This is a genomic window from Parasphingopyxis sp., assembly GCF_052168295.1.
Lineage (GTDB): Bacteria > Pseudomonadota > Alphaproteobacteria > Sphingomonadales > Sphingomonadaceae > Parasphingopyxis.
In genome coordinates, this window is sequence record NZ_JBQLZN010000034.1 from 1 (window position 1) to 57,122 (window position 57,122).

Here is a 57,122-nt window from a genome sequence, read left to right on the forward strand (position 1 = left end):
AACAGCTTGAGCGATGTCGGCGCGCGCTTGCCGAGCAGGGCGAGCACGCCGATCGCGAAGGCGATATCGGTCGCCGCCGGGATCGCCCAACCGTTGGCGAGCTCCGGATAGTCACGGGTGAAGAAGAGGAAGATGGCCGCGGGCACGATCATGCCGGCCGCCGCCGCGATGATCGGCAGGCGGCGCTTGTCCCAGGTCGACAGCCGCCCGTCGACGAACTCGCGTTTGATCTCGAGCCCGACGAGGAAGAAGAAGATCGCCATCAGCCCGTCATTGATCCACAGATGGAGCGTCATCGGCCCCAGTTTGCTGGTCAGTTCCGGGCTGAGTATCGGCCCCATATTGTCGTTCAATATGTGGTGATAGCTATCGTAGAGCACGCTGTTGGCGACGAGCATCGCCAGCACCGCGGCGACCATCAGCACGATGCCGCCGGCAGCCTCGCTGTTCAGAAATCCGCGCAATGCCGATCGGACGCCCAAGCGTTCAGCCATGTCTCTTCCCTCTGTTTCGCAACGCTCTAATCGCAAAGCCGGACAATGAAAACAGCCTGTCCTGTTGTCCGCCCCGCTTTTCGCCTGTAGGCGAAAAAGACGCTTTAGGATGAAGCGCTTGGAGGGAGAATGCCGGAGGCGGGGGCATTTCTGCAATTGGTCGAGCTGGCGTTTCGCGAACTGGCCTTGTTCGCGGCTTTCGGCTTTTTGCTCGGCGCAGTCGATACGCTGGCCGTCGACCTTTTATGGCTGCGGCGCGCCGCTCAACGATGGCTCGGCAATCGCAAGACGGCTGAGCCCTGCCTCGGCGAACTCCCGCCACCCGCTGATCCCGGCCGCCATGCCGTCTTCGTGCCCGCCTGGGACGAAGCAGACGTCATCGGACCGATGCTCGAACATGCCGTGCAGCAGTTCGCCGGCCAGGATTATCGGCTGTTCGTCGGCTGCTATCCCAACGACGTCCGTACGATTGCCGAAGTCGATGCGATGGCCGCGTCGAACGCGAATGTGGAGCGCGTGATCTGCGCGCGACCGGGCCCGACGACCAAGGCCGATTGCCTGAACCGGCTGTGGACCGCGCTCATTGCCGAAGAAGAACGCACAGGCAGACGGTTCAAATCGGTGATCCTGCACGACGCGGAAGATGTCGTGCACCCGGCCGAGATCGTCCTCTTCGACCGGCTGATAGAGCATCACGACCTCGTCCAGATCCCGGTCATCCCGCTGCCGCATCCCAAGTCGCCCTGGGTCGCCGGCCATTATTGCGATGAATTCGCCGAAGCCCATGGCAAGGATCTCGTCATTCGCGACAGTATCGGTGCGGGCTTGCCATCGGCAGGCGTCGGATGCGCGATCGCCCGCGACGCGCTCGGCGCACTTGCCGCCGAGCGTGGCGGCGTGCCGTTCGATGCAGACAGCCTGACGGAAGACTATGAACTCGGTCTGTCCCTGGCCGAGCGCGGAAAGAACGGCACTTTCGCTCGCTGTCGTGCGGATCGCTCGGGCGAACTGGTAGCCGTATATGCGCATTTTCCGGCCACGCTCGGCGCGGCCGTCCGGCAGAAAACGCGCTGGATCACCGGTATCGCCCTGTATGGCTGGGACCGGCTGGGCTGGCACGGCAACGCGGCGGATTTCTGGATGCGTCTGCGCGACCGGAGTTCGATCCTGGCGGCACTCATCCTGCTCGCCGCCTATGCCGCGGCGGTGCTCGGCTTCGCATTGCTCGTCGTCCACCTGGTTTCGGGCCGGGAGTTGCCGCAATTGCCGCCGATCCTTGCGGCCATTCTGACCATGAATGCCAGTTTGCTGGTCTGGCGGCTGGCCATCCGCGCATTCTTCACCGGCCGGATCTACGGCCTGCGCCAGGCATTGATCGCCGTCCCGCGCGCGGTCGTCTCGAACATCATCGCGATGATATCGGCCCGGCGTGCGGTGACCGGATATCTCTTCTCCCATCGCGACCGGCGGCCCGCATGGGACAAGACCGCCCATATCTTCCCCGACAATATCGGTACGCGGTGACACGACTTACCCCGCCCATCCGCTTCGTCGCATCCGTGCTCATCGTCTGGATCGGCGTGCGCATTTTGCTGTGGGGGCCGATGGAAGCTCCGCCGCCTACGCGGGAACAGACAGGTCGCCAGATCGCCAGTGCGCCGGTCGCGCCGGCCCCTCAAGACGCGCGCGCCCGCAGAATTGACCCGGCCGGTCCGACAATAACAATGCTAAGCGGTGGGCACCGTCAATCGCACCAAACAGCCATATCCTATCGCCAAGTCGATCAGCGCCCTTCGCCGCCGCGAAACCGGGAGATCGCCGCGTATCCGCTTTCGGCCGAGCCGACGGGTGGCGCCAGCTCCGGACCGGCAGAAGCGAGGCCGCAAACTCCGCCATCTTTGCGGTCGGCGCCAGCCGCGCGCGCAAATCCCCGGCCGCGTTTCAGCCTTTCTGCCTGGGTGCAATGGCGATCGGGTGACGGCGTGGATGCGTTGGCCAGCGATGGCGAACTGGGCGGCAGCCAGGCCGGCATTCGCGGCCGTTATCGCGTGATACGTGTCGCGGGCGTCGAAGCCGCGCTATCGGGGCGCGTGTCGCATCCGCTGGAGCGGGCGGTCGGCGGCGAAGCGGCGGTCGGCATTTCAGTCCGGTCGGAAAACCGACTACCGATCGAACTGATCCTAGACCGCCGGATCGCGCTCGACGATGGTGGGCGCAACGCCTGGTCCGTGACTTTGGCAGGCGGTCTCAGCCGCCAGCCCCTGCCCCTCGGCCTGGAGCTCGATGGCTATGCGCAAGCCGGTGTCGTGGGCGCGAACAGCCGGGATATGTTCGGTGACGCCGCGATCGTCGTATCGCACCCTCTTCCGCTGAACGATCGCACCACGGTATCGCTGGGTGCAGGTATTTGGGGCGGCGCCCAGCCCGGCGTTTCGCGCGTCGATGTCGGACCGGAAGCGAGCATCCGGCTGCCGCTACTTGATGGCGGCATGCGCTTGTCCGCCGGCTGGCGGCAACGGGTCGCGGGAACGGCAGCGCCGGACTCCGGGCCGGTCGTGACGCTCGGCGCCGACTTCTGATACCGGCGTTTCGCGCAGACTCCATCTTCCGCTGGCCGCGCAAAATCGGTACGCCGGACACGGCATGGATATCTACCTTCCGATCGCTGAAATCTCGGTCAATGCGTTCGTCATCATCCTGCTGGGTGGCGTGGTCGGGATACTCTCTGGCATGTTCGGCGTAGGCGGCGGTTTTCTTACCACGCCGCTCCTGATCTTTTCGGGCATTTCCCCGGCCGTTGCCGTCGCATCGGCCACCACTCAGATCACCGGAACGAGCGTCTCGGGCGCGGCAGCCCATGCCCGGCGCGGCGGCGTCGATTTCCGCATGGGCGGCGTCCTTGTCGTGGGCGGGGTTGTCGGAACGATATTCGGCGGCCTCCTCTTCCTCAGGCTGCAGCAGGCCGGGCAGATCGATGTCGTCGTCGGCCTTCTCTACGTCATATTGCTGACCGGGATCGGCATATTGATGATCCGGGAGGCGTGGACGGTGATTCACGCACGGCGCACCGGTATACCGATCAAACCGCCCGTACGCCGCCACCATCCGCTCGTCGCGGCGCTGCCCGGGCGATGGCGCTTTTACGGTTCGGGCCTCTATATCTCGCCGCTCGCCCCGTTTGCCGTCGGTTTCGCAGTCGGAACGCTGACCGTGATGCTCGGCATCGGCGGCGGGTTCATCCTCGTGCCCGCGATGATCTACCTGCTCGGCATGTCGACACGCGTCGTGGTCGGCACCTCGCTCTACCAGATCCTCTTCATCGCCGCCGCGACGACCATGGTGCATGCGTTGACGACGCAGGCCGTCGATATCGTGCTCGCGATATTGCTGTTGCTGGGCAGTGTCATCGGCGCGCAGGTCGGCACGCGGCTTTCCACCCGGGTCAATGCGGAATGGCTGCGGCTCTTTCTCGCCGCGCTCGTCATCATCGTCGCCGTGCGCATGGCGCTCGGTCTCGGCTGGCGGCCCGATGAAATCTACTCGATCCAGATCACATGATGCGGTCCGGCCTCATGCGGCGTATCGCGCCCATCCTCCTACTGCTCATTGCAGCGCCCATGCTGATGGGCCAGGCCCGACCGCGCCTCGTCCCCGCCGTCGATCAGGAGCAGATCGAGATCATCTACAGTTTCACGGGTGCCGAGCTGATGGTCTACGGCGCGATCCTTTATCCGGGCGGTATCGTGCCGGAAGATCCGGTCGATATCGTGGTCGTGCTCAAGGGCCCCGAACAGTCGATACTCGTGCGCGAGAAGCAGCAGCGGATGGGCATCTGGATGAATGTCGCCCAGGCGCGTTTCCGCTCGGCGCCGGCCTTTTACGCGTTGGCCAGCGCCCGGCCGATCGACGACATCGTCGACGAACGCACCGCCGCCATTTACGAGCTCGGCATCGACAGCCTCCAGCTCTCGCCGGCAAGCGCGAACCCGCCCGCCGAGGCCGCCCGGTTCGACGAAGGGCTGGTCGATCTGAGGAGCCGCAACGGCCTGTATGTCGAGCAGCTGGATGCCGTCGAGATCACCGAAGGCGTGCTCTACAACGCACGCATATCGATACCGGCGCGTGTGCCGGTCGGCGATTACACCGCCGAAACCTTCCTGATCCAGGACGGCCGGGTGCTCGCCGGCGAGGTCCGCGAAATCCGCATCGACAAATCGGGTTTTGAGCGCTTCGTCGCCACCGCGGCGGCGGAAAACGGCTTTCTGTACGGCTTGGCAGCCGTTCTCGTCTCTCTTTTGCTCGGCTGGATCGCGGGTCTGATCTTCCGTCGGCTCTGAACGCACTCCCGATACGGTAAGCGGAATATTTACCCTTTCGGCCTAAGCCGATGGTTCGGACCATTGGGGACTTAGAGAACGATCATGGACGAAATGGGGGTTTTCCGGCCGGTTGCCGAGGACGAAGATGCGAACACGGCTTCGCTCGACGGCAGCATGGTTTCACGCGACGAAGGGATTGTGATTGGCCGGGTGACCGAGATTGCCGGTTCCGGCTCGCGAATCGCGGTCGACGCGGAAATGCTGGACCGGGTTCGCTCCGATCCCGATCCGACGCTCGCAATGGCGGGCCAGGTTGGCAGCCAGGTAAAGATCCGCGTGGGCGATAGCTGGCTTGTCGCCAATATCCGCACCCTCTCGGCCAACTCCTCCGAAGACAGATATGTCGATGCCTATATCGATTTTCTCGGCGAAGGGGTCGTCGTCGAAGGGTCTAACCGCGTCAAAGGCTTTCGCCGCGGTGTCACCCGTTTCCCGATACCCGGATCGCCGGTCATGGCGGTTTCGGACGCCGATATGCGGCAGATGTTCGCGACCGAAAGCCGCCCACATATCGAAATCGGCAATGTCTATCCGACCAAGGATATCCGCGGCGCGCTCTATATCGACGCTATGCTCGGCAAGCATTTCGCGGTGCTCGGCTCAACCGGTACGGGCAAATCCACCAGCGTCGCGCTGATCCTGCACCGGATCTGCGAAATGGCGCCCGAAGCGCATATCGTGATGGTCGATCCGCACGGTGAATATAGCGCGGCGTTCAAGGGCGCGGGCGAGATTTTCGACGTGAACAATATTCAGCTGCCCTATTGGCTGATGAACTTCGAAGAACATTGCGAAGTCCTCATCACGACCAGCGGGGCCGACAAGCAGCGCGACCGCGACATTCTCGCCAAATGCCTGCTCGCTGCGCGCAGCAAGAGCCGGCTGGCCGAAGAGATTCCGCAGCTCACCGTGGACAGCCCGGTACCCTATCTTCTGTCGGACCTGATTTCGAACATCACGACCGAGATGGGCCATCTCGACGCGGCAAAGGACACTGCACCTTACATGCGGCTCAAGAGCAAGCTCGAGGAGCTGAAGGCCGATCCGCGCTACAGCTTCATGTTTTCCGGCATGCTCGTCGCCGATACGATGGGCGAGTTCATCGCCCGCGTCTTCCGTCTGCCCGCCAACGGCAAGCCGATCTCGATCGTCGACGTTTCCGGGGTTCCGTCCGACATCTGCTCGGTCGTCGTCGCCGTGCTGTCGCGCATGGTGTTCGACTATGCGATCTGGTCACGCAACGAAGCGGCGCGCCCGATCCTGCTCGTCTGCGAGGAGGCGCACCGCTACATTCCCGCCGGCCATATCGAAGAAGAATCGGCGGTCGGCGACATTCTCAGTCGGATCGCCAAGGAAGGCCGTAAATATGGTGTGTCGCTTGGCCTCGTGACCCAGCGCCCGTCGGACTTGGCCGAAGGCGTGTTGTCGCAATGCGGCACGATCCTGTCCATGCGACTCAACAACGACCGCGACCAGGCGCATGTCCGCGCCGCCATGCCCGAAGGCGCGCGCGGCTTTCTCGACGTCATCCCGGCACTCAGGAACCGCGAATGCATCGTCTGCGGCGAGGGCGTCTCGGTGCCGATCCGCATCGCCTTCGACACGCTTGAGGAAGAGAAGCGCCCGGCATCCAGCGACCCGGTCTTCTCCGAACTGTGGACGCATGTCGGTGATGAAGAGGGGATCGTGTCCCGCACGATCAAACGCTGGCGCAGCCAGGGCAGATAGCGCTCAGAACCAAGCGCGCAGCATTCCGAAGCTGACTGTCAGAGTGTGGCGATGAACGTCCGCACCTCCTCCGCAATGTCATCGTGATCGAGCGCCAGCGCGATATTCGCGTTGATGAAGCCGGCTTTGCTGCCGCAATCGAAGCGGCGACCGCCGAACCGATAGGCATGGAAAGGCTGGTCGCCGATCATCTGCGCCATCGCATCGGTCAGCTGGATTTCGTTGCCTGCGCCGCGCTCCTGATTTTCGAGCACGCGCATCACTTCGGGCTGCAGGATATAGCGGCCCGGGATCATCAGGTTTGACGGCGCACTGCCCTGGGGCGGTTTTTCGACCAGCCCTTTCACCTCGACGAGAGCGCCCTGCTCTTCGCCCGGATCGATCACGCCGTAATTGTGCGTCTGATCGTCGGGGACCTCGAAACCGCAGACGATATTGCCGCCGACTTCATGATAAGCGTCCACCATCTGCTTCATGCAGCCGGGTTCGCCGAGCATCAGCTCGTCCGGCAGGAAGATCGCAAAGGGCTCGTCGCCGACGATATGGCGCGCGCACCATATCGCATGGCCGAGGCCGATCGGCTCCTGCTGGCGCACATAGGCGACATCGCCGGGCCGGAACCGCGTCCCATCTATCGCCCCGAGCGATTTTCCGCGATCGGCCATCGTCGTTTCCAGCTCGTGAGCGACATCGAAATGATCCTCGATCGCCGATTTGCCGCGGCCGGTGACGAAGATCATCTCCTCGATGCCCGCCTCGCGCGCCTCTTCGACCGCATATTGGATCAACGGCTTGTCGACGACCGGCAGCATCTCCTTCGGAATCGCCTTGGTCGCGGGCAGGAACCGGGTGCCGAGCCCGCCGACAGGGAAAACGGCCTTGCGAACGGGTTTCATGATGGGTTTGTCCTTTGGCGGTCAGTCTTGCAGAAAATCCGGTACATGTTCGGCCGCGATCAGCCGTTCCGGCATAACCCGTTCAGCTACAACCGCAAAGCGGTCGCCGTCCACCATGACTTCGGGCACCAGAGCGCGGCTGTTATAGGTACTGGCCATGGTCGCGCCATAGGCGCCGGCGGTGCGGAAGATGGCGAGGTCGCCGGATTGTACCGCATCGATGGTCCGGCCCATGGCGAAGGTGTCGCCACTCTCGCAGACCGGACCCGCGATGTTGGCATCCATGCGTTCGCCGCTCGGTTCGACCGCTTCGAAATCGTGCCAGGCATCGTAGAGCGCCGGGCGGGCAAGATCGTTCATCGCCGCATCGACGATGACGAACGGCCGGATTACGCCGGGCTTCACCCAGATGACGCGTGTCAGCAGCACGCCTGCATTGCCGACGATCACGCGCCCGGGCTCGAACATCAGGGTCACGTCCCAGCCCTTCGTCACCCGCGCGACCATCGCGCCGTAATCGGCGGGCGTGGGCGGCGCCTTGTCGCGCTCGTACGGCACGCCGAGCCCGCCGCCCAAATCGACACGGTCGATACCGTGACCCGCCCCCCGGAGCTCGCGAACCAGCCCGCCGACCTTCGCATAGGCGCGCTCGATCGGCCCGAGATCGAAAATCTGGCTGCCGATATGCAGGGCAAGCCCCTGCATATCGAGCCCGTCCAGCGCGGCCAGCCGATCATAGATCGCCGCCGCCTCGTCGATCGGCACGCCGAACTTGTTCTCCTTCATGCCGGTCGAGATTTTCGCATGCGTGCCGGCATCGACATCAGGATTGATGCGGAGCACGGCCGTCGCGCGTTTGCCCATGTCGCGCGCCAACTCGGCGAGCGCCACGCCTTCCTCTTCCAGCTCGATATTGAACTGGCCGACACCGGCCTTCAGCGCCTCGCCCAATTCTTCGCGTGTCTTGCCCACGCCGGAAAAGACGATGTCCGCCGCCGGCACGCCCGCGGCCAGCGCGCGCTTCATCTCGCCGACCGAAACGATGTCCGCGCCGAACCCTTCGCGCGAGAGGACGTTCAGCACGGCGAGATTGGGATTGGCCTTGATCGCGAAGGCAATGTGCACGCGCGGCAGGGCGGACAGCGCCTCGCGAAACACCCGTGCATGCCGCTTGAGCGTCGCGCGCGAATAGACATAGACGGGCGTACCCACCTCTTCGGCAATGCGCGTCAATGGCACGTCTTCGGCATGCAGCACGCCGTCGCGGAGCTGGAAATGATCCATCGCTCAGCCCGGCGGCGGCAGATCGAACGGATCGTCTTCGCGCTCCTGCGAGCGGCGCAGCAGCTCGTCGACGCGCTCGGGCCGTTGCTGGGTCGTCGGCTCGAGCAGGTCGTCGGTCGTCGGCTGGGTCTGCGCCATGGCGGGCGTGACGGGCATGCCTTCGCCCTGCGCCGGCTGCAACGGCTCGCGCCCGCCGCAGGCCGTGAGCAGCAGGCCGGTCGCACCGATGAGTATCGCCTGTCTCATTTACCTTGCTCCAATTGCGCTTTCGCCTCGGCAATCCGGGCGCGGACCTGATCGGGGGCGGTGCCGCCATGGCTCGATCGGCTGGCGACCGACGCGTCAACCGTCAGCACATCATATACGCTCTCGCCGATCCGGCCGTCGATGCCCTGCAGCTCTGCGAGCGACAGTTCGGCCAGCGCTACGCCGCGCGCCTCGGCCAGCTTCACCGCGCTGCCGACGATATGATGCGCCTCGCGAAACGGCACGTCCGCTTCGCGCACCAGCCAGTCGGCAAGGTCCGTCGCCGTGGCATGGCCGGACTCCGCGAGCGCGCGCATACGCTCCGGCATGAAAGCAGTCGTTTCGACCATTCCGGTCATCGCGGCGAGCGACAGTGCGAGCAGGTCGTGCGCCTCGAACACCGGCGGCTTGTCGTCCTGCGTGTCCTTCGCATAGGCGAGCGGCAGGCCCTTCATCGTCATCACGAGCGCGGTCATGCACCCAGCGATCCGCCCGGCATGGCCGCGGACCAGCTCGGCGGCGTCCGGATTGCGCTTTTGCGGCATGATCGACGAGCCGGTCGAATAGGCATCGGGCAGCGTGACGAAGCCGAAAGGCTGGCTCGCCCAGATCACGAACTCCTCGGCCAGCCGCGAGAGATGGAGCGCGCATTGCGTCGCCGCCATCAGATAATCGAGCGCGAAATCGCGATCCGATACGGCATCGAGCGAATTGGCGGTCGGCCGGTCGAAACCGAGCGCACCGGCCGTCGCATCGCGATCGATCGCAAATCCCGTCCCCGCCAGCGCGGCGCTGCCGAGCGGACTCTCGTTGAGCCGCGCCCGCGCATCGGCGAAGCGGCTCCGGTCCCGCCGCGCCATCTCGTAATAGGCCATGAGGTGGTGGCCGAGCGTGACGGGCTGGGCGGACTGAAGATGCGTAAAGCCCGGCATGATGGTATCAGCATGCTCTTCCGCACGCGTGACTAGAGCCTGCTGGAAAGCGGCGAGGCCGGCATCGACGGCATCGATCGCGTCGCGCACCCAGAGCCGGAAATCCGTCGCCACCTGATCGTTGCGCGAGCGCGCTGTGTGCAGCCGCCCGGCCGCCGGCCCGATAAGCTCGGCCAGCCGGTTTTCGACATGCATATGGATGTCTTCGAGATCGAGATTTTCGGGCACGCCGTCAGCTTCATACTCGGCGGCGATCGTCTGTAGGCCGTTATCGATCGCCTCGACATCGGCCGCATCGACGATGCCCTGCGCCCCCAGCATCGCGACATGGACGCGGCTCGCCGCGATATCCTGCCGCCACAGGCGCTTGTCGAACGGTATCGACGCATTTATCTCGCGCATGACCGCGGCCGGGCCTTCGGCGAAGCGCCCGCCCCACATCTGATTGGAATTGCCTGTGCGCTTGTTGATCGCCCTGCTCCTCGGCTCCGCGCCGCTTTTCGCCGCCTGCGATAGGCAAAGCGGCGATGCGTCGCAAGAAGCTGTGTCCGCGCCCGGGGCAAACGGCGCGCAGATGGAAAGCTATGGCGGCTCGGAGGAAATGGGGCGGGTGAGCGTCGAGTATCGCGGCACGCCGGCGCCCGATCTCGCCTTCTCCGATCCGGACGGAGAGACGATCCGGCTCTCCGATTTCGAAGGCCAGCCGCTGCTCATCAACCTCTGGGCGACCTGGTGCCCGCCCTGCATCCGCGAAATGCCGACGCTCGACGCCCTCGCCGAACGCGAAGGGGGTGCGCTCAAGGTGCTGACGGTCAGCCAGGACCTGCAGGGCGCGGAAGTGGTCGAACCCTTTTTCGCGGAAAACAGCTTCGACAATCTCGAACAGTGGCTCGACGAGGAAAATGCGATGATGATGGCGCTGGAGGCCGATACGCTGCCGATTACCGTGCTGTACGACGGCGAGGGCCGCGAGCTGTTTCGCGTGATCGGCGGCATGGACTGGGCCGGCGAGCGGGCCGAAACGCTGATTTCCGGCGCGCTCGGCCAGGAGTGACGGAGAGAGCGCAGCCGCAGCGGTTCACCGACCGCATCGTCGCCCTCGCCCAGTCCTTCTGGGTGTTGCCCGCGCTTTTTCTGCTCGAAATCGCCGAAACGACTTTCGTGCCTTTCCCCTATGAGGCGGTGTTCATTGCATTGTGCCTCGCAGCGCGTGAGCGGATCTGGCTCTTCACGCTGATCACCGTGCTCGGCAGCGCAGTGGCCGGGGCGATCATGTATACGCTCGGCGCCTATTTCGCCGCACCGGTCAGCGAGTGGCTGGGCGTCGCCGATACGGTCGAGGCCTATCGGGCCAATTTCGCCGAGCGGGGCGCATCGCTGATCTTCCTCGCCGGGACGACGCCGCTGCCGAGTTACCTCATCAATTTCGTCGCCGGCGCGAGCGGCTATCCGTTCGCCGAGTTTCTCACCCTTTTCACGGCCAGCCGCTTTTTGCGGTTCGCGATACTGGGCGGGTTGATCTGGCTGTTCGGCGAGCGGATCACGCGCGGCTGGTCGAAGCTGCCCCTCGCGCTGCGGCGCATCTTCTGGATCGCACTTCTGGTCGCGGTCATCGCCTGGACCGTGGTCAGCCTCGGCGGCTAGCGCCTTTGGATGTGCAGTTCAGGCCGAGCTCTCAAAAACTCCCTTTTGAACCCATATAGTCGGTACGCCGTGTTCGCCCGCCCACTGCTTTGCCGCAATCAGGGCCTTATCAAGGCTCACATCGTCTTCAGGTAAGGAGCAATATCCGACCCACTCACCAGTGGGCAGCCAAGCGCCTCCGGTACCGCTAAAGCAGCCTTCGTTTAACTCTTCTACGAATAACCAAGGCTGATCATCGCCGAGCGATGGCAGGTTGGCTTGGGGTTCAAGATAAACGATCTTCGGTATGACCTATCCTCTCAAGAGGTCGTTCACGCTCGTCTTCGACCGCGTCTTTTCGTCCACGCGCTTGATGATGACCGCGCAATAGAGGCTGGGCGCGGCATCGCCATCGACCGTGGTGCGATTGGGTGTCGAGCCGGAGACGACGACCGAATAGGCGGGCACGCGGCCGGTGAAGGTCTCGCCGGTATAGCGGTCGATAATCTTCGTCGATGCGGTGATGAAGACGCCCATGCCAAGCACCGAGCCCTCTTCGACGATGACGCCCTCCACGACTTCGGAGCGCGCGCCGATAAAGCAGTTATCCTCGATGATCGTCGGGTTCGCCTGGAGCGGCTCGAGCACGCCGCCGATCCCGGCGCCGGCCGAGATATGGCAGTGTTCGCCGATCTGCGCGCAGCTCCCGATCGAGGCCCAGGTATCGACCATCGTGCCGTCGCCGACATGCGCGCCGATATTCACAAAGCTCGGCATCAGCACGACATTCTTGCCGATATGCGCGCCCTGCCTGACGATGGATCCGGGCACCGCGCGAAAACCGGCGGCGCGAAACGCCTCTTCGTCCCAGTCCGCGAATTTGGACGGCACCTTGTCCCACCAATGGCCGCCGCCATGCGATCCTTCGATCAGCTGCATATCGTTGAGGCGAAAGGAGAGCAGCACGGCTTTCTTCAGCCATTGATGCACGACCCAGCCTTCGCCGCCCGCCTTGGTCGCGACCCGCGCCTCGCCATTGTCGAGCATCGCGAGCGCCGCCTCGACCGCCTCGCGCAGCTCGCCGCCGGTGTTCGCATCGACGCTTTCGCGCCGGTCCCATCCCTCTTCGATGATCTGTTCGAGCTTCTTCGTCATGCAACCTCCACCAGATCGCTGAGCCACGGTGTGACCGCCGCGATTTCATAGTCGATATAGGCCGAATCGGCGTCGTGCGATCCGCTTTCCGATCCGTTATTCACCCAAACCGTTACCATTCCCATCGCCTTGGCCGGCTTCAGATTGCGCGCCATATCCTCAACAAACAGTGCACGGTCGGGCTGAATATCGAATGTGCGGCACATGGATTCGTAACCGCTGACCTGCGGCTTCGGCACATAATCGCAGGCATGGATATCGTGGACCGCCTCGAAACTCTCAGCCAGCCCGAGCTTGTCGAGCACGCGCCGCGCATAGGGTTCGTCACCATTGGTAAAGACGAATTTCCGGCCGGGCAGGGCGCCGATAGCTTCCACCAGCGCGCGATCCTCGTCGATCACTTCGAGATCGATGTCGTGGACATAGTCGAGGAAATGGCCGGGTTCGACGCCATGCGCCTCCATCAGTCCGGACAGCGTCGTGCCGTGCGTATGAAAGAAATGTTTCTGGATGCGGTGCGCCTCGGTCCGGTCGACGTCGAGCAGCCGGGCGATATAGTCGCCCATCTTCACGTCGATCTGGTCGAAGAGCCGGGCGCTCGCCGGATAGAGCGTATTGTCGAGATCGAAGATCCAGCTCTCGATATGGGACAGCATCGGCGGCATAGCGCGGTACTAATCTCGGCTTACGGTTAGCGCAAAATGAATTTCGGCTTAAACTTATCTCAAGCGCGGTGCGTCTACTGACCGGGTCGGCGTGGGGCGCCTGATTAGGTGATTCGCCGACATGCCGACCAAGACACGCCTCCTCATTGCCACCAGCCTTCCCCTTTTCATGACGCTCGCTGCGTGCGGCGGCGGGGGTGGCGGTGGCGCCGGCGTCAACTCGACTCCGACACCGCCGACGGCGAACGCACCGACACCGCCTGCACCGCCACCGCCCGCTCCCCCGCCACCTGCACCGACCGCGCCCACGATCAACGCGAACACAATGGAGTTCGGCCGGTCGGACGGGATCGCGCACGCCAATGCACAGGCCGCCTATGCCGAAGGCGCGACCGGCGAGGGCGTCACGGTTGCACTGCTCGACAGCGGGGTCGACACCGACAGCGCCGAATTCGCCGGCCGGATCAGCGCTGCCTCCCGCGATGTCGCCGGCAATCGCGGCATCGACGACGAAGGCGGGCACGGCACTTCGGTCGGCGCAGTGATCGCTGCCAACCGCAACGACAGTTCGATCGTCGGCATGGCGTTCGACTCCACCCTGCTCGTGCTGCGCACCGACGAGCCGGGCAGTTGTGCGGCGGGCGGCGACGAAGGCTGCACGCACAATACCGGCGACCTTGCCGATGCGATCGATATCGCGATCGCGAACAATGCGCGGGCGATCAACATTTCGCTCGGCGGCAACGGCACGAGCCGCAGCTTTCGCGAAGCCGTCGCCCGGGCCGCCAATGCCGGCATCGTGATCGTGATCTCGGCGGGCAATAGCGGCGATACCGCCGACGGCGCCAATCCCGATGCGCTGGCCCAGATCGCGATGACGGCGGAAGCCAATGGCCATGTGATCATCGCCGGTTCGGTCGACAACAACGACACGATCAGCGATTTTTCGAACCGCGCGGGCGTTGGCGAAGATTTCTATCTCGCCGCGCTCGGCCACCGGGTCCGCAGTTTTGACGAACGGGGCCAGAATTTTCTCTATAGTGGCACCTCCTATTCCGCGCCGCAGATCACCGCGGCCGTCGCGTTGCTGGCATCCGCTTTCCCCAACCTGACCGGCGCGGAAATCGTTGCCCTGCTTTTCCGGAGCGCGCGGGACGGCGGCACGGCGGGCGACGATGCGGTCTATGGGCAGGGCATTCTCGACCTTGCCGAAGCCTTCCGGCCGCAGGGCCAGACGAGCCTTGCCGGAACCAGCGAGCCGATCAGCATGGCGAACAGCATGACACTCTCGGCGCCGATGGGCGATGCCCGGCAACAGGGCGTGGGCGCGGTCATCCTTGACGGATTCGACCGGGCCTTCGCCATCGATCTCGCTCAGACCGTGCGCCGCACGGCGCCGCAGACCCAGCTTGCCGACAGCCTCGCCGTCAATCGCGGCGGAAACTTCGCGACGCCCGCGGGCAGCAATGCGATCCTCGCCTTCAGCATCGACGCGCGAGCGACCCAGGCGCGCATCGCCCGGCTCGCCTTGCGTGGCGAGGATGCGGAACGCGCCCGCGTCGCGGCCGGCATGGTCGCGGCGCAGCTCGACGACGATACGCGCGTCGCCTTCGCCTTTTCGCAGGATGGCGACAGCGTCGGCGCGCGGCTCAACGGCCGGGTGCAGCCCGCTTTCCTGATCGCGCGACAGGCGATCGGCGACCGCGGATTTACGAGCCAGGCCGATACGAGCTTCGCCATGCACCGGCAGTGGAACGGACTTGGCGTCACCATCATGGCCGAACGCGGGCAGGCACTGTCCCGGCACGATCCGGAACTCTTCATCGCAAGCGAGGACTGGCTGGAATCGCGCTACACGCGGATCGGCATCGCCGCCGACCGCCAATGGGGTCGCGTGCGCGTCGACGGCGGGCTGAGCCTGCTCGACGAAAGCGCGACCTTTCTCGGCGCGCGGTTCAGCGAGGCGCTGGGCGGCGGGCAGGGCGGGCAATCGCTCTTCGCCGATATTGCACTGCGCTGGAGCGGGCCCAATGGCTGGTCCGTCGGCGGCGATATGCGGCATGGCTGGAGCTTCGCGAGCGGATCGAACGCCGTGATGCGCGGCGGCACGCTGCGGACCTTCGCCGCGTCCGCCGATGTTACGAAGTCCGGCGTGATGACCGACACCGACCGGCTTTCGCTGCGCATCGCCCAGCCGCTGCGCGTCTATCGCGGCGGGCTGAGCCTCAACCTGCCGGCCGCGTATGACTATGCCACGCTCGAAACCCGGTACGAGAACCGCTTCTTCAACCTGGCGCCCGAGGGCCGGCAGATCGACATGGAAGCGGCCTATTCGCGCGCGCTGGGCGCGGGCTGGCTGACCGCCCATCTCTTCTATCGTCGCGATCCCGGCCATTTCGCGACGATCGGCGACGATATGGGCGGTGCGGTCCGCTTTACGTTGGGCTTTTAGGCGGCGACCTTTCTCACTCCGCCGGCGACAGCAGCAACACTCTCAGATCGCGTTCGGGCCGCCAGTTGGTGCGCCGCATTTCGAACTGGGTGGGCGAGAGCCGGGTCAGACCGCTGCCGCAGAAGCTGACGATGTTGCGCGGATCGCCTTTGTCGACGACGAGCCGGAATTCGCCGATCGGTTCGCGCCAATTGGCGCCCGTCGTCAGGACGTAACCCAGCGTGCGTTCGACGACATAGCCATATTCGGAGCGCTCCATCATCCGCCGCGCGCCGGCTAGGAAGTTCGCATCCATGCAATATTCGGCGGCCATCTGCTGGCCCCATTCGCTGGCCATGAAATCGGGATTGCCGATGGGGGACCCGGCCGTCCCGCCGACCGAAGGGCGATAACGATGTTCGATCTCAAGATCTTCACCCGCCGGAAAGACCTGTTCCCAGTAATAGGTTTGCCGCACCGTCCAGAGCGCGCGGATATAGCGCCGGGTTTCGCCGTTGTTTTCATAACGATCGACGGCGACCAGCCCAATCGACGCGAGCCGGTCCGCCTGCGCATCGCTGAGCGCGGTAAGCGCGCGGTCGAAGCCTTCCCAATCCGCATCCGGCGACAAAGGCACCCCATATTCGGCAAGGATCGCGCTGTGATCGGTATCGCCCAGCATCGCCTTGCGCTCGATCGTGATTTCGACCGACTGACCCGCAACTTCCGTTTCGAAGTCGGACGGGAAGGTATAATCACCTTCATATTCGAGTTCGAGATCGGGCAGCGGAAAAGCGACGATGGTCGTCACATCCGCATCGGCCGTGTTGTGAAAAGTGTAGCGGACGCGGACCTGCTCGGTCGAAATATAAAGGTCTTCGGAGCGCATATCGATCGTGTCGCTCTGGCGCAGCACGAGACCGCCGGCCGTCAGCTCGGCGGTACTGTCATTGGCGAAGGCGGGAGCGGCGGCAAGAGCCAGCGCGGCGAACGGGATCAGGGCATGTTTCATGCCCGTCACGATAGCAGCTTTTGCGGCGCTCCGACTAGACCGTGAAGCTCTCGCCGCAACCGCAGCTTCCGGTCGCATTGGGATTGTCGAAGACGAAGCCGGCTGTGAAATCGTCTTCCTTCCAGTCCATCGTCGATCCGACAAGGTAGAGCACGGACGCGCCGTCGACATAGAAATCGCCGCCGGGCGTCGCGATCTTCTCGTCCATCGGATTGGCTTCGCTGACATAGTCCACCGAATAGGCGAGCCCCGAACAGCCGCGGCGCGGGGTCGAGAGCTTGACGCCGATCGCGCCCTCGGGCGCGCTCGCCATCAGCTTGGCAATCCGCGCTTCGGCGGACTGGGTGAGCGTAAGCGCGGCAGGAATCTCGCGGGTTGTCGTGGCCATCACAGCATCCCCAGTTCGAGTTTCGCTTCGTCGGTCATCTTGGACGGATCCCAGGGCGGATCCCAGACCAGATTGACCTCGGCATGGCCGACGCCGGGGACCGAGCCGACGCGCAGCTCGACCTCGCCCGGCATGGTTTCGGCAACCGGGCAATGCGGCGTCGTCAGCGTCATGGCAACCGCCGCCTCGCCGTTCTCGGTGACCTCGACGCCGTAGATCAGGCCGAGATCGTAGATATTGACCGGGATTTCGGGGTCGTAGATTTCCTTCAGCGCTGCGATGATATCGGCGCGCAGATCGCCGCTACCGGTATCCTCGTCGCTCTCGCCGGACGACTGGCTGGCGAGAAAGCCTTCGAGATAATCCTTCTTGCGCTCGAGCTTCGCGGAATCGCTTTCGGCCTCGGCGGGAGACGGCGCGGCAACATAGGCTTTTTCGTCCGCGGCCTCGTCGACGCGCGCCTTGCGCGGTGCGTCGACGGCATCGACTTCCTCGACCATGATCTTGCGTTCTGAGTCCATGCGAAACTCCTACCCGAAAATACGCGTGACGCGCTCGACGCCCGAAATGAGCGCCGCCACATCGTCGCTATTGTTGTAAACGCCGAAACTCGCCCGCGCGGTCGCGTCGACACCGAGATAGGCCATCAGCGGCTGCGCGCAATGATGGCCGGCGCGGATCGCCACGCCCTCTTCGTCAAGGATCGTGCCGATATCGTGCGGATGCACGCCCTCTATCGCGAAGCTGACGATGCCCGCGCTGTCGTCCGGTCCGAACAGGCGCACCGAGTTGATCTGCGACAGCGCATCGCGCGTTTCGGCGACGAGCGTCGCCTCGGTCGCGTGGATCGCATCGAGGCCGATCTTCGAAACATAATCGATGGCCGCGTGCAGGCCGAGCGCGCCGACGATATGCGGCGTTCCGGCCTCGAAGCGCTGCGGTGGAGGGGCGTAGGTCGTGCGCTCGAACGTTACCTTGTCGATCATCGAACCGCCGCCTTCCCAGGGCGGCATAGCATCGAGAATGTCGCCGCGGGCCCAGAGCGCGCCGATCCCGGTGGGGCCGTACAGTTTGTGCGCGGAAAAGACGTAGAAGTCGCAATCAAGCGCCTGCACATCGACGGGGAGACGCGGCACGGCCTGACACCCGTCGAGCAGCAGTTTCGCGCCGACGCTATGGGCGAGGTCCGCCGCGCGGCGCGTATCGAGCACCGAGCCGAGAACGTTCGACACATGGGCGAGCGCGACGAGCTTGTGCCGCTGGGTCAGCATGTCCGCCATCGCATCGAGATCGACCCGGCCATCCTCGGTCAGCGGCGCGACATCGATCTCGGCGCCGACGCGCTCGGCCAGCAACTGCCAGGGCACGATATTGGAATGATGCTCAAGCTGCGAGAGCATGATGCGATCGCCGGCGCGCAGATTCTGGCCGCCCCAGCTATGCGCGACGAGATTGATCGCCTCGGTCGCCCCGCGCGTGAAGACTATCTCGCTGTCGGACGCTGCGCCGATAAAGTTGGCCACACGCCGCCGCGCGGCTTCATAGGCGAGCGTCATATCGGCGGAACGTGCATAGACGCCGCGATGGACGGTCGCGTATTTTTCGCCATAGCCGGACGCGATCGCATCGATAACGGCCTGCGGCTTCTGCGCTGTCGCCGCCGTATCGAGATAGCGCCAGCTATCGCCGATTCCCGGGAAATCGGCGCGTACGTCTATCGGTGCAGGCGCGGTCATGACATTCATGTGATCGCCTCCAGCACCGCCAGCGCCTTGGCTTCGATCGCATCGTGCGCGGCCTCGTCTTCGAGGCTGACAAAGGCGTCGGCGATAAAGGCCTGGAGCATCAGCCGCCGCGCTTCGGCGGGCGGGATGCCGCGCGAGGCGAGATAGAAAAGCGCCTGTTTGTCGAGCTCGCCGACCGTCGCGCCATGCGCGCATTTCACATCGTCGGCAAAGATTTCGAGTTCGGGCTTGGCGTTCGCCGTCGCCGTGCGATCCAGGAGCATCGCCTTCACCGATTGCGAGGCATCGATCTTCTGCGCGTCGCGCGCGACGGAAACCTTGCCGAGGAAGGAGCCGGTCGCCGTTTCGCCGAGCACGCTGCGCACGACTTGGTTGCTCGTGCCGCCAGGCTCGACATGGCGCACGTCGGTAACGATTTCGAGCGTCTGATCGCCGGTGCCAAGGATTGCGCCGCCCAGCTCGAAATGCGCGCCCTCGGCCAATGTCACCTCGACGGCGATACGGCCATAATCGGCGTCGATAGCCAGGCAGTGCAGTGCAAAGCGCGCACCTTTCTCCAGCCGGATCGCCAGCGTCTCGACCGCGACATTGGGGTCGGCCGGTTCGAGGATCAACTGCCGGTTCGCGGAATCGCCAGCGCCGACGACAATCTCCTCGCGCTTGCCGGCGATATCGGGCCAGACCGGCGCGAGCGCATCGAGATCGGCATAGCGCCAGGCTTCGTCGCGGCGGGTTGGGAGAGGGAGAGTCTCGGTCATGCCGGCGCTCCGACTGTCTTCATGAAGGAGAGCGAATAGATATAGCTGACCACCACGACAGCGCAGATCGCAGTCGCTCGATATGGCTCCTCGACCATCGCGTAAGCCGCATAACAACCGATAGCCCGGCCCACGGCATGAATGAGGCCGACCCGATCGTCGGCGGCCCAGCCATAGGGAATCCAGATGACGCCTGCGAGGATCGCCATGCCCAGTACGATGATATCGGGCTCGCCCGCCGCCTGCGCACCGATCAGGATGGCCGGCACCGTTACCGCGATGCCGACGATCGACAGCAGGAACATCTTCGTGAGCGGATTATCGCCGCCGGAGAACAAGTTCGCGCCTTTCAGTCGATCGAGCAGGAAGGCCAGCGGCAGGATGCCCATCATGATGTACAGCGCGAGCGTGCCCACTGTGCGGTCCGGCAGATACAGCGCCGCTACACCGAGCGCGGCCCAGCAGACCATACCGGCGATCGGCATCGACTTCGTGCCGGTCGCGCGGAAATCCGTTTGCAGAGCGTCAAGAGTGGCAGAGCGGTCCATCACGCCGCTTCCGCTATCGCTTCATAGCCTTGCTCTTCGAGCTGGTGCGCGAGATCGGCGCCGCCGGTGCGCACGATGCGGCCATCGGCCAGCACATGCACATAATCGGGCTTCACCACATCGAGCAGACGCTGATAATGGGTGATCAAAAGCACGGCCTTGTCCGGCTTGCGCATGATCGTGTTGATGCCTTCGCCCACGGTGCGCAGCGCGTCGATATCGAGGCCGCTGTCGGTTTCGTCGAGAATTGCGAGTTTCGGCCCGATGATCCCCATCTGGACCATCTCGTTGCGCTTCTTCTCGCCGCCCGAAAAGCCGACATTGACGGCACGTTTGAGCATCTCGGCATTCATCTTGAGCGCGCCCGCCTGTTCGCGCGCGAGCTTCAGAAAGTCACCGCCCGACAGTTCTTCTTCACCCCGCGCCTTGCGCTGCGCGTTGACCGCGGTGCGCAGGAACTGGACGTTGGAAACGCCGGGGATTTCGACCGGATATTGGAAGCCGAGGAAAAGGCCGGCAGCGGCCCGCTCGTGCGGGTCCATCTCGAGCAGGTCTTCGCCCTCATAAGTGACCGAGCCCTGGGTGACCTCATAGCCGTCGCGGCCGCCCAGCACATAGGCGAGCGTCGATTTGCCCGCGCCATTGGGGCCCATGATCGCATGGATCTCGCCGGCGGCGATTTCGAGGCTCAGGCCCTTGAGGATTTCGGTTCCGCCGATTTCGGCGTGGAGATCGTCTATCTTAAGCATCGGTTTCCGTTTCGTTTTCGGTGGCTTCGTTTTCGGAATCATCGTCATCGGACGGTTCGGGATCTTCGTCGGTTTCGGCTTCGCCATTCGCTTCGCGGTCCGCGCGCAACACCGTCACCTCGTCGGTCACCAGCGCCGCCAGCGCCATATCCGATTGCGCGACGAGCCGCTCGGCGCTGGCGCGGACCGAGGCTTCGGGCGCATCGGGATAGCGCGGCAGTAGACTGAAATAGAATGCGTTCACATAGGCGGCGCGTTGGCCCGAACAGCGCAGCAAGGCTTCCGTACCGATCTGGTCCAGCGCGAAACCCGTTTCCTCGAGCGCTGCCCCTGCTTCCGACGAACAGAGCGAATAGGCGTTGAAGGCAAGGGTGAGATCGGACGGCTCGGGCGCGTCTTCCTCGTTCTCCGCCGCTTCGTCGCTACCGTTTTCCACCGCATCGTCTTCGGATGTCGCGTCATCGTCCTGTTCTTCGGACGCTTCGTCCTCACCAACCGCCTCTTCTTCTGCGGCATTGGCGTCCGCATCGTCTTCACTCGTGACCTCCTGGTCGCCGAGCAACGCGTCGATGGCATCGAGATCGACCTCGGCATCCGCTTCGTCCGTGGACTGCGCAGACAGTGCTGCCGGTGCAGCCAGGGCGACGCATGCAGCAAGAGAGGCAAAACGCCGCATCAACCGACACTCCCTTCGAGCGAAATGCCGAGCAGCTTCTGCGCCTCCACGGCGAACTCCATCGGGAGTTGCTGCAGCACTTCTTTGGCAAAGCCGTTGACGATCAGCGCCACCGCTTCCTCTTCATCGAGGCCGCGCTGCTGGGCGTAGAACATCTGGTCGTCGGAGATCTTGGAGGTCGTCGCCTCATGTTCGATCTGTGCGCTCGGATTCTTGACCTCGATATAAGGCACGGTGTGCGCCCCGCACTGATCACCGAGCAGCAATGAATCGCATTGCGTAAAGTTACGCACGCCCTCCGCCTTCGGCCCGACGCGAACGAGGCCGCGATAGGTATTGTCCGATTTACCGGCGCTGATGCCCTTCGAAATGATCGTCGAGCGGGTGCCCGGCGCATTGTGGATCATCTTCGTGCCCGTATCGGCCTGCTGGTAATTGTTGGTGAGCGCGACCGAATAGAATTCGCCGATGCTGTTCTCGCCGTTCAGCACGCAGCTTGGATATTTCCAGGTGATGGCGCTGCCCGTCTCGACCTGCGTCCAGCTGATCTTCGAATTCCTTCCCTGACACAGCCCGCGCTTGGTCACGAAATTGTAGATGCCGCCCTTGCCTTCGGCATCGCCCGGATACCAGTTCTGGACGGTCGAATATTTGATCTCGGCATCGTCGAGCGCGACCAGTTCGACGACTGCGGCATGCAGCTGGTTCTCGTCGCGCATCGGCGCGGTGCAGCCTTCGAGATAGGAGACGTAAGACCCCTTCTCGGCGACGATCAATGTCCGCTCGAACTGGCCGGTATTTTCCGCGTTGATCCGGAAATAGGTGCTGAGCTCCATCGGGCAGCGCACACCTTCGGGGATGTAGACGAAAGTGCCGTCCGAAAAGACCGCCGAGTTGAGCGCGGCGAAATAATTGTCATGGACGGGCACGACCTTGGCGAGCCATTTGCGCACGAGTTCGGGATGTTCGCGGATCGCCTCGGAAATCGACAGAAAGATCACCCCGGCCTTGGCCAGCTCCTCGCGGAACGTCGTTGCAACGCTGACGCTGTCGAACACGGCATCCACGGCGACCTTCCGCGCGCCCTCGACCCCGGCGAGCACCTTCTGCTCTTCGATCGGAATGCCGAGCTTCTCATAGGTTCGCCGGATTTCCGGATCGAGTTCGTCCAGGGATTTCAGCTTCGGCTTGGCCTTAGGTTCAGCATAATAATAGGCGTCCTGGTAATCGATCGGCGGGATCGAAAGCTTCGCCCAGTCGGGGCTTTCCATCTGCTGCCAGCGGCGAAAGGCTTTCAGCCGCCACTCGAGCATCCATTCCGGCTCCTGCTTCTTCGCCGAAATGAAGCGGACCGTGTCCTCGTCCAGCCCCTTTGGCGCGAAATCCTGTTCGACGTCGGACGAAAAGCCCCATTCATAGGTTTCCGCCTTTTTGGCCGCCTCTAAGGCTTCCTCGTTGCGGAATTTTTCGTCCTCGACGTCTTTGGTCTGGGTCTCATCGGTCATGCTGTGGCACTTTCGGTCACGGAAGCGGGTGGGGAATGGGCGAGGCTGGCCAGGCTGACATTGTCGAGCGCGCTGCGAACGGCGTGATTGACGACGCCCCAATGCGGCTTGACCTGGCAGGTCGGTTCGAGTGCGCAGTCATGGCTGCCCTGCTCGACACAGGCGGTCATCGCGATCGGACCTTCCACGGCCTCGATGATGTCGGCGAGGCTTATCGCGGCGGCGGGCCGCGCGAGCTGGATGCCGCCGCCAGCGCCGCGGATCGATTTCAGCAGGCCACTGCGTGACAAAAGGCTGACCAGCTTCTGCGTCGTCGGCAGCGGAATGCCGGTTTCGGCCGCCAGCTGGGTCGCGCTGCTGCGCGCGCCGCCGCAATGCTGCGCGGCCGCCTGCATCGTGACGACGGCATAGTCTGCCATGCTGGATAGACGCATTGCCAATCCTTAAATCGGAGTGATTCGCTCTTATTTGACGGATGTGGGCCGGACGCGGCCAGAAATCAAGGCTTTCCGTAGTGAAAGCCTCAGGTATCGGAAATGATCTTGCTGACCTTGCCCGCCAGCTTCTTGCGACGCGCCTGCACTTCCTTGGTCAGGGTTTCGGGCGTCTTCTTCATCTTGCCGGGCGTGACCCCGGTGAATTCCTTGATCTCCCGGATCAGGTGCGATTGGTCGTAAAAAGCGTCTTCGGGGGCTTCTTCCGATCCTTCACCATCTTCGCTGACCAGCAGCGCGGCCGCCCGCAAGGCCCGATATTTGCGGGCCAGGAGCTTTGGCGGCGCCCCGTAGAAGCGCTTGGTCATCCGCTCGACCTGGCGTTTCGAAAGGCCCGAGCGCTCGATCAGCTCGTTGATATCGGGCGAAGCGCTCTCGGTCAGCCATTCATCGACCACCCGGGTGAACCAGATCGGCGAGGATTCCGCGTCCTTCATCAGTTCGCGCGCGAAATCGGACGCGATTTCCACCTTTTCCGCGATGGTTTCCGCCGCAGTGATCGCGGCATGCGTGTCCATGACCCCGTCGCCGAGCATCGAGGCGGCGTCGATCAGCCGGTTGATATGGCTTTCGGCGTCCGCGCCCATCAGGCTGCCCCAGCCGGCCGGCTGCAAGCCGATGCCGAAGATTTCGGGCGCGCCCTTGATATGGCCGATGGTGGGGCCGGTCGTCGGCCCGATGATGCTGACTGGCGCGGCGTCGAAATATTCGCCGGTGCAGAATTCGTACCCGCCGCTGCCGCGCAACAGGAAGCGTATCTGGGCGCGGTCCGCCCGTTCTGTCGGTTTGCTTTCCTCGACCTCGGTCGCAAAGTGATAATAGGACGAAACCAGATCCTGAAGATCGTCAGGCGGCGGTGCGAACTCCAGCGAGAATTTCGACAAGTCGGTCAAATTGTGCGCCCCGAAGCTTACTGTTTTTTGCTTCTGGCACAGGGACTAGCGCAATCTATCGACAAAAAAAAGCGGCCCACGGCAGTTTCCTGCCGGGGCCGCTAGTCTTAAGCCTCCCCACCTGGGGAAGCTTCGGGTCGCACAATCCAATTAGACGGCCGAGTGTCAGGCGTATTGGACAGAATCGACAAATCGACACCGCCCGTGTGGAAAATGGCTAATCGCCGGTATTGACGCTCGCGATCCACGCATCGACCTGCTCTTCGAGGATATCGAGCGGCACGGGACCCGGCGCGAGCACCGAATCGTGGAAGCCGCGCCAGTCGAAATCATCGCCCAGCGTATCCATCGCGCGCTGCCGCAATTCCATGATCTTGAGCTTGCCGATCGTATAGGCGGTCGCCTGACCCGGATAGACGATGTAGCGCTCGATCGCCTTGCGGATATCGCCATCGGGATTCGGCGTATTCTCGCTTAGATACTGGATCGCTTCCTCGCGCGACCAGCGCAGGTGATGCAGACCGGTATCCACGACGAGCCGGCACGCGCGCCACAGCTCCATGCCCAGCCGGCCGAAATCGGAATAGGGATCGGTATAGAAGCCCATATCCTTGCCGAGTTCCTCCGCATAAAGCCCCCATCCTTCGGTATAGGCCGTAAAACCGCCAAAGCGCCGGAAGGGCGGAATGCCTTCGGTCTCGACCTGCAGCCCGCGCTGCAGATGATGCCCGGGCGCGGCCTCGTGATAGGCGAGTGCCTCCATTTCCGTGCGGGACATGTCCCGCAGATTATAGAGGTTCACATAATAGGTTCCTGGGCGGGAACCGTCAGGGGTAGGGGCCTGATAAAAAGCCTTGCCCGCCGATTGCTCGCGGAAGGCCTCGACCGGCTGGATCACGACATCGGCCTGGGGCAGGCGGCCGAAAAACTCAGGGAGCCGCTCCTCCATCGCCGCCATCGTCGCGCGCGCATCGGCGAGATAGGCTTCGCGCGTCGGATAGAAGAATTCGTCGCTGGTCCTGAGATGGGTGAAGAATTCCTGCAGCGTTCCCTCGAACCCGACCTGATCCATAATCGCCTGCATTTCGCCATGAATGCGCTCGACCTCGTCGAGACCGATCTGGTGGATCTGCTCGGCCGTCAGATCGGTAGTCGTGTAGTAGTTCAGCCGTTCGGAATAATAATCCGCGCCATTGGCGAACCGCCAGATGCCATCCTCTTCGGGCGCACTGGCCTGTTGCCGTTCGAGCATCGCGATCAGCCGCTCGTAGGCGGGCCCAACCGATTCGAGCAGCGCCGTTCGGCCGCGCGCGATAAGATCCGCCTTTTCCTCGTCGCTGATCTCGAGGCTGTTCACCTTGCTCTGCAGATCGGCATAGAGCGGTGCATCCTCGCCCTCGGTAAATGGCGCGCCGGTAATCACGTTGCGCGCGTCCGAGATCACATAGGGGAACACCCAGTCCGGCGGGAGAACGCCGTTCGCCTCGCGCGCTTCGGCTTCGGCGATCAGCTGGTCCATCGCCGGGCCGAGACCTTGCAGGCGTCTGATATAGGCCTCGGCATGGGCGGGTTCCGACACCCGGTGGATGTTGATCAGAAAGGCCGGCAGCTGGCTTTGCGCGCCGTTCATCTGATCGAAAATGTAATCATTGCCGCGGAACTGGAACGCGGCCGTGCTGCGCTCGGCCATCCGCTCGAAGAGCTGATAGGAGAGGCGCGACTGTTCGGAGAGATCGGCATTGGCGAAGCGCGCACGCATCTGGTCCCGCGCCGCGATCAACCGCTCCTGTTCGGCGACCGCGTCGGCATCGCTGAAATCGCCCCATTCGCCATAATCCTCGTCGCGGATCCCGCGAAAGGATTTTGTCAGTGGCGAAAATTCGAGCTCCGCCTGGTCGAAGGCCTCGAAAAACTCCGCCAGCGCGGCATCGGCATTTTCGACCGCTTCGGCTTCGGCGGTCTGGGCAAGCACGAATTGCGGCGCGACGGCGACCGCACCCAACCCGGTCACCAGCGCAACGGTCGACAAGAACAACTTACGGGACATCGGCGAACTCCATTTCTGATCGTTGACGCGTATCTGAACGATGTGCGCCCTTTTGACCAGTCGGATCGGCGCTGTCATAGCGCCGCGCATGGCGATCTACCCGTTCATCCGGCCGATGATATTCGCGCTCGACGCGGAGCGGGCGCACGCGCTCACGATCGCCGGGCTCAAAGCCGCGCCGCTGGGTGCTCCGCCGCCCTCACCGCCCGCACTGTCCGTGCGCGTCGCGGGCCTCGATTTTCCCAATCCCGTCGGTCTGGCCGCAGGCTTCGACAAGAATGCGGAGGTAGCGGACAAGATACTGGCGCTAGGCTTCGGCTTTGCGGAAGTCGGGACGCTGACGCCGCTCCCGCAATCGGGCAATCCCAAGCCGCGCATGTTCCGGCTCGTCGCCGATCAGGGCGTCATCAACCGGCTGGGCTTCAACAATGCGGGGCAGGCGTCGGCGGCCGAGCGGCTTGCGGCACGCGACCGGACGCGCGGTATCGTCGGCATCAATATCGGCGCGAACAAGGACAGCGAAGACCGGATTGCCGATTATGAAGCGGGTGTGCGGACGATGGCGCCGCTGGCCGATTATCTGACGATCAACATTTCCTCGCCCAACACGCCCGGCCTGCGTGCGCTGCAGGACGAGGGCGCGCTCGATGCACTGCTCGAGCGTTCCATGGCGGCGCGCGGTGCGGATGTGACACCGGTCTTCCTGAAAGTGGCGCCCGATCTCGAACCGGCCGATATCGACGCCATCGCCCGGATCGCCATCGACCGCGCGGTCGACGCGCTCATCGTCGGCAATACGACGATCAGCCGGCCTGACCTCAAGTCCCGCCACGGCGCCGAAAGCGGCGGACTTTCGGGCCGGCCGCTCGCCGCGCTCGCCCGGCAACGCCTCGCCGACTTCCGGTCCGCCACCGGCGGCGCGATGCCGATCATCGCCGTCGGCGGCATCGACAGCGCGAAAGAAGCCTGGGCGCGCATCTGCGCCGGGGCTTCGCTCGTCCAGCTCTATACCGCACTCGCCTATCAAGGGCCGGGCCTCGGTCGCGATATCGTTCGCGGGCTGGAACGATTGCGCAAACGCGCGGGCTTCGCCTCGATCGCGGAGGCGATCGGCAGCGCCGGACGAACGGACTAGGCGGCCCCGCATTCGACGGTTAGAAGACAGCCCATGATACGATCTCTCGCTCTGTCGCTCGCTCTTCTGATGCTCCCGCTGAGCGCGTGTGCGCAGGTCGGCGCAGCGCCCGAAACCGCAACGCGCGATGCTGCGCAGCAAGACGTCCGTGGCGTTGTTTCCGCCGCCGATCCCCGCGCGGCCGAGGCCGGGCAGGAGATTCTGCGTGCCGGCGGGTCGGCGACCGACGCCGCCCTGGCGATGATGCTGGTGCTTACGGTCGTGGAACCCCAGAGCTCGGGCATTGGCGGGGGCGGTTTCTTCGTCCGCCACGATGCCGAAAGCGGCACCGCGACGACGATCGATGGGCGGGAGACGGCCCCTTCTACGGCGACAGCAGACCTGTTCCTGACCGATGACGGCGCGGAAATGGGCTTCCGCCAGGCCGTGCCCGGCGGGCGCTCCGTCGGCATCCCCGGCAATATGCGGCTGATGGCCGAAGCGCATGGCCGCTGGGGCCGGCTTGACTGGGCGCGGCTGTTCGAACCGGCGATCCGGCATGCGGAACAAGGCTATGCTGTCAACGCCCGCATGGCGCGTTTTCTCGGCTTCTTCTCGGAAATCTGGAACGACTTTCCGGACACGCGCGCTATTTACTGGGAAGACGGCGCACCGAAGGAAGAGGGCGATATCGTCCGCAACCCGGCGCTCGCCGCCCTGCTCCGCCGTCTCGCGGGCGAGGGCGCGGATGCCTTCTACAGCGGCGAGAATGTCGCCGCGATCCAGGCCGCCGCGGCGAACAGCGTCCATAACCCGACCGTTATTCCGGCCGAGGATTTCACCGCCTATCGCGCCATCGAACGGGAGCCCGTGTGCCGCATGTATCGAACCTACCGCATCTGCGGCATGGGCCCGCCCTCCTCGGGCGCCACGACCGTGCTGCAGATTCTCGGCATGCTCGAACGGTTCGACATGGGCGCGCTCGGCGCGCGGAGCCCCGAAGCCTGGCACCTCATCGGCGAAGCGATGCGCCTCGCCTATGCCGACCGCGCCATGTATCTCGGCGACATGGACTTCGTATCCGTACCGGTCGAAGGCCTGCTGGACGACGCCTATATCGCCGATCGCTCCGCATTGATATCGCCGGACAGCGGCATCGGCGCCTATGAAGCGGGCACACCGCCCGGCAGCGAGGCACGCACGGCCGGGCTCGACGGCGAGATCGCGGGCACCACGCATTTCGTCGCCGCAGACGGCAGCGGCAATGTCGTGACGATGACGTCGACGATCGAGGGGCCGTTCGGTAGCCAGCTCGTCGCCAATGGCTATTTCCTCAACAACGAGCTCACCGATTTCGATTTCACGCCGGAACGCGACGGCGCGCCGGTCGCCAATGCCGTGGCCCCCGGCAAGCGGCCGCTCTCCTCCATGTCGCCGACGCTTGTCTATGATGCGGACGGCGATCTCTTGCTCGCGCTCGGCTCTGCCGGTGGCCGGCGCATCATCATGCATGTGACGAAGACGCTTATCGGCGTACTCGACTGGGGCCTGCCCGTCGACGAAGCTATCACGCTGCCGAATATCTATTTCGGCGGCGACGGCTTGCGGATCGAACAGGATACCTATCTTGCCGACATGCAGACGGAACTATCCCGGCGCAGCGGCCTCGTCGTCGCGTCCGGCCTCACATCCAAGGTCAACGCCATACAATGGACGGGCGATGGCTGGCTAGGCGCGGCAGACCCGCGCAGCCCAGGCGTCGCGCTTACCGAATGAACCCATCCCCAGGAAACCCCGAACCATGCGCCAGCTCGAAATCTTCCCCAACCTCCTGACGATGTTCTTCACGCGTGTTCGCGAGAAGGGCGATGCGCCCTTCCTCTGGCGGCACGGCGAAAATGGCTGGGAATCGATGAGCTGGCGCGAAGTGGCCGAACAGGCCTGCGCGCTGGCCGATGCGCTGCAGAGGCTCGGACTGAAACGCGGCGACCGCGTGGCGCTCGTGTCCGAAAACCGGCCGGAATTCTGCATTGCCGATATCGGGATCATGGCGGCCGGCTGCATTACCGTGCCGACTTACACGACCAATACCGAGCGCGATCATACGCATATCCTGGAAGACAGCCGCGCGAAGGCGGTGATTGTGTCGACCCAGAAACTGGCGAAGACCGTGACAAGCGCCGTGCTCAACGCGACCCATTGCAAATCGATCATCGGGATCGAACCGATGCGCGTCGGCCAGGGCGGCGATGTGCAGTTTCACGACTGGTCGTCGCTGCTCGGCGCGGAGACGCCCGATATCGACGCGCGCGCCGAAGCGTGCGATTTCACGCGCGAGGACACGGCCTGCATCATCTACACGAGCGGCACGGGCGGTGCGCCGCGCGGTGTGATGCAGCATCATGGCGCCATCCTGCACAATTGCGAGGGCTGTGCTGCCGTCATCTCCGAGGATTTCGGCTGGAATGACGAGGTTTTCCTCTCCTTCCTGCCGCTCAGCCATGCCTATGAGCATAGCGCGGGGCAATTCTTCCCGATCGGGCTCGGCGCACAGATCTATTATTCGCGCGGGCTCGACAAATTGGCCGCCGATATTCTCGAGACCAAGCCCACGATCATGGTCGTCGTGCCGCGCCTGTTCGAAGTGTTGCGCCAACGGCTGCTCAAGACGATCGAGAAACAGGGCAAGTTTCCCAACTACATGCTGCAAAAGGCGCTCGATATCGGCGAGAAGGATTATGAGGGATCGATCCCGCTGAAGGACAGGCCGATGGATGTCCTGTTGGACGTCATCCTGCGCCCCAAAATCCGCAAGCGCTTCGGCGGGCGGCTCAAGGCGCTGGTCTCGGGTGGCGCGCCGCTCAACCCGGAAATCGGCATCTTCTTCCACTCGCTCGGCCTGACGCTGCTACAGGGTTATGGCCAGACCGAGGCCGCGCCGGTGATCTCTTGCAACCGGCCGAAAACGGGCCTCAAGATGGACACAGTCGGCCCGCCGCTTCCCAAAACCGAGGTGAAGATCGCCGAGGATGGCGAGATCCTCGTGCAAGGCGAACTCGTCATGCACGGCTATTGGCGCAACGAGGAAGAGACGGCGAAGGTGCTGAAGGATGGTTGGCTGCACACCGGAGATATCGGCTATATCGACGAGGCCGGGCGGATCGCCATCACCGACCGCAAAAAGGACCTGATCGTCAACGACAAGGGCGACAATGTCGCGCCCCAGCGCGTCGAGGGCATGTTGACGCTCGAGCCCGAAATCCTGCAGGCGATGGTCGTCGGCGACAAACGGCCGCATCTTGTGGGCCTGATCGTGCCCGATCCCGAATGGGTGCGCGAATGGGCCGCGGAAAATGGCGTGCCGGACGACGAGGTCGCCCTGCGCGACAATCCGGATTTCCACCGCGCCGTGTCCGCGGCCGTTGACCGGGTGAACAAGGGGCTGGCGGCGGTCGAAAAGGTCCGCCGGACGATCCTGGCCGACGAGGCGTTTACGGTCGAGAATGACCAGATGACGCCATCAATGAAGATCCGGCGCCATGTGCTACGCGAAGTCTATGGCGAGCGGCTCGACGCGCTGTATCACCATTAGGCGTATCACGACCGGTAAGAACGCTGCCGAACGATCGGCAGCCGGCTCGCCGGCTTATTCTTCCCGATACGGTATAAATTCGCCCAACGCGCAACTGCCAAATCCAGCTCCGCTTAACGGATCGCGCACCTGAACGAGTTCGCCGCTGCAAAGCTGGCTCGAGCCGTAACGCTGGCTGACGATCGTGCTCGTCGAGCGCAGAGTCGGGCAAACCCCGTCGAGGTCGTTGCGATATACGGTGCTGCCGACCCGATAGAGGATCATCTGATTGCCGATGATCGACGATTGGGTATTGGGACGCGTGTTGATGCAGGGTTGAGGATCGCCGGGTGTCTTGCCGTCGAGCAGGGCCGTCATGCGGCGCTGGTCGCGCTCCGAGAGAGTTTCAGCGCCGGCGTCATACGTCTCCATCGCGTTGGCCGTGCATCCGGCCAGCAGGGGGATGGCGAGCGCCATCGGTATCAATCGAACCATCACAGTTCCTTTCGCTTTCTGCCCCCGAAACACCGATGCTATCATAATTCCGCCTAGAACGCATCTTTCGCTGCGCGGCGTTCGGCCAGCTCTTCGGCCGAGCCAGCGCGCATGAAAGGATTCGTCGCGCGTTCTTCGCCGATGGTGGTGGGTACCGTCGCCTCGCCTTTCGCGCGCATCGCGACCACCTGTTCCATCCGTTCCGCGAGTGCCGCATTGTCGGGCTCGGCAGTGACCGCATAGCGACCATTGGCCTCGGTATATTCGTGCGCGCAATAGACGCGCGTGTCGTCGGGCAATGCTTCGAGCTTGCGCATGTTCGTATACATCTGTTCGGGCGTTCCTTCGAACAGACGCCCGCAACCCATGGCGAACAACGTGTCGCCGACAAAGGCCGCTTTCTCTGTCGGCAAATGATAGGCGATATGCCCGGCGGTGTGCGCCGGCACGTCGATCACGTCGGCCTCGACATCGCCGAGCTTCACCGTATCGCCTTCCTTCACCAACCGGTCGAGGGTCGGGATTTTCGCCTTCTCGGCTTCCGGGCCGGTTATCATGCAGCCGGTAGCCGCCTTGATATCGGCATTTCCGCCCGTGTGATCGGGATGCCAATGCGTGTTCCAGATCTGGGTGATCCGCCAGCCGCGCTTGTCGGCTTCGGCCAGCACGGGCTTGGCGACGGCCGGGTCGACGACCATGGTCTCCGCGCTGTCGGGCTCATGGACGAGCCACACATAATTATCGGAAAGGACTGGAATTCGGACGATTTCGAGCATTTCCCGAATCTATCCTTTTCTGGCGCGCAAGTCGAATATTAACCGCAATTCAAGACGCTGCGTTTAGCGTCTCCGCCATAATGGTGTCCCCGCGCCTCCTGACCCGCTTTTGCGCCGTCGCGGCGGCCGTGATCGCGCTCGCCCTTGCCGCGCTCCCCGCTGCGGCAACGCCGATCGGACCACGCGTGTGCACGGTGGCGACGGACACCGATATCGGCCTGGATGCAGCACTCAGCGTGGAAGACCGGTGCCGCGTGGCGGATGACTCCATCGCCGGACCGCGCATCTGGGCGTTCGTCGATGTTTCGGACATCCTCGATCCGGCTGAAGCGCAGATGCTGATCGTCGATCCGTCCAGTTTCGACAGCTTCGCCCTGTACCTGCAGGGCGCGGACGGCAACTGGTCGGGCGGGCGGTACGGCCCGGAGATCGCGACCGAGAATTGGCGCGCGGGGATGCGCTTTGCGGTTCCGATCGAGAGCGGCGGCGCGCCGGTGACGCGCATGGCGATATCCTTCGACCGGCCGGAACTATCCGCCAACATCTCGAATCTCGCGATTCAGAGCGCGGCCGAAACCGAAACCGAGCATTACTATACGAGCCTCTTCTACGCGATCTTCATCGGCGTGCTCGTGCTGCCGATGGTCTACAATATCGCCTTCTTCGTGGTCCTGCGCGAGAAGTTCACGCTCTGGCATGTCGCGATGGTGTCGGGCGCGCTCGGCTACGTCATGTGCTCGGGCGGTTTCATCCATTTCCTGTTTCCCGCGATGCCGCTCGATCTGCGCTGGACGCTCAACCTGTGGAGCATAACGCTGGCGATATCCGCGGCCTGCATGTTCTTCCGCAGCTTCATCGAGCCGGACAAGCTCTCGACCGCCATGCGCAACGGGTTGGTTTTTTCCGCGGCCATCATTCCGGTCACGACGTTCATCATTACTTTGGGCGGCGAAACCGTCCGCCCGATCGCGCAGGACCTCTTCCTGCTCGCCTTCGTCCCAGCGCTGATCTGTTTCACGCTCGGCATCGCGCAGGCCCTGGGGCGCGGCAGCCGGGCCGCGCGCTTCGTGTTCATCGCCTGCTGTGCATTGATACTCTCGATGGGCGAGAGGGTCCTGCGCGGGATGGACTTTTACGAAGGACCGGTCTGGCTCGATTTCATCATCTACGGGACGCTCGCCTTCGAAATGGTCGTGACGGCGCTCGGCATCGCCGACCGGCTGATGATCATCCGGCGACAGCGGGACAGCGCCCGCGAGAGCGAAGCGGCGTTCGAGAAGCTGGCGAGTACCGATTATCTGACGGGCCTGAACAATCGCCGCGCGCTCGTCGCGGCCTTCGACGAGGCGACCGGGTCCTTCGCCGCGCGGGGTTTCGCGCTGCTCGATCTCGATCATTTCAAGCGGATCAACGACGAATATGGCCATGATGTGGGAGACCGGGTGCTGCAGGCCGTCGCCACGATCATGTGCGACTGGAGCAATCTGACGGCGGGGCGCATCGGCGGCGAAGAATTCGTCGCGCTCGTCCACAGCCCGGACCCGCAGGAGACCGCCCAGCGGCTGTGCGCGGCGATCCGGGAGAATGTCCATCGGATGGTACCCGAATTGAGCGACCCGTTGACGACGAGCATCGGTCTCGTGTCGGTTCTGCCGGGCCAGACGTTCAACCAGGCCTATCGTGCGGCGGACAGCTGCCTGTACGAGGCCAAGGAGCAGGGTCGGGACCGCGTAGTGTCGACGTGGAAGCCACGGGAGGCCGGCGGGAAGGCGCGCGCAGCCGCCTGAGCCGTTTCTACCATTCGCCGACATTCTCCATCGACGCCCAGGGTTCGGCCGGCGCCTTGGCATCGCCCTTCTGCAGCAATTCTATCGAGATATTGTCGGGCGTGCGGACGAACGCCATGCGCCCGTCGCGCGGCGGGCGGTTGATCGTCACGCCGCCGTCCATCAGGCGCTGGCAGCTCTCATAGATATCGTCGACGGCATAGGCGAGATGGCCGAAATTGCGGCCGCCGTCATACTGTTCGGCCTCGCCGTCTTCGGGCGGCCAGTTATAGGTGAGCTCGACCTGAGCGTCCTCGTCGCCAGGTGCCGCGAGAAACACCAGCGTAAACCGGCCGGCCTCGACATCATAGCGCTTCTGTTCCTCCAATCCGAGCAGATCGAAAAAGGCGAGCGTCTGGTCGATATCCGACACGCGGATCATCGTGTGGAGATATTTCATCGGCACAATCCCTTCATTGCGGTCAACGGTTCGTCGCACGTCAGCAACGGTTCATCTTTCAAGCATTATGGCGAGATTCGGTATCGGGTCGCATGATAGCCGCGCGCCGGAACGAGCGAAAGCACCGGCGGGCGCCCAAAAAGGGGGATGACCGATGACCGAAGACACACATGACACAAATGGCTGGAGCTGGCGCAATCCGCCGACGCGCACGCTGCTTATCGCGAGCGGGATACTCGGCGTGAGCATCGTCGCCGGCGGCTATCTGCTCGGCGACGGATTGCTCCGCGCCCAGATGGCCGAACGCTCCGTCACGGTGCGCGGCCTGGCCGAACGCCAAGTCACCGCCGATCTTGCAACCTGGACGATCTCCTATTCTGCGCGCTCGTCAAACCTTGCCGAGGCACAGGCCGATATCGACCGCGATACCGAGGCGATCCGCGCCTTTTTCGGCGAGCTGGGCTTCGAAGCCGAAGCGCTGCAGCCATCGGGCGTCAATGTCTCCCAATACAGCAACAATATGGGTCAGCAGACCTATACGATCCGTCAACGCCTGCAGTTGCGCACGACCGATATCGAACGCGCGCAGAACGCGGTCGCGCGTCAGTTCGATCTCGTGCGCCGCGGCGTCGTGCTCGAAGAGGGTTCGGGCATGAGCTACACCTTCACGCGGTTAAACGAGATCAAGCCTGAAATGGTCGCCGAGGCGACGCAGGACGCGCGCGCATCGGCCAACCAGTTCGCCGAAGACAGCGGCACCGATGTCGGCAGCATCCGCAGCGCGACGCAAGGCTATTTCTCGATCTCCGCGCGCGACGGCGATGCCGGCGGTTACGGCGTCGCCGACACGCCCTATAAACTGGTGCGCGTCGTCACGACGATCGATTTCTATCTGGGTTAGCTCTCGGGCGTCTCAGGGGCGGAATCGGAAGATTCCACATCTTCGCCCTCCGGCATCTCGACCGGAACCGTCGGCGTTTCGGCGAGCAGCGTATCGAGCCGTTCGATATTGCGCGCCGCCGTTTGACCGGCCGGACTCTCGGGTTCGGTCGTCATCGCGCGGGACCAAGCCTGGCGGGCGATATCATAGGCGTTGAGCCCGATCGCTATATTGCCGGCTTCGAGCAGGATCGCCGGATCGGTCTGATCGAGTTCGAGCGCGCGGTCGATGAAATCGCCGGCCGTATCGAAATCGCCCTGCCGCCGCGCCAGCGTGGCGGAGAAGAGCCAGACGATGCTGTCGTTCGGCAGCAAAGCCTGGGCGGCGACCAGGTCGGTCTGGGCCGAGGCACCGTCCTCCAAGGCCACATGCGCCTGGGCGCGTTCGAGCAGCACATTGCCGCGCACCGCATCGCTGAGATCCGGATCGGCCAGTACGGTATCGAAGCGCGTGCGCGCGGCCGCCGGATCGCCCTTGCGCATCGCCATGCGCGCCGCATTTGCGAGAATGCCGATCGCCCGCGTGTCGCTGGCGGTTTCGGCCGCGCCGTGCGCGCGCAGATAGGCGCTCTCCGCGCTTTCCCATTCGCCGGCATTTTCGTGACCGATCGCGAGACACAGTTCGGCATCGATGCCGCCATCGGCCAGCACCCAGCGTGCGCCTTCGGCAAGCGCGGCACTCGCATCCCGCTCGGCCAGCCGCATGCAGTTCAACAGGCGCTGCGCCGAGGCCATGGCGAGGCTCTGGTCCGCTTGCGATTCGTCGCGGCGCGGGATCAGGATCGGATCGACGGGCGGGGGCGCCGCCTGGAACGCGGCGAGAAACAGGGCGAAACTCAAATCAGGACGCTTTCAGGCTTTCGAGCAGCCATTCGATCTGGGCCAATAGCCGCGCGACATCCTCGATGCGCGACAGCCGGTGATCGGCATCCTTGACGAGCGTGACATGGACGTCGGCTGAACGCAGCTGGCGGGCGAGGCGAACCGAATATTCCCAGGGGACGTCGCGATCCTGCTGGCCATGGGTGAGCCGCACCGGGCAATCGATGGCGATCTCTGTGCCAAGCAGACGGCTGGCTTCGCCGCTTTCGAAAAAGGTGCGCGTGGTGACATAGGGCGAACCGTCATAGTCCGACGGCTGTTCGAGCCGCCCGTCGCGCAGGATGGTCAGCTTCTCGTCCTGGGTGAAGCCCCAATCCGTAAAATCGGGCGCCGCCGCGATGCCGACCAGCGCCGAGACACGCTCGGGATGCGCGAGCGCGCAGAGCAGCATCAGCCAGCCGCCCATCGAGGAGCCGATCAGCACGACCGGGCCGAGCACCAGCGCATTGACGAGGTCCATCACGTCGTCGCGCCAGTCGGTAAGTTTCTGCGTCTCGAAATCGCCGTCGCTCGATCCGCATCCGGCATAGTCGAGCAGCAGGCAAGCGCGGTTCTCCGCCTCAGCATAGGCCATGATCGCGCCCGCCTTGGAACCGGTCATGTCGGACATATAGCCGGGCAGGAAGACGAGCGTCGGCCCGATCCCCTCGCGATGGCGATAGGCAAGGCGCGGCCGGTCGGCCCGCTCATGATAGCGCAATTCGGTCATTCGGCAGCCTCTCCCGGTGCAGGCGATTCGCGCAAGGCTGTAACCATGAATGGCGGCGATGCGAAGCCCGGTCAGTCCGCAACTTGGCGGCGCTAACGAAGGATAGACCATGCCCCTGCTTCGCACATTCTCGCGCGGCGCTGCTGCCGCCATCGCGATCTCGACCTTGGCCGTCCCGCTTTCCATCGGCGTGTCGCCCTCCGCCGCCATCGCGCAAAGCGGTGCCGAGACCGTCGCGTCCGGCCAGTTTCGCGGCGTCGGTAGATCGCACCGGTCCAGCGGGACCGCGCGTCTCGTACGCCGGGCGAATGGCGATCTCGTAGTGCAGCTCGAGGATTTCTCGGTGACCGGCGGGCCGGACTTACGCGTCTGGGTGACCGATGCTGCCAGCGTCCGCAGCGAACGCCATGCACGCCGCGCCAACCATGTCGATCTCGGCCGCTTGCAGCGCAGCCGCGGCGATCAGAGTTATGTCATTCCGGCCGGCGCGCTCGACGGCAATCACCGATCGATCGTGATCTGGTGCCGCGCTTTCGGCGTGCTCTTCGCCAGCGCGCCGCTCAGCTAAGGGTTCGGACCCACGGCCAATAGCGCTTCGGTTTGAAGCGATTTGGCTCAATGCGAGGCGGGGAGGCGATGGAATATAGACATATTTCAAGCCTTCCCAACGAAGCAGTGGGCCAAATCGGTCAAATCCCAAAGGGACGGCAAAATGGCCTCCATCTCAAACGGAAATCCACTTGGAAACAGAACCACTGTTCCCGGCGTGCATTTCCGCCCGATATGTTCGCCATTTTGACGCCGCAGCGCTATTGGCCGTGGGTCCGAACCCTAGCGACTATCGCCTCTTCGAGCTGACCGAGCCGTTCCTTGCCGAAGAACATTTCGTCGCCGACATAGAAGGTCGGGATGCCGAACGCGCCGCGATCGACCGCCGCGCTCGTATTGTCGATCAGCTTCTGCTTGATCTCGGCCTGCTGCGCACCTTCGACCAGCGCCGCGCCATCGAAACCGGATTCATCCATGGCCGCCGCATAGGCTTCGGGATCGTCCATCTTCTTCGGCGCTTCCCACATATGATGAAGGCCGGCCTCGACATAGTCCATCAGCCGCCCGTCGCGCTCGGCGACCAGAGCCCCGCGCTGGAGCAGCACCGTATTGACCGGAAAGTGCGGGTTGAAGGTGAAGTCGGATAGCTCGTGTTTGGCGATGAACCGTCCGAATTCGAGCTGCTCATAGGCGAGCTTGTTGGGGATCGGCGCATAGGCGACCATCGGCGCCTTGTTGCCGGTCGCCTTGAATATCCCGCCCAAAAGGCAGGGGATATAGTTGAACTTTGCGCCGGTCCGCTCGGCGATACCGGGCAACACGCGATGGACGAGATAGGCGTTGGGGCTCGCAAAATCGAAAATGAAATCGACGGTGGTGCTCATGTCTACCAAGTCTCCTTCCAGGGCCTGAGGTCCAGCTCATGCGTCCAGGCGCTGCGCGGCTGTTTATGCAGCATGACGTAATTTGCCGCGATCGCGTCGGGCGACAGGATCGCGTCCGCGTCGCGCTTCGCATCCACATCGGGCACATTTTCGCGAATGAATTTCGAGTCGATCGCACCGTCGATCACGACATGGGCGACATGGATGTTTTTGGGCCCGAGTTCGCGTGCCATGGACTGAGCGAGTGCGCGCAGCGCGAATTTCGCGCCGGCGAACGCGCTGTAACCCGGTCCGCCGCGCATGCTGGCCGTCGCGCCGGTAAACAGGATCGTACCGCGCTCACGCCCGATCATGCGTTTCGCGACTTCGCGGCCCATCAGGAAGCCGGCAAAGGCCGCCATCTCCCAGACCTTGCGATAAACGCGGGCCGTCGTTTCGGTGATGGGGAAGTTCACATTCGCGCCTATATTGAAGACTGCAACCGCGATCGGGCCGATATCGGCCTCGATACGCTCAACGAGTTCGACCATGGCGTCTTCGTCGCGCGCATCGGTGGGCAGAGCATGCGCCGTTCCGCCGTCCGCGCGAATATCGTCCGCCAGTTTCTCGAGCGCGTCGCCATGACGCGGCCGGCGAACGAGACAGGCCTGATAGCCTTCTTTGGCAAAGGCGCGCGCGACGGCGCCGCCGGTATCGTCTCCGGCACCGATCACGAGACAGGCTCCATCCGGTACAGTGGCCATCGCCAGAACGATGGCGACTTCTTCGATCGAGTGCAATCGCCACGCGCTTGATCGCGCGGATCGGCACCGCTATCTTCCAAGACATGGTACGCGAACGCACCACACTCACGACCACGACGACCTCGGGCAACCGGGGGCGGACGGTCGCGGCGTAAATCGCGGACCCCGCCACCCGGTTTCGGGTGGCGCCGCGCCAGCTTCCTGAAACCGGTTCCAGACTTTGCAAGGCGCGGAGAAGCGATCATGCGCTATTATATCGACACCGAATTCAACGGCACCGGCGGCCAGTTGCTCAGCATTGCACTCGTGCGGGAGGACGGCGCGCATTTCTACGAAGTGCTCCACGCGCACGAGCTCGTCGTGCCTTGGGTGAAGGACCATGTCGTTCCGCATTTCGGCCGGGAGCCGATCGCACGGTTGCAGGCGGTCAAGAAGATGCAGAAATTCCTGCGCAAGGATGTCAAAGAGGGAGGGGGTCCGCACATCTTCATTGCCGACTGGCCCGAAGACATATCCCATTTCTGCGCGATGCTGCTGCGCGATCATGGCAAGCGCAATGACCCGTTCCAGTTCGCCTGCCTGCTGCTGAACCTTCCCGGCTTCGACACCGCGCAGGCGAGCGAAACCCCGCACAATGCGCTGGCCGATGCCGAAGCGCTGGCAGCTTATGTGGAAGCCAATCTTGCCGGCGAGCGCGACGATATGTGCGCCGAAGACCTGGCCCTGGTGCGCAATGCGTGCGCGGCGGATGGCCTTGCGGAAACGGGAACCGTAAAGGCATAGGGCCAGCAGCGGATTCCGACAGACATGATGTGAATGGAAGTGTGAGACGATGACCGAAGTCCTCAAGATCAGCCTGCCCGACGGATCGGTGCGCGAGATGGAAGCCGGTGCGACGCCGGCCGACGTCGCCGCCGCGATCGGTCCCGGGCTCGCCAAGGCCGCGCTCGCCGCGCGCGTCGATGGTGAGGTGCGCGATATTGGCCGGCCCTTCGACGGCGATGCCGAGCTGGAACTGATCACGGCGCGCAACGAGGCCGACGCGCTCGAACTCGTCCGGCATGACTATGCGCATGTCCTCGCCGAAGCCGTGCAGGCACTCTGGCCCGGCACCCAGATCACCTTCGGACCGGCGACCGATGACGGCTTCTATTATGACGTGATGGCACCCGAGAGCCGCGAGCCGTTCGGCATGGATGATCTGCCCGCGATCGAGGAAAAGATGCGCGAGATCATCAAGGCCGACAAGCCGCTGCGCCGCGAAGTCTGGTCGCGCGAGCAGCTGATCGAGAAATGGGAGGGCGAAGGCGAAACCTTCAAGGCCGAATGGGCGAAGGAGCTGCCCGAAGACGAGGAACTGACCGTCTACTGGTCGGGCGACGACTGGCTCGACATGTGCCGCGGCCCGCATCTCGCCAGCACCGGCAAGCTCGACCCGCAGGCCTTCAAGCTGATGCGCGTCGCGGGCGCCTATTGGCGCGGCGATCAGCGCAATGCGCAGCTCACCCGCATCTACGGCACGGGCTGGCTCAACAAGAAGCAATTGAAGGCGCATCTCCATCGGCTCGAAGAGGCCGCAAAGCGCGATCATCGCAAGCTCGGGCGCGAGATGGATCTCTTCCACCTGCAGGAAGAGGCGCATGGCAGCGTCTTCTGGCATCCGCAGGGCTACAAGATATGGCGGGCGCTAGAAGCCTATATGCGCCGGCGGATGGATGCCGCCGGCTATCGCGAGGTCAAGACACCGCAGGTGATGGACGCGCGGCAATGGGAACAATCGGGCCATTGGGGCAAGTATCGCGAGAACATGTTCGTCATCCCTGACGAGGTGCCGAACACTGAGGACGAGGGGCCGCTCGTTTCCGACGATGCAGACTGGATGGCCCTGAAGCCGATGAACTGCCCGGCGCATGTGCTTATCTTCAAGCAGGGCATTACCAGCTATCGCGACCTCCCGATCAGGCTGGGCGAGATGGGATGCTGCCATCGCAACGAGCCGCACGGCGCGCTACACGGCATCCTGCGCGTGCGGCAGTTTACGCAGGACGACGCGCATATCTTCTGCACCGAAGATCAGGTCGTTGAGGAGGTTCGCGCCTTCTGCAAACTTGTCGATACAGTCTACAACGATTTCGGCTTCGACTATCAGATCAAGCTCGCGCTGCGCCCCGAGAAACGCTTCGGTTCGGACGCAATGTGGGACAAGGCCGAGGAAGAATTGCGCCAGGCTGTCATCGACGCCGGCATGGCAAGCGAAGACTATGGCTGGGAAGAACTGCCCGGCGAAGGCGCCTTTTATGCGCCCAAGCTCGAATGGCACCTGACCGACGCGATCGGGCGGACCTGGCAGATCGGCACGATGCAGTCTGACCGGGTGCTGCCCGAGCGGCTCGACGCCAGCTATATCGGTGAGGATGGCGAGAAGCACCGCCCGGTGATGCTGCACCGCGCGATCTTCGGCACTTTCGAACGCTTTATCGGCGTGCTGATCGAACATTTCGCCGGCAAGTTGCCGCTTTGGATCGCGCCGACCCAGGCAGTTGTCGCAACGATCGTATCGGATGCCGATGATTATGCGCGCGCAGTCGCCGAAAAGCTGGAAGCGGCCGGTATTCGCGTCGAGGCCGATCTCAGGAATGAGAAGATCAATTACAAGGTGCGCGAACACAGCCATGCCAAGGTCCCGAACCTGCTCGTCGTCGGCATGCGCGAGGCTGAAGAAGGCACTGTAGCGCTGCGCCGGCTCGGATCGGACGAGCATCAGAAGGTCATGGCCGTCGACGAACTGGTTACAATGCTGGCCGAGGAGGCGACGCCGCCGGACTTGCGCTAACTTGTCAGACCTTCGCGCCGCACCGGCCCGCACCCCCTCCCGACCTCCCATGAGAATACCCTGATTGGGAGGTCGGGAGGGGGTGCGGGCCGGTGCGCCGATTTCCCGGTGGGGAAATTCTGACAAATCAATCCGCATCTTTGATTCCGCGCCGAACCACCGTATATTAGGGCCATTGCGCAGCATTGCGCCGACACAAAAGGAGATACAGCTATACGTCCCCCGCTTTCCCGCCGCCCCGCGGCGCCGCCGATGAACGGCCCCCGCTATAATCAGTTCATTCAATCGCCGAAGGTCCGCGTGATCGACGAAAATGGCGAAAATCTGGGCGTACTGCTGACCAATGAAGCGATCGAGCAAGCCGCCGATGTCGGCCTCGATCTTGTCGAAGTTTCCCCCAACGCCGATCCGCCCGTCGCAAAGTTTCTCGATGTCGGGAAATACAAATACGAGGCCCAGAAAAAAGCCAATGCTGCGCGCAAATCGCAGAAGACGCAGGACATCAAAGAGATCAAGATGCGCCCGAACATCGACGATCACGATTACGACGTGAAGATGAAGAAGGTGCACCAGTTCATCGACGATGGCGACAAGGTGAAGGTCACTCTGCGCTTTCGCGGCCGCGAACTCTCCCACCGCGAACTCGGCATGGACCTCCTCCGCCGCGTACAGGAAGACACCAAGGAAACCGCGAAGACCGAAGCCCATCCGAAGATGGAGGGTCGGCAGATGCTCATGGTGCTCGCGCCGAAATAGGCGCCACCGTCATTCGCAATTGAATCTGCGGTCCGGCAGGCGCATGGGCGGCTGTCATGGGCGCCGCGCGCTACGCCTTTCCGCTGTTCCTCCTCGGCAGCATCATATTGTCCGCCGGGCCACTCTTCGTGCGGCTGGCGGATGTCGGCGCGATACAATCTGCATTTTGGCGGCTGGCCATCGGGGCGCCGCTTCTCCTGCTGCTCGTCCGGTCGGTCGAGGGCCGTTTCCCGGCGCTGCCGCAGGGGAAGAGCGCGCTCTGGCTCGTACTCGGCGGCCTGTTTTTCGCCGCCGATCTCGGCAGCTGGCATCTCGGGATCGAGCGCACGACGCTGGCCAACTCGACGCTGCTCGGCAACGCGACCGCCTTCCTCTTTCCGATCTGGGGATATCTGGTGGTACGCCGCTGGCCGACGCCGGTCGCCGGGCTCGCGCTTATGCTGGCAGCGGCCGGCATCGTCACGCTTGCCGGACAGTCAGCCTCGGTATCGCCCGCCAATCTGCGCGGCGATCTGCTCTGCCTCCTCGCCGCCGTCTTCTACACCGCTTATCTGATCGTGATGAACAAGGCGCGGGCCGGCCTGTCGGCACTCTCGGCCCTCGCCTTCGCCACATCGGCCGGTGCGCTATTCCTGCTGCCGGTCGCGCTGTTGAACGGTGGCGCGTTCTGGCCAACGGACTGGACGCCCCTGCTTCTCCTCGCGCTCAGCAGCCAGGTCGCGGGTCAGGGGCTGATCATTTACGCATTGCCGCATCTTTCGCCGCTGGCGAGCGGCGTGGGGCTGCTCGTTCAGCCGCTCTTCTCGGCGTTGCTCGGCTTCCTCTGGTTCTCCGAAATTCTCACTTCAATCGATATCGCGGGCATGGCGATGATCTTCGTCGCCATCCTGCTGGTTCGCCGGCCGAGTGCTGCCGAGCCGCGTATCGAAAAGCGCGTGCCGCCCTCGCTCGGCGGCGCGCAGGCACCCGATAGATAGGGCGCCGAACTATTCCTCCGGCATCTCAGCCGGCGGCTCCCATAATTCTATCGCATTACCTTCCGGATCGTGGACACGGGCGAAATGGCCGTAGCTGCCATCCATGTCCCACTCGTCCTTACGCAGTACTTCGATGCCCGCCGCCTCAAGCTTGCCGGTCAGCGCCGCGAGATCGTCGACACGGAAATTGAACATGAACGCCTTGTCGTCGGCAAAATAGTCGCTGTCCTGTTTGAATGGCGCAAAGACAGTCGGCCCAGCCGCCTGCTGCCAGATACTGTCGCCGCCGCCAAAGCCGAAATGCTCGCGATACCATTGGGTAAGCGCGTCGGGATCCTTCGCCCGGAAAAAGATGCCGCCCATTCCTGTAACTTCCATGCGCTCTCTCCAGCTGTTTTCGATTCCCTAACCATTTGCATAATGCGAAGCGCGCGACCGAGCCAGATTCAGCTGTGTTGCCGAAACGCATCACTGCGGCATCCTCACATGTTCGGATCGGTGGATTTGCTGGCGTTTTCCAACGGAAAACCTAGAAAGGCGCCAACTAAAACAAAACAAAATTCGCGAACTGGAGACGAACCCATGCGTAAATCCTTCTTGCTTGCGACCGCCGGTCTTGCGGCGATCGCTTCCCCCGCCATCGCACAGGACACGGACACCCCGACCGATGTCGCCGAAAATGCGTCGACCAGCGACAATGTCATCGTCGTGGTCGCGCAGGGCCGCGAACAGCGGCTGCAGGACGTTCCGATCGCCGTCAGCGCGGTCAACGCCGAAAGCCTGCAGAATTCGGGCGCCAACGATATCCGGCAGCTGAACCAGCTCGCCCCCTCGCTGCTCGTCTCCTCGACCGGTAACGAAGCGAACGGCTCGGCCCGTATCCGCGGTATCGGCACGGTCGGCGACAACCCGGGCCTCGAAAGTTCGGTCGCGGTCTTTATCGACGGCGTCTACCGGTCGCGCTCCGGCGCCGGCCTCAACGAACTCGGCCCGGTCGAGCGCGTCGAAGTGCTGCGCGGACCGCAGGGTACGCTGTTCGGGCGGAACGCTTCGGCGGGCCTCATCAACATCGTGACCCAGGGCCCGACCTTCGACATGGAAGGCTACGCCGCGGCCACCTACGGCAATTTCGACACGATCCGGCTCGAGGGCGGTCTGAACTTCCCGGTCAGCAACACGGTCGCTGCACGTATCGACGGCGTCTATCTGGAGCGCGACGGTTTCTACACCGACCGCGTTAACGGCGGAACGGTCAACGATCAGGATCGCTATCTCCTGCGTGGCCAGCTGCTCTGGGAGGCGACGCCCGATCTCAGCTTCCGCCTGATCGGCGACTATTCGAACAAGGACGAGGAATGCTGCGCAGCGGTCTTCGTGACACCGGAGATCGCGCCGGGCGCGACGCTGAATGCGGCGCTGGATCCGTTTGCGGGCCCCGCCGGCAGCGGCTCGCTCGTCAGCACGCAAAACCCGATCATTCCGGTGCTGCTCGCACTGGGCCAGGATCCGCGGGCCTTTACCGACGATCCCTATGACCGGAACATTTATCCGACAGCCGGGCGATCCTATGCCGGCGAAACCGAGGACTGGGGCATTTCGCTGCAGGCCGATTGGGATTTTGGCGGCGCCCAGCTGACCTCGATCACGGCCTATCGCGAATATGACAACAACCAGGCGTCCGACACAGATTACACAGGCGTCGACATCCTGTTCCGCGCACCGGGCGACGACGCCGGTGCGCGCCGCTTCGAAACCTTCAGCCAGGAACTGCGCCTGCAGGGCGAGGCTTTTGACGGCGTGCTCGACTGGCTGGTCGGCGCCTATTACGCGAACGAGGATCTGACGGTTACCGACAATCTGCAGTTCGGCAGCCAGTATGGGGCATTCGCACCGTGCCGGATCATCCTGGCGGTCAACCCGGCGCTCGTATCGCCGGGCGGGCAGGGCTGTCTGAGCCCGACGGGTCGCGCGATCCTCGAAGGCACGGCGCCGGGCACGATGCCGGCCTTCGGCGCGGCGACGCCGGCCATTCTTGGCGGCCTCGACATTCTGTCGCAGGTGAACAGCGTCGGCTCGAACGGCACGCGCTACATGCAGAACAGCGAAAACTTCGCCTTCTTCACGCATAATATCATTCACATCACCGACAATCTCGATCTGACGATCGGTGCGCGGTACACGAATGAGACGAAGACGCTCGATATCGATTTCAATAACACGAACGGCTTCTGCCCGACGCAGCGCGCGCTGCAGACCCCGCTTCTCGCCACGCCGCTGGCTGGCTTGGCCGGGGGCCTCATCTCGCTGACCTGTCAGGGCAACTCCTCGACCGAACTCAACGCGCTCAACATTACCGACGAGCGCAACGAGGAGGAGTTCACCGGTACGATTGTGCTCTCCTACCGTCCGGTCGACGATCTGCTGCTCTACGCCAGCTATTCGCGCGGCTATAAGGCGGGCGGCTTCAACCTTGACCGTTCGGCGTTGACCGGCGCGTTCTACAGCCCCGCCGACATTACCGGACAGACCAACCTGTCCGTGATCGTCGGACCGGCCGTGCTCAACGACCCGGCCAATCTGCAGTTCGACGAGGAAACGGTCGACGCGTTCGAAATCGGCGCCAAATATACGGGCCGCGATTTCACGATCAGCGCCGCCGCCTTCCGGCAGGAGTTCAGCAATTTCCAGCTGAACACCTTCAACGGCACGGTCTTCCTGGTGCAGAACATCAATAGCTGCGGCACCGATCTCGGCGGCGCGGATCGGGACACCGGCGGCCTGACGGGCGCCTGTGCACCGGACGATGTCGAGCCGGGCGTGATCTCGCAGGGTGTGGAAGTCGAAGCGACGCTCAATCCGACCGACTATCTCGCCTTCAACGCGGGCTTCACCTATGTCGATACGTCCTATGAGAACGACCTGATCGGCCGCGACAATGGGACGCCACTCGATCCGGCGCTGCGCCTCCTGCCCGGCGATCAGCTTTCCAACGCACCGGACCTCGTCGTCACGGGCGCGATGAGCTGGACGCCGCCGATCGGCAATAGCGGCCTGAGCGGTCTCTTCTATCTGAACACGCGTATGACGAGCGGGTACAACACCGGTTCCGACCTGCTGTTCGGCAAGGAGCAGGAATCGTTCATCGTCGTGAACGGCCGTATCGGCATCCGCGGACCGGACAATCGCTGGTCGCTGGAAGTCTGGGCGCAGAACCTCTTCGACGAGGACTATACCCAGGTCGCATTCAACACGCCGTTCATCGCACCGCAGCAGACCTATTCGGCGTTCCTCGCCGAGCCGCGGACCTATGGCGTGACGGTTCGCACGCGCTTCTAGGTCGCTCAACGCGACGTAAAATCGAAGGAGCCCGCGCCGGTAAAACGGCGCGGGCTCTTTTCTTTGGACCGTAACAATGTGTTGAAGCGGCCCGCTTTCCCCGGCATGGACGGCTGATGGCGCTCGACTCCCTCATGGTGAAGATCGCGGTGATCGGTGTCGCCGGGGTCGGAGCGCAATGGGTTGCCTGGCGGACGGGCCGGCCGGCCATCGCGCTCATGCTGATCACCGGAATCCTCGTCGGGCCGGTCAGCGCGCTCATCCCGCACGAATTTTTCCGCGGAGGCCTCATAAATCCCGAAAGAGATTTCGGGGCTCTGATGGAGCCCATCATCAAACTCGCCGTCGCCGTGATCCTGTTCGAAGGCGGGCTGAGCCTCAATTTCCGGGAGTTGCGGCATGCCGGATGGGCGGTGATGCGGGTCGTCGTGATCGGCGTGCCGGTCGGCTGGGTTCTGGGCACGCTCGCCTGCCATTACGGGGCGGGGCTGAGCTGGGAGGTTTCGGCCCTGTTCGGCGGCATTCTCGTCGTCACCGGCCCGACGGTCATCGGGCCCATGCTGCGGACGCTCCGCGTCGGCCAAAGGGCGTCGAACATTCTGAAATGGGAGGGGATCGTCAACGACCCCATCGGCGCCCTGCTCGCGGTCTTCATCTTCGCCTATATCACTTATGGCGGATCAGGTACCAGCATCGCGGCGATCAGCTTCGACGTTATCGCCTCGACCTTCATCGCCGCCTTACTCGGCGCGGCCTTGGGATGGGGCGTCACCTGGTTCTTTCCGCGCGGCTATGTGCCCGAATATCTGAAGGCACCGATACTGCTCATCGTCGTCATCGGCGGCTTCGTCGTGGCCGATATCATCCAGCACGAAACCGGGCTCGTGACGGTCACGATAATGGGCGTCGTGATGGCGAACCGGCCGATGTTCTCCAGCCAGGCTCTGCGCCGGTTCAAGGAGGATCTCGCGGTCCTCCTGATATCCGGCGTCTTCATTCTCCTGTCGGCAACGCTCGATTGGGAAGTGATTACGAGCTTCCAGACCACGTCGCCCGATCCGATCGAGGGCGTGTTGCGCTTTGTCGGTTTCCTGGTTCTGCTGCTGTTCGTCGTCCGGCCGTTGACCATTCTCATCTCGCTCTTGTTCTCGAACGTGCCGTGGAACGAGCGGCTCTTCATCGCCTGGATCGCGCCCCGCGGTATCGTCGCCGTGGCGATTACCGGCCTCTTCGCGATCCGCCTCATGGACTTCGGCGTCGAGGATGCCGAAGCGCTTATCCCGCTATCGTTCGGCGTCGTGATAGCGACGATATTCGCGCACGGATTTACGGCCCGGTGGTGGGCGGAGCGTCTCGGCCTCGACCAAGGACCGGCGAACGGCGTGCTGCTCGTCGGCGCCAACCGCTGGACGATCGATTTCGGCGAGCTGCTCAAGAAGATGGAGATCCCGGTCACGATCGCCGACCCGTCGCAATATGCGCTGCGCGCCGCCAAGAGGCGCGAGCTTTCGATCTATCGCGGCGACATTCTGGACGAAGTCACGCAGGAAAATCTCGACCTCGGCCAGTTCCAGGAATTGATCGCGGCGACCGAGAACGACGCCTATAATGCGCTGATCTGCGACAATCTCGGGCCTGAAATGGGTTATGATTCGGTCAGCCAGATCGGCACCGACCGCGACCGCGCCGCCTATCATGCGCGCGGCCGGGTGCTGATGCGATCGGGCCCGACGATCGACGACCTGCTCAAGGCCGAGGACGCCGACTGGGTGTTCACGCGCACCAAGATCACAGAAAAATTCACGGTCGACGATCTGAAGAAGAATCTCGATTCCGAAGCGCTGCTCATTTGCGTGCTGAAGCCCGACAAGCGCCTGCTCTTCTATTCGACGGATGCCAGGCCCGTGGTCGAGCCCGGTGATATCGTGGTCAGCTATGCGCCGCCCGAAACGCCGCGCGAGCAGCTCGAAAAACGCGAGCGCCCGAATACACCGCCCGAGCCGGAACCGGCCTAGGCCGCCTCTTCTTCTTTGATGTCCGGCACCGCCGCCGCTTCGAGCAGCCGTTTCTGCAGCGCTTTCAAGCGTGGCCCGTTCAGGATCTTCTCGCCGAAAAGATCGGTTACGTAGAACGTATCGACCGCGCGTTCGCCATAGGTGGCGATATGCGCCGAGCGGATCGTCACCCTGGACTGGAACAGCGCATGGGTCAGGCTGTTGAGCAGGGCCGGCCGATCCAACGCGTTGACCTCGATCACCGTATAGCGGTTCGACGCCTTGTTATCGATGAGGACAAGCGGCTGGATATGGAACGCCTCCGCTCGGGTACGCGCCAGCGGCCGGGCTTCGAGCCGTTCGCGCATCTTGTGCTTGTTCGCCAGCGCATCGCGGATCGCCGTCTCAAGCCGCTGCAACTGCCGGGCATCGGCGAAGGTGCCGCCCAGCGGATCCTGAACGAGGATGTTATCGAGCGCCATGCCATCGCGGGTCGTATAAATGCGCGCGTCGATGACGTTCGCGCCGGCCATGTCGACCGCTCCAGCCAAACGGTAGAAGAGGCCAGGATGATCGGCCGTGTAGACGGTGACCATCGTTGCCCCGCGATCTGAATCCGGCTGCGTTACGATGGAGAGTTTCTCATCCTGCGCCTCGGCTTCGGCCATCTGCCGGGCGTTTGCCGCGGCGGTATCTACATTCTCGGCAATCCAATAGGCCTTGGGCATCCGCTTGAAGAGGCGTTCGGTATCCGCCTCCGGCCAGTCGAGCGCCGCGGCGAGCGCATCCTGCGCTTCGGCGATGCGCGTCCGGCGGCCATGATGTTTGTGGCCCAGGCGCAGCGTCTCTTCCGCGAGTTCGTACAGATCGGTGAGCAGTTGCCGCTTCCAGTCGTTCCAGACGCCCGGACCGACCGCGCGGATATCGACGACGGTCAGCACGAGCAGAAGCTTGAGCCGTTCGGGGCTTTTCACCGCCAGCACGAAATCCTCGATCGTCTTCGGGTCGGCGAGATCGCGCTTGAAGGCGGTCGCCGACATCAGCAGATGCCAGCGCACCAGCCAGGCGACAGTCTGCGTTTCGCCCGCGTCCAGCCCCAGCCTCGGGCACAGCTTCTCGGCCACCTCCGCGCCGAGGATCGAATGATCGCCGCCCCGGCCCTTCGCGATATCGTGGAGCAGGACGGCAACGTAGAGCACGCGGCGTGAGACGAGCTTCCCCATCACCTCATGCGAGAGCGGATGATCGTCTTTCAGCCGGCCATTCTCGATCTTCGCCAACAGGCCGATCGCCCGGATCGTATGCTCGTCGACCGTATAATGGTGATACATGTCGAACTGCATCTGCGCGACGACACGGCCGAAATCGGGAATGAAACGGCCGAACACGCCGGCCTCGTTCATCCAGCGCAAAACGATTTCGGGGTCGCGCGGGCTCGTCAGAACGTCGAGGAACAGCGCATTGGCGCGCTTGTTTTTGCGGATTTTCGCCACCAGCTTCTCGTCGCGGGCCGCCTGGCGCATCGCGACCGGATGGATTTCGAGGCCATGCTCGTCGGCAAGCGCGAACAGCTCGATCAGGCGCACCGGGTCTTCGGCGAAAAACCCGTCATCGGGAATCGACAGCCGGCCGCGATCGAGCGTGAAGCCGTTGAGCTTGCGCGGCTTGCGCCGCAATGTCGGCATGACGAAACGGCGGCCGCGCGGGCCATATTGCTCGTCGAGATGCGCGAGGAATACGCCAGTGAGATCGCCGACCTGTTTCGCGATCAGGAAATAATGCTGCATGAACCGTTCGACCGCCGATTTGCCGGTGCGTTCGGCATAGCTCATCCGTTCGGCGATCTCGCGCTGCACATCGAACGTCAGCCGCTCTTCCGGGCGATTGGCGATCAAATGGAGGTGGCAGCGCACCGCGAGCAGGAAATCGCGCGCCTTGCGGAACTGCTTGAGCTCGTCGGATGTGAGCAGGCCGTGCTCGACCAGCTCGCCCAGATCGCGGACTTTATGGACGTAACGCCCGATCCAGAAAAGCGTGTGCAGATCCCTGAGGCCGCCCTTTCCGTCTTTCACATTGGGTTCGACAACATAGCGGCTGTCGCCCATCCGCTCGTGCCGGCGGTCGCGTTCGGCCAGTTTCTCGGCGGTAAAGGCTTGCGCCGTGCCCTCGACGACCTCGGCGTAGAAGCGCCGCGTCGCCTCGTCGTAAATGTCCTCGTCGCCCCATAGGTAGCGGGCCTCGAGCAGTGCCGTGCGGATGGTCATGTCGCTTTTCGCCATGCGCACCATATCGTCGAGCGAGCGGCTCGAATGGCCGACTTTCAGCCCGAGATCCCAAAGCGTGTAGAGGATCGATTCGATGACCTGCTCGCACCAGGGCGGCTGCTTGTAGGGCGTCAGGAAACCGATATCGAGATCGGAAAAAGGGGCGAGTTCGCTGCGCCCATAACCGCCCACGGCGATCAGCGTCAGCCGCTCGGCGTCGGACGGGTTGCTGTTCGAATAGAGCCGCTGGACGGTGAAATCGTAGATAAGCCGCAACAGCTGATCGTAGAGAAAGGAGTAGCTGCGCGCGATGATCGATCCGCGCGACGGCTTCGCCTCCAGCCGGGCCGCGATCTCCGCGCAGCCGGCGTCCATCGCTGTGCGCAATTCGGTGACGGCCGCCTGGCGCAATGCCGCCGTCCCCTCTGCCTCCAGCGCATGGAGCTTGGCAGCGATCTCGCGCCGGTCGATAATTGCACGCCGCTTCGGTATGGAGCTGTTCGCCATGACCTCAATCTAGGCGTCGCCGGCTTCGTCCGCCAGCCGCTTGAGCCGATAGACGAGATCGAGCGCTTCGCGCGGGCTGAGATCGTCGGCATGGATGGCGTCGAGCGCTTCGCGCAAAGGGTCCGTTTGCTCTTCTTCCTGCGCGATCTCGGCGGTGAAAAGCGGCAGATCGTCCAATCCGGCCGCCAGACCGCCGGTCGACGCGCGGCCGGCTTCGAGCTTGGCCAATACCGATTTCGCGCGCGCAACCGTGTCTTTCGGCAGTCCGGCGAGTTTCGCGACGGCCAGCCCATAGCTGCGGTCCGCCGGCCCGTCGGCCAATTCGTGGAGCAATACGAGATCGCCCTTCCATTCGCGCGCCCGGACATGATGCAGGGACAACGCATCGAGCCGTTCGGCGAGGCGCGTCAGCTCGTGATAATGCGTCGCGAACAGGCAGCGGCAGCGGTTCGCGTCATGGACGGTTTCGACCACCGCCCAGGCGATAGCGAGGCCGTCATAGGTGGAGGTGCCGCGCCCGACCTCGTCGAGGATCACGAGACTGTTCTCGGTCGCCTGGGCGAGGATGGCGGCGGTCTCGACCATTTCCACCATGAAGGTCGACCGGCCGCGCGCCAGATTGTCCGACGCCCCGACGCGAGAAAAGAGCTTATCGACGATGCCGAGTTCCGCGGATGCAGCGGGCACATAGCTGCCCGCCTGGGCGAGCACGGCGATCAGCGCGTTTTGCCGGAGGAAGGTCGACTTGCCGCCCATATTCGGGCCGGTGACCAGCCAGAGCCGCTCTTCGGGCGCAAGGCGGCAATCATTGGCGACGAACCGCTCGCCCTGCTGCTCCACCGCCTGCTCGACCACAGGATGCCGCCCGCCCTCGACCTGGAAGCATGCATGAGCGGCCAGTTTTGGCCGGGTCCAATTGCAGATGGCCGCCTGCTCGGCGAGCGCTGACGCCACATCGAGCCGCGACAGCGCATCGGCCGTCGCAGCGATCCGTTCCTTGTCGGCAAGCACGGTGGCGATCAGGTCTTCGAGGTGCGCGGCCTCTGCCGCCAGCGCATGCGCGCCAGCCTGAATGACCCGCTGCGCCTCGTCATGCAGATCGGGCGCATTGAAGCGCACGACTCCGGCCAGTGTCTGGCGGTGCGTAAAGCCCGAATCGGCGTTCATCAGCGGATCGGCATGTTTGGACGGCACTTCGATATGATAGCCGAGCACATTGTTGTGCTTGATCTTGAGGCTCTGGATGCCGGTGGCCTCGCGATAGCGCGCCTCCAATGCGGCGATCGCCTTGCGCCCGGCGCCCGCCGTTTCGCGCAGATCGTCGAGCGCGGCGTCATAACCTTCGGCGATATAACCGCCCTTCGCCGCGTCGATCGGCGGTTCGGGCACCAGCGCGCGGGACAGGTGATCGGTCAGCCGTCCATGGCCGGTCAGCGGCGGCAGCAATTCAACCAGTAGCGCGGGCGGCGTTTCGATCCGCGACAGGCGCATATGGAGATCCCGCGCCGCGCCGAGCCCGTCCCGCAACAGGCCGAGATCGCGCGGCGTGCCCCGCCCGGCGACAAGACGGCCGAGCCCACGTCCGATATCTGGCAATGCCTTGAGCGCGGCGCGCAGAGTGTCCCGCAGCCCTGCATCGCGCTCGAACAGTGTAACGAGATCGAGCCGGGCGGTGATCGCCTCGCGCGCGGTCAGGGGTGCGGCGATATCGGCGGCGAGCAACCGCGCGCCGGCGCCGCTGACAGTCCGATCGATACAGCCGAGAAGGCTGCCAGCGCGACCGCCGCCAACCGCTTGTGTCAGTTCCAGACTTTCCCGCGTCGCAGAATCGATCAGCATATGATCGCCGGTGCGATGACGCTGCGGCGGTTGCAGGAACGGCAGATCGCCCTGCCCGGCGGTCTCGAGATAGGCGAGCAGCCCGCCCGCGGCCGCCAGCTCCGCCCGGTCGAAATCGCCGAACCCGTCGAGCGTCGCCACGCCGAAGAGCTTCTTCAGCCGTTTCTCCGCCGCGATGCTGCTGAAATCGCTCTTCGGGCAAAGCTGCGCGTGCGCCGGCGCGTTCGCGAAATTCTCCGGCACGATCAGTTCCGCCGCAGACAGGCGCGCGAGTTCGGCGTCGAGCATATCGGGCGCGGCTGCCGACAGAATGAACCGGCCAGTCGAGATATCGGCCGCCGCGATGCCGATCTTCTCGCCGGTCTCGGTCGCCGCGACCAGCCAGTTCTCCGCTCGCGCGTCGAGCAGCGTTTCCTCGGTCAGCGTGCCCGCCGTTACGACGCGCACGATCGCCCGCCCGACCAGCGCTTTCGACGCCCTCCCCTCTTCCTTGGCGCGCTTTTTCGCCTCTTCGGGCGACTCGGTCTGTTCGGCGATGGCAACGCGATGGCCTGCTTTTATGAGCCGCGCGAGATAGGCCTCATGGCTGTGCGCGGGGACGCCGCACATCGGGATCGGTTGCCCGTCATGCTCGCCGCGCGATGTCAGCGCGATATCGAGCGTCGCGGCGGCCGCCTTGGCGTCGTCGAAAAACAGCTCGAAGAAATCGCCCATGCGATAGAAAAGCAGGCAATCCGGCACGCTCTCCTTGAGCGCCAGATATTGCGCCATCATCGGGGTCGGCCCGCCCTTCGCCGCCTGCTTCTTTTTCGCCTTGGTCGCCATGTCGAATCCGGGGATAGCGTCTTGCCGCGACCGCCGCCATGCCTCAAAAGGCCGTGGGGTGGGCTAGCCCACTTATCCACTGGATCATCCACAGAGGGGCATGATGAGCGACCATAGCAACGTCGAATTTTCGGAACGCGAAGCGCTTCTCTTTCACGCCCATGACCGGCCCGGCAAGATCGAGATCGTGGCGACCAAACCGATGGCGACGCAGCGCGACCTGAGCCTCGCCTATTCGCCGGGCGTTGCGGTGCCGGTAAAGGCGATCGCCGACGATCCGGCTACGGCGTACGATTACACGGCGAAGGGCAATCTCGTCGCGGTCATCTCCAACGGTTCGGCGATCCTCGGCCTCGGCAATCTCGGCGCGCTCGCGTCGAAGCCGGTGATGGAAGGCAAGGCCGTGCTCTTCAAACGCTTCGCCGATGTCGATTCGATCGACATCGAGCTCGACACCGAGGATGTCGACAAGTTCATCAGCGCCGTCGAGATCATGGAACCGAGCTTCGGCGGCATCAATCTCGAGGATATCGGCGCGCCGGCCTGTTTCATCATCGAGCAGACGTTGCGCGAGCGCATGAACATCCCGGTCTTCCATGACGATCAGCATGGGACGGCGATCATCGCCGCGGCCGGCGTGATCAACGCGCTGCACCTGACGGGCCGCGACATCACCGATGTCGATATGGTCGTATCGGGCGCCGGCGCCGCCGCCATCGCCTGCACAGAACTGATCAAGGCGATGGGCGCACCGAGCGACCGCGTGCTGATGTGCGATTCCAAGGGCGTCATATACCAAGGCCGCGAAGAGGCGATGGACCAGTGGAAATCCGCCCATGCCGCGCCCACTGACAAGCGCACGTTGCGCGAGGCGATGGACGGTGCGGACATCTTCCTCGGTCTGTCCGTCGCGGGCGTCGTCGATCAGGACATGGTGAAATCGATGGGCGAGAAGCCGATCATCTTCGCCATGGCCAATCCCGATCCGGAAATCACGCCCGAAGACGCGAAGGCCGTCCGGCCCGACGCGATTATCGCCACGGGCCGCTCGGACTATCCGAACCAGGTCAACAACGTTCTCGGCTTTCCCTTCATCTTCCGCGGCGCTCTGGATGTGCGGGCAACGACGATCAATGACGAGATGAAGATTGCCGCGGCCGAAGCTCTGGCCGCATTGGCGCGACAGCAGGTGCCCGAAGAGGTCGCCGCCGCCTATGGCAAGTCTCACAGCTTTGGGCCGGACTATATCATTCCGGCACCATTCGATCCGCGGCTGATGGAAATCGTGCCGGCCGCCGTCGCGCAGGCGGCAATGGATTCGGGCGTCGCGCGTCAGCCGATCCTCGACATGGAAAATTACCGGCACACGCTGAAATCGCGGCTCAACCCGACCAATTCGGTCCTGACGCTCGCATACGAGCAGGCCCGCGCCCAGCCGCGCCGCGTCGTCTTCGCAGAGGGCGAGGAGGAGGTCGTGCTGCGGGCCGCGATCCAGTTCCGCGACGGCGGGTACGGGATTCCGGTGCTGGTCGGCCGCGACGATGTGCCGGACCGGCTGCGCAACCTCGGCGTCGACGATCCGGACAGCTTCGAATATCACAACAGCCGCAATTCGCCGCTCGTGCCGCAGATGGTCGATTTCCTCTACGACCGGCTCCAGCGCCGCGGCTTCCTGCGCCGCGATTGCGAGCGGCTCGTCAATAACGACCGCAATATCTTCGGCGCGCTATTGCTCGCGCTCGGCGAGGCGGATGTGATGATTACCGGCGTGACGCGGCAGTTCAGCCAGTCGCTCAGCCAGGTGATGAAGGTGATCGATCCGATCGCCGGCCGCCGGCCGTTCGGCATCCATATGCTGGTCGGCCGCAACCATAACGTGTTCATGGCCGATACGACGATCAACGAGCGGCCCTCGCCCGAATTGCTCGCCGATATCGCCGAGCAGACCGCCGCCGTGGCGCGCCGGATGGGCCACGAGCCGCGCGTCGCCTTCCTCTCCTATTCGACCTTCGGCAATCCGCCGGGCAACTGGCTCGAAAATATCCGCGAGGCGGTGGCGCTGCTCGACGAGCGGGGCGTAAGCTTCGAATATGAGGGCGAGATGGCGCCCGATGTCGCGCTCAACCCGCAGCTCATGAAAAGCTATCCGTTCAGCCGCCTGTCCGAACCGGCGAATGTGCTCGTGATGCCCGGCCTGCAATCGGCGAATCTGTCGGCGAAACTGCTGCGCGAGCTGGGCGGCGATGCGGTGGTCG

50 protein-coding genes (1 of these 50 running past the window's edge) are annotated in these 57,122 nt (G+C 63.7%); 21 read left to right on the forward strand and 29 right to left on the reverse strand.

The annotated features are described in order from the left end of the window. On the reverse strand, nt 1–494 hold a 494-nt coding region (locus ACTS1Z_RS05530; RefSeq protein WP_442623449.1), incomplete at its 3' end, for a Na+/H+ antiporter NhaA. Nucleotides 495–623: 129 nt separating this feature from the next. Here ACTS1Z_RS05530 and ACTS1Z_RS05535 point away from each other — a divergent pair. The 5 genes from ACTS1Z_RS05535 to ACTS1Z_RS05555 all read left to right on the forward strand — a co-directional run bounded on the left by ACTS1Z_RS05535 (nt 624) and on the right by ACTS1Z_RS05555 (nt 6,601). Beyond that, a complete protein-coding gene (locus ACTS1Z_RS05535; RefSeq protein ID WP_442623450.1) occupies nt 624–2,018 on the forward strand; it encodes a glycosyl transferase family protein in 1,395 nt (464 codons plus the stop codon). Between the two features lie 458 nt (nt 2,019–2,476). Next, on the forward strand, nt 2,477–3,073 hold the full coding sequence (locus ACTS1Z_RS05540; protein WP_442623451.1) for a hypothetical protein: 597 nt from the start codon (nt 2,477–2,479) through the stop codon (nt 3,071–3,073). Between the two features lie 64 nt (nt 3,074–3,137). Continuing rightward, entirely contained in the window at nt 3,138–4,052 is a 915-nt protein-coding gene (locus ACTS1Z_RS05545; RefSeq protein WP_442623452.1) for a sulfite exporter TauE/SafE family protein, read from the forward strand. Continuing rightward, the gene (locus ACTS1Z_RS05550) at nt 4,052–4,831 is read left to right on the forward strand and encodes a TIGR02186 family protein (RefSeq protein ID WP_442623524.1); all 780 of its coding nucleotides are present in this window, start codon (nt 4,052–4,054) and stop codon (nt 4,829–4,831) included. Before ACTS1Z_RS05545 ends, ACTS1Z_RS05550 begins: the two co-directional genes overlap by 1 nt. A gap of 84 nt (nt 4,832–4,915) precedes the next feature. Then, complete coding sequence (locus tag ACTS1Z_RS05555; RefSeq protein ID WP_442623453.1) at nt 4,916–6,601, forward strand: ATP-binding protein; 1,686 nt, start codon at nt 4,916–4,918, stop codon at nt 6,599–6,601. Nucleotides 6,602–6,639: 38 nt separating this feature from the next. Here ACTS1Z_RS05555 and galU read toward each other — a convergent pair whose 3' ends face one another. From galU to argH, 4 genes are read right to left on the reverse strand one after another with little or no spacing between them, the layout of a single operon-like run. Beyond that, nucleotides 6,640–7,497, reverse strand: coding sequence for a UTP--glucose-1-phosphate uridylyltransferase GalU (galU, locus tag ACTS1Z_RS05560; RefSeq protein ID WP_442623454.1), 858 nt, complete (start codon nt 7,495–7,497; stop codon nt 6,640–6,642). Nucleotides 7,498–7,518: 21 nt separating this feature from the next. Then, nucleotides 7,519–8,781 (reverse strand): diaminopimelate decarboxylase, encoded by a 1,263-nt coding sequence (gene lysA / locus ACTS1Z_RS05565; protein WP_442623455.1) that lies wholly within the window; start codon nt 8,779–8,781, stop codon nt 7,519–7,521. 3 nt (nt 8,782–8,784) lie between these two features. Next, nucleotides 8,785–9,027 carry a hypothetical protein gene (locus ACTS1Z_RS05570; protein WP_442623456.1) on the reverse strand — a complete coding sequence of 81 codons (243 nt, stop codon included), beginning with the start codon at nt 9,025–9,027 and terminating at the stop codon, nt 8,785–8,787. After that, nucleotides 9,024–10,400 (reverse strand): argininosuccinate lyase, encoded by a 1,377-nt coding sequence (gene argH / locus ACTS1Z_RS05575; RefSeq protein ID WP_442623457.1) that lies wholly within the window; start codon nt 10,398–10,400, stop codon nt 9,024–9,026. The genes ACTS1Z_RS05570 and argH overlap by 4 nt, the downstream gene beginning before the upstream one ends. Before the next feature lie 16 nt (nt 10,401–10,416). Between argH and ACTS1Z_RS05580 the strand changes: the two genes are divergently transcribed. Together ACTS1Z_RS05580 and ACTS1Z_RS05585 are read left to right on the forward strand one after the other, a co-directional pair. Continuing rightward, nucleotides 10,417–11,013, forward strand: coding sequence for a TlpA family protein disulfide reductase (locus ACTS1Z_RS05580; RefSeq protein WP_442623458.1), 597 nt, complete (start codon nt 10,417–10,419; stop codon nt 11,011–11,013). Further along, entirely contained in the window at nt 11,010–11,603 is a 594-nt protein-coding gene (locus ACTS1Z_RS05585; RefSeq protein ID WP_442623459.1) for a YqaA family protein, read from the forward strand. The genes ACTS1Z_RS05580 and ACTS1Z_RS05585 overlap by 4 nt, the downstream gene beginning before the upstream one ends. Before the next feature lie 291 nt (nt 11,604–11,894). On the opposite strand, the gene dapD is transcribed toward ACTS1Z_RS05585, so the two are convergent. After that, nucleotides 11,895–12,737, reverse strand: coding sequence for a 2,3,4,5-tetrahydropyridine-2,6-dicarboxylate N-succinyltransferase (dapD, locus tag ACTS1Z_RS05590; protein WP_442623460.1), 843 nt, complete (start codon nt 12,735–12,737; stop codon nt 11,895–11,897). Further along, the gene (locus tag ACTS1Z_RS05595; protein ID WP_442623461.1) at nt 12,734–13,402 is read right to left on the reverse strand and encodes a pyrimidine 5'-nucleotidase; all 669 of its coding nucleotides are present in this window, start codon (nt 13,400–13,402) and stop codon (nt 12,734–12,736) included. Before ACTS1Z_RS05595 ends, dapD begins: the two co-directional genes overlap by 4 nt. Before the next feature lie 121 nt (nt 13,403–13,523). On the opposite strand from ACTS1Z_RS05595, the gene ACTS1Z_RS05600 reads away from it, so the two are divergent. After that, nucleotides 13,524–15,854: a S8 family peptidase gene (locus tag ACTS1Z_RS05600; protein ID WP_442623462.1), complete on the forward strand. Its 2,331-nt coding sequence runs from the start codon at nt 13,524–13,526 to the stop codon at nt 15,852–15,854. A gap of 13 nt (nt 15,855–15,867) precedes the next feature. Here the strand turns inward: ACTS1Z_RS05600 and ACTS1Z_RS05605 are convergent, their stop codons facing one another. The 12 genes from ACTS1Z_RS05605 to ACTS1Z_RS05660 form a co-directional block, all read right to left on the reverse strand. Continuing rightward, nucleotides 15,868–16,845, reverse strand: coding sequence for a DUF4424 family protein (locus ACTS1Z_RS05605; protein WP_442623525.1), 978 nt, complete (start codon nt 16,843–16,845; stop codon nt 15,868–15,870). Nucleotides 16,846–16,879: 34 nt separating this feature from the next. Further along, complete coding sequence (locus ACTS1Z_RS05610) at nt 16,880–17,233, reverse strand: HesB/IscA family protein (RefSeq protein ID WP_442623463.1); 354 nt, start codon at nt 17,231–17,233, stop codon at nt 16,880–16,882. Then, nucleotides 17,233–17,754, reverse strand: coding sequence for an SUF system Fe-S cluster assembly protein (locus ACTS1Z_RS05615; protein ID WP_442623464.1), 522 nt, complete (start codon nt 17,752–17,754; stop codon nt 17,233–17,235). The genes ACTS1Z_RS05610 and ACTS1Z_RS05615 overlap by 1 nt, the downstream gene beginning before the upstream one ends. Nucleotides 17,755–17,763: 9 nt before the next feature. Then, nucleotides 17,764–18,978 (reverse strand): cysteine desulfurase, encoded by a 1,215-nt coding sequence (locus ACTS1Z_RS05620; protein ID WP_442623465.1) that lies wholly within the window; start codon nt 18,976–18,978, stop codon nt 17,764–17,766. Further along, on the reverse strand, nt 18,975–19,736 hold the full coding sequence (locus ACTS1Z_RS05625; protein WP_442623466.1) for a SufD family Fe-S cluster assembly protein: 762 nt from the start codon (nt 19,734–19,736) through the stop codon (nt 18,975–18,977). The genes ACTS1Z_RS05620 and ACTS1Z_RS05625 overlap by 4 nt, the downstream gene beginning before the upstream one ends. After that, nucleotides 19,733–20,284, reverse strand: coding sequence for a DUF7010 family protein (locus ACTS1Z_RS05630; RefSeq protein ID WP_442623467.1), 552 nt, complete (start codon nt 20,282–20,284; stop codon nt 19,733–19,735). Before ACTS1Z_RS05630 ends, ACTS1Z_RS05625 begins: the two co-directional genes overlap by 4 nt. Beyond that, nucleotides 20,284–21,033 (reverse strand): Fe-S cluster assembly ATPase SufC, encoded by a 750-nt coding sequence (gene sufC / locus ACTS1Z_RS05635; RefSeq protein ID WP_442623468.1) that lies wholly within the window; start codon nt 21,031–21,033, stop codon nt 20,284–20,286. Before sufC ends, ACTS1Z_RS05630 begins: the two co-directional genes overlap by 1 nt. Continuing rightward, nucleotides 21,026–21,709 carry a hypothetical protein gene (locus ACTS1Z_RS05640; RefSeq protein ID WP_442623469.1) on the reverse strand — a complete coding sequence of 228 codons (684 nt, stop codon included), beginning with the start codon at nt 21,707–21,709 and terminating at the stop codon, nt 21,026–21,028. The genes sufC and ACTS1Z_RS05640 overlap by 8 nt, the downstream gene beginning before the upstream one ends. Then, nucleotides 21,709–23,214: a Fe-S cluster assembly protein SufB gene (sufB, locus tag ACTS1Z_RS05645; RefSeq protein WP_442623470.1), complete on the reverse strand. Its 1,506-nt coding sequence runs from the start codon at nt 23,212–23,214 to the stop codon at nt 21,709–21,711. The genes ACTS1Z_RS05640 and sufB overlap by 1 nt, the downstream gene beginning before the upstream one ends. Next, entirely contained in the window at nt 23,211–23,648 is a 438-nt protein-coding gene (locus ACTS1Z_RS05650) for an SUF system Fe-S cluster assembly regulator (protein WP_442623471.1), read from the reverse strand. Before ACTS1Z_RS05650 ends, sufB begins: the two co-directional genes overlap by 4 nt. An 89-nt stretch (nt 23,649–23,737) precedes the next feature. Beyond that, a complete protein-coding gene (locus tag ACTS1Z_RS05655) occupies nt 23,738–24,601 on the reverse strand; it encodes a helix-turn-helix domain-containing protein (RefSeq protein ID WP_442623472.1) in 864 nt (287 codons plus the stop codon). 217 nt (nt 24,602–24,818) lie between these two features. Next, a complete protein-coding gene (locus tag ACTS1Z_RS05660; RefSeq protein ID WP_442623473.1) occupies nt 24,819–26,648 on the reverse strand; it encodes a DUF885 domain-containing protein in 1,830 nt (609 codons plus the stop codon). 88 nt (nt 26,649–26,736) lie between these two features. Here ACTS1Z_RS05660 and ACTS1Z_RS05665 point away from each other — a divergent pair, with 88 nt between their 5' ends. Genes ACTS1Z_RS05665 through ACTS1Z_RS05675 form a run of 3 tightly spaced genes read left to right on the forward strand, consistent with a single transcriptional unit; the run spans nt 26,737 to nt 31,354 of the window. Continuing rightward, entirely contained in the window at nt 26,737–27,783 is a 1,047-nt protein-coding gene (locus ACTS1Z_RS05665) for a quinone-dependent dihydroorotate dehydrogenase (RefSeq protein WP_442623474.1), read from the forward strand. Between the two features lie 33 nt (nt 27,784–27,816). Next, the gene (ggt, locus tag ACTS1Z_RS05670; protein WP_442623475.1) at nt 27,817–29,538 is read left to right on the forward strand and encodes a gamma-glutamyltransferase; all 1,722 of its coding nucleotides are present in this window, start codon (nt 27,817–27,819) and stop codon (nt 29,536–29,538) included. A gap of 25 nt (nt 29,539–29,563) precedes the next feature. Beyond that, the gene (locus ACTS1Z_RS05675) at nt 29,564–31,354 is read left to right on the forward strand and encodes an AMP-dependent synthetase/ligase (protein ID WP_442623476.1); all 1,791 of its coding nucleotides are present in this window, start codon (nt 29,564–29,566) and stop codon (nt 31,352–31,354) included. Nucleotides 31,355–31,408: 54 nt separating this feature from the next. On the opposite strand, the gene ACTS1Z_RS05680 is transcribed toward ACTS1Z_RS05675, so the two are convergent. Further along, a complete protein-coding gene (locus tag ACTS1Z_RS05680; RefSeq protein WP_442623477.1) occupies nt 31,409–31,810 on the reverse strand; it encodes a hypothetical protein in 402 nt (133 codons plus the stop codon). 71 nt (nt 31,811–31,881) lie between these two features. Further along, on the reverse strand, nt 31,882–32,604 hold the full coding sequence (gloB, locus tag ACTS1Z_RS05685; protein WP_442623478.1) for a hydroxyacylglutathione hydrolase: 723 nt from the start codon (nt 32,602–32,604) through the stop codon (nt 31,882–31,884). An 80-nt stretch (nt 32,605–32,684) separates the two neighbouring features. Here gloB and ACTS1Z_RS05690 point away from each other — a divergent pair, with 80 nt between their 5' ends. Next, nucleotides 32,685–34,391 carry a sensor domain-containing diguanylate cyclase gene (locus ACTS1Z_RS05690; protein ID WP_442623479.1) on the forward strand — a complete coding sequence of 569 codons (1,707 nt, stop codon included), beginning with the start codon at nt 32,685–32,687 and terminating at the stop codon, nt 34,389–34,391. 7 nt (nt 34,392–34,398) lie between these two features. Here the strand turns inward: ACTS1Z_RS05690 and ACTS1Z_RS05695 are convergent, their stop codons facing one another. Further along, on the reverse strand, nt 34,399–34,830 hold the full coding sequence (locus ACTS1Z_RS05695; protein WP_442623480.1) for a VOC family protein: 432 nt from the start codon (nt 34,828–34,830) through the stop codon (nt 34,399–34,401). Between the two features lie 154 nt (nt 34,831–34,984). Here ACTS1Z_RS05695 and ACTS1Z_RS05700 point away from each other — a divergent pair, with 154 nt between their 5' ends. Then, nucleotides 34,985–35,731 carry an SIMPL domain-containing protein gene (locus ACTS1Z_RS05700; RefSeq protein ID WP_442623481.1) on the forward strand — a complete coding sequence of 249 codons (747 nt, stop codon included), beginning with the start codon at nt 34,985–34,987 and terminating at the stop codon, nt 35,729–35,731. Here ACTS1Z_RS05700 and ACTS1Z_RS05705 read toward each other — a convergent pair. Then, nucleotides 35,728–36,609, reverse strand: coding sequence for a tetratricopeptide repeat protein (locus tag ACTS1Z_RS05705; RefSeq protein WP_442623482.1), 882 nt, complete (start codon nt 36,607–36,609; stop codon nt 35,728–35,730). The two genes, ACTS1Z_RS05700 and ACTS1Z_RS05705, sit on opposite strands and share 4 nt — an antisense overlap. Nucleotide 36,610: 1 nt before the next feature. Next, nucleotides 36,611–37,360, reverse strand: a complete 750-nt coding sequence (locus tag ACTS1Z_RS05710) for an alpha/beta fold hydrolase (RefSeq protein ID WP_442623483.1) — start codon at nt 37,358–37,360, stop codon at nt 36,611–36,613. Between the two features lie 109 nt (nt 37,361–37,469). Here ACTS1Z_RS05710 and ACTS1Z_RS05715 point away from each other — a divergent pair, with 109 nt between their 5' ends. Continuing rightward, nucleotides 37,470–37,928 (forward strand): DM13 domain-containing protein, encoded by a 459-nt coding sequence (locus tag ACTS1Z_RS05715; protein ID WP_442623484.1) that lies wholly within the window; start codon nt 37,470–37,472, stop codon nt 37,926–37,928. Nucleotides 37,929–38,169: 241 nt separating this feature from the next. Here ACTS1Z_RS05715 and ACTS1Z_RS05720 read toward each other — a convergent pair whose 3' ends face one another. Then, nucleotides 38,170–38,793 (reverse strand): 2-hydroxychromene-2-carboxylate isomerase, encoded by a 624-nt coding sequence (locus tag ACTS1Z_RS05720; protein WP_442623485.1) that lies wholly within the window; start codon nt 38,791–38,793, stop codon nt 38,170–38,172. A gap of 2 nt (nt 38,794–38,795) precedes the next feature. Beyond that, nucleotides 38,796–39,572: an SDR family oxidoreductase gene (locus ACTS1Z_RS05725; RefSeq protein ID WP_442623486.1), complete on the reverse strand. Its 777-nt coding sequence runs from the start codon at nt 39,570–39,572 to the stop codon at nt 38,796–38,798. Between the two features lie 207 nt (nt 39,573–39,779). Here ACTS1Z_RS05725 and ACTS1Z_RS05730 point away from each other — a divergent pair, with 207 nt between their 5' ends. The 4 genes from ACTS1Z_RS05730 to ACTS1Z_RS05745 all read left to right on the forward strand — a co-directional run bounded on the left by ACTS1Z_RS05730 (nt 39,780) and on the right by ACTS1Z_RS05745 (nt 44,102). Then, nucleotides 39,780–40,319, forward strand: a complete 540-nt coding sequence (locus ACTS1Z_RS05730) for a hypothetical protein (RefSeq protein ID WP_442623487.1) — start codon at nt 39,780–39,782, stop codon at nt 40,317–40,319. Nucleotides 40,320–40,368: 49 nt separating this feature from the next. Further along, on the forward strand, nt 40,369–42,369 hold the full coding sequence (gene thrS / locus ACTS1Z_RS05735; RefSeq protein WP_442623488.1) for a threonine--tRNA ligase: 2,001 nt from the start codon (nt 40,369–40,371) through the stop codon (nt 42,367–42,369). Between the two features lie 252 nt (nt 42,370–42,621). Beyond that, nucleotides 42,622–43,125 (forward strand): translation initiation factor IF-3, encoded by a 504-nt coding sequence (gene infC / locus ACTS1Z_RS05740; RefSeq protein ID WP_299321760.1) that lies wholly within the window; start codon nt 42,622–42,624, stop codon nt 43,123–43,125. A gap of 56 nt (nt 43,126–43,181) precedes the next feature. Further along, entirely contained in the window at nt 43,182–44,102 is a 921-nt protein-coding gene (locus ACTS1Z_RS05745) for a DMT family transporter (RefSeq protein WP_442623489.1), read from the forward strand. Nucleotides 44,103–44,111: 9 nt separating this feature from the next. On the opposite strand, the gene ACTS1Z_RS05750 is transcribed toward ACTS1Z_RS05745, so the two are convergent. Continuing rightward, nucleotides 44,112–44,480, reverse strand: coding sequence for a VOC family protein (locus ACTS1Z_RS05750; protein ID WP_442623490.1), 369 nt, complete (start codon nt 44,478–44,480; stop codon nt 44,112–44,114). Between the two features lie 204 nt (nt 44,481–44,684). Between ACTS1Z_RS05750 and ACTS1Z_RS05755 the strand changes: the two genes are divergently transcribed. Both ACTS1Z_RS05755 and ACTS1Z_RS05760 read left to right on the forward strand, forming a co-directional pair. Further along, nucleotides 44,685–47,438 (forward strand): TonB-dependent receptor, encoded by a 2,754-nt coding sequence (locus ACTS1Z_RS05755; protein ID WP_442623491.1) that lies wholly within the window; start codon nt 44,685–44,687, stop codon nt 47,436–47,438. A gap of 116 nt (nt 47,439–47,554) precedes the next feature. Next, nucleotides 47,555–49,453, forward strand: coding sequence for a cation:proton antiporter (locus ACTS1Z_RS05760; protein ID WP_442623492.1), 1,899 nt, complete (start codon nt 47,555–47,557; stop codon nt 49,451–49,453). Here the strand turns inward: ACTS1Z_RS05760 and ACTS1Z_RS05765 are convergent. Beyond that, entirely contained in the window at nt 49,450–52,203 is a 2,754-nt protein-coding gene (locus ACTS1Z_RS05765) for a [protein-PII] uridylyltransferase (protein ID WP_442623493.1), read from the reverse strand. The two genes, ACTS1Z_RS05760 and ACTS1Z_RS05765, sit on opposite strands and share 4 nt — an antisense overlap. A gap of 9 nt (nt 52,204–52,212) precedes the next feature. After that, nucleotides 52,213–54,867 (reverse strand): DNA mismatch repair protein MutS, encoded by a 2,655-nt coding sequence (mutS, locus tag ACTS1Z_RS05770; RefSeq protein WP_442623494.1) that lies wholly within the window; start codon nt 54,865–54,867, stop codon nt 52,213–52,215. A gap of 103 nt (nt 54,868–54,970) precedes the next feature. On the opposite strand from mutS, the gene ACTS1Z_RS05775 reads away from it, so the two are divergent. Beyond that, nucleotides 54,971–57,122 carry the 5' portion of an NADP-dependent malic enzyme gene (locus ACTS1Z_RS05775; protein ID WP_442623495.1) on the forward strand. It continues 110 nt past the right edge of the window, so 2,152 of the gene's 2,262 nt are visible here — the first part of the coding sequence; it begins with the start codon at nt 54,971–54,973; its stop codon lies off the right edge, out of view.

Bases quoted from the DNA above. Each gene is read 5' to 3' on its own strand.
- ACTS1Z_RS05745 (WP_442623489.1), top strand. From the start codon at position 43,182: ATGGGCGCCGCGCGCTACGCCTTTCCGCTGTTCCTCCTCGGCAGCATC.
- ACTS1Z_RS05555 (WP_442623453.1), top strand. From the start codon at position 4,916: ATGGACGAAATGGGGGTTTTCCGGCCGGTTGCCGAGGACGAAGATGCG.
- ACTS1Z_RS05730 (WP_442623487.1), top strand. From the start codon at position 39,780: ATGCGCTATTATATCGACACCGAATTCAACGGCACCGGCGGCCAGTTG.
- ACTS1Z_RS05600 (WP_442623462.1), top strand. From the start codon at position 13,524: ATGCCGACCAAGACACGCCTCCTCATTGCCACCAGCCTTCCCCTTTTC.
- infC (WP_299321760.1), top strand. From the start codon at position 42,622: ATGAACGGCCCCCGCTATAATCAGTTCATTCAATCGCCGAAGGTCCGC.
- argH (WP_442623457.1), bottom strand. From the start codon at position 10,400: ATGTGGGGCGGGCGCTTCGCCGAAGGCCCGGCCGCGGTCATGCGCGAG.
- ACTS1Z_RS05765 (WP_442623493.1), bottom strand. From the start codon at position 52,203: ATGGCGAACAGCTCCATACCGAAGCGGCGTGCAATTATCGACCGGCGC.
- ACTS1Z_RS05710 (WP_442623483.1), bottom strand. From the start codon at position 37,360: ATGACCGAATTGCGCTATCATGAGCGGGCCGACCGGCCGCGCCTTGCC.
- ACTS1Z_RS05620 (WP_442623465.1), bottom strand. From the start codon at position 18,978: ATGAATGTCATGACCGCGCCTGCACCGATAGACGTACGCGCCGATTTC.
- ACTS1Z_RS05750 (WP_442623490.1), bottom strand. From the start codon at position 44,480: ATGGAAGTTACAGGAATGGGCGGCATCTTTTTCCGGGCGAAGGATCCC.
- ACTS1Z_RS05660 (WP_442623473.1), bottom strand. From the start codon at position 26,648: ATGTCCCGTAAGTTGTTCTTGTCGACCGTTGCGCTGGTGACCGGGTTG.
- mutS (WP_442623494.1), bottom strand. From the start codon at position 54,867: ATGGCGACCAAGGCGAAAAAGAAGCAGGCGGCGAAGGGCGGGCCGACC.
- ACTS1Z_RS05625 (WP_442623466.1), bottom strand. From the start codon at position 19,736: ATGACCGAGACTCTCCCTCTCCCAACCCGCCGCGACGAAGCCTGGCGC.
- ACTS1Z_RS05700 (WP_442623481.1), top strand. From the start codon at position 34,985: ATGACCGAAGACACACATGACACAAATGGCTGGAGCTGGCGCAATCCG.
- thrS (WP_442623488.1), top strand. From the start codon at position 40,369: ATGACCGAAGTCCTCAAGATCAGCCTGCCCGACGGATCGGTGCGCGAG.
- ACTS1Z_RS05605 (WP_442623525.1), bottom strand. From the start codon at position 16,845: ATGAAACATGCCCTGATCCCGTTCGCCGCGCTGGCTCTTGCCGCCGCT.
- ACTS1Z_RS05715 (WP_442623484.1), top strand. From the start codon at position 37,470: ATGCCCCTGCTTCGCACATTCTCGCGCGGCGCTGCTGCCGCCATCGCG.
- ACTS1Z_RS05570 (WP_442623456.1), bottom strand. From the start codon at position 9,027: ATGAGACAGGCGATACTCATCGGTGCGACCGGCCTGCTGCTCACGGCC.
- ACTS1Z_RS05615 (WP_442623464.1), bottom strand. From the start codon at position 17,754: ATGGACTCAGAACGCAAGATCATGGTCGAGGAAGTCGATGCCGTCGAC.
- ACTS1Z_RS05610 (WP_442623463.1), bottom strand. From the start codon at position 17,233: ATGGCCACGACAACCCGCGAGATTCCTGCCGCGCTTACGCTCACCCAG.
- ACTS1Z_RS05545 (WP_442623452.1), top strand. From the start codon at position 3,138: ATGGATATCTACCTTCCGATCGCTGAAATCTCGGTCAATGCGTTCGTC.
- ACTS1Z_RS05760 (WP_442623492.1), top strand. From the start codon at position 47,555: ATGGCGCTCGACTCCCTCATGGTGAAGATCGCGGTGATCGGTGTCGCC.
- ACTS1Z_RS05640 (WP_442623469.1), bottom strand. From the start codon at position 21,709: ATGCGGCGTTTTGCCTCTCTTGCTGCATGCGTCGCCCTGGCTGCACCG.
- ACTS1Z_RS05675 (WP_442623476.1), top strand. From the start codon at position 29,564: ATGCGCCAGCTCGAAATCTTCCCCAACCTCCTGACGATGTTCTTCACG.
- ACTS1Z_RS05595 (WP_442623461.1), bottom strand. From the start codon at position 13,402: ATGCCGCCGATGCTGTCCCATATCGAGAGCTGGATCTTCGATCTCGAC.
- lysA (WP_442623455.1), bottom strand. From the start codon at position 8,781: ATGGATCATTTCCAGCTCCGCGACGGCGTGCTGCATGCCGAAGACGTG.
- sufC (WP_442623468.1), bottom strand. From the start codon at position 21,033: ATGCTTAAGATAGACGATCTCCACGCCGAAATCGGCGGAACCGAAATC.
- ACTS1Z_RS05535 (WP_442623450.1), top strand. From the start codon at position 624: ATGCCGGAGGCGGGGGCATTTCTGCAATTGGTCGAGCTGGCGTTTCGC.
- ACTS1Z_RS05550 (WP_442623524.1), top strand. From the start codon at position 4,052: ATGCGGTCCGGCCTCATGCGGCGTATCGCGCCCATCCTCCTACTGCTC.
- ACTS1Z_RS05755 (WP_442623491.1), top strand. From the start codon at position 44,685: ATGCGTAAATCCTTCTTGCTTGCGACCGCCGGTCTTGCGGCGATCGCT.
- ACTS1Z_RS05680 (WP_442623477.1), bottom strand. From the start codon at position 31,810: ATGGCGCTCGCCATCCCCCTGCTGGCCGGATGCACGGCCAACGCGATG.
- ACTS1Z_RS05650 (WP_442623471.1), bottom strand. From the start codon at position 23,648: ATGCGTCTATCCAGCATGGCAGACTATGCCGTCGTCACGATGCAGGCG.
- ggt (WP_442623475.1), top strand. From the start codon at position 27,817: ATGATACGATCTCTCGCTCTGTCGCTCGCTCTTCTGATGCTCCCGCTG.
- ACTS1Z_RS05695 (WP_442623480.1), bottom strand. From the start codon at position 34,830: ATGAAATATCTCCACACGATGATCCGCGTGTCGGATATCGACCAGACG.
- gloB (WP_442623478.1), bottom strand. From the start codon at position 32,604: ATGCTCGAAATCGTCCGAATTCCAGTCCTTTCCGATAATTATGTGTGG.
- dapD (WP_442623460.1), bottom strand. From the start codon at position 12,737: ATGACGAAGAAGCTCGAACAGATCATCGAAGAGGGATGGGACCGGCGC.
- ACTS1Z_RS05690 (WP_442623479.1), top strand. From the start codon at position 32,685: ATGGTGTCCCCGCGCCTCCTGACCCGCTTTTGCGCCGTCGCGGCGGCC.
- ACTS1Z_RS05665 (WP_442623474.1), top strand. From the start codon at position 26,737: ATGGCGATCTACCCGTTCATCCGGCCGATGATATTCGCGCTCGACGCG.
- ACTS1Z_RS05720 (WP_442623485.1), bottom strand. From the start codon at position 38,793: ATGAGCACCACCGTCGATTTCATTTTCGATTTTGCGAGCCCCAACGCC.
- sufB (WP_442623470.1), bottom strand. From the start codon at position 23,214: ATGACCGATGAGACCCAGACCAAAGACGTCGAGGACGAAAAATTCCGC.
- ACTS1Z_RS05630 (WP_442623467.1), bottom strand. From the start codon at position 20,284: ATGGACCGCTCTGCCACTCTTGACGCTCTGCAAACGGATTTCCGCGCG.
- galU (WP_442623454.1), bottom strand. From the start codon at position 7,497: ATGAAACCCGTTCGCAAGGCCGTTTTCCCTGTCGGCGGGCTCGGCACC.